At 36.8% G+C, this 57,671-nt stretch carries 55 protein-coding genes, 1 other RNA gene and 1 riboswitch (1 of these 57 cut by a window edge); of the genes, 45 read left to right on the forward strand and 11 right to left on the reverse strand.

Annotation, left to right across the window (positions count from 1 at the left end):
• Window positions 1–28 precede the first annotated feature (28 nt).
• From H0173_RS11780 to H0173_RS11795, 4 genes are all read left to right on the forward strand, one after another.
• The gene (locus tag H0173_RS11780) at window positions 29–796 is read left to right on the forward strand and encodes a menaquinol-cytochrome c reductase cytochrome b/c subunit (protein ID WP_221846714.1); all 768 of its coding nucleotides are present in this window, start codon (window positions 29–31) and stop codon (window positions 794–796) included.
• 119 nt (window positions 797–915) lie between these two features.
• The gene (lhaT, locus tag H0173_RS11785; protein WP_221846715.1) at window positions 916–1,515 is read left to right on the forward strand and encodes a lipoprotein heptaprenylglyceryl N-acetyltransferase LhaT; all 600 of its coding nucleotides are present in this window, start codon (window positions 916–918) and stop codon (window positions 1,513–1,515) included.
• 61 nt (window positions 1,516–1,576) lie between these two features.
• A complete protein-coding gene (gene ypjB, locus H0173_RS11790) occupies window positions 1,577–2,371 on the forward strand; it encodes a sporulation protein YpjB (RefSeq protein WP_221846716.1) in 795 nt (264 codons plus the stop codon).
• Between the two features lie 116 nt (window positions 2,372–2,487).
• Window positions 2,488–3,168, forward strand: coding sequence for a zinc metallopeptidase (locus tag H0173_RS11795; RefSeq protein WP_221846717.1), 681 nt, complete (start codon window positions 2,488–2,490; stop codon window positions 3,166–3,168).
• 58 nt (window positions 3,169–3,226) lie between these two features.
• Here the strand turns inward: H0173_RS11795 and H0173_RS11800 are convergent, their stop codons facing one another.
• On the reverse strand, window positions 3,227–4,087 hold the full coding sequence (locus H0173_RS11800) for a YitT family protein (protein WP_221846718.1): 861 nt from the start codon (window positions 4,085–4,087) through the stop codon (window positions 3,227–3,229).
• Between the two features lie 203 nt (window positions 4,088–4,290).
• Between H0173_RS11800 and H0173_RS11805 the strand changes: the two genes are divergently transcribed.
• The 18 genes from H0173_RS11805 (at window position 4,291) to H0173_RS11890 (ending at window position 21,130) form a co-directional block, all read left to right on the forward strand.
• Complete coding sequence (locus H0173_RS11805; protein ID WP_221846719.1) at window positions 4,291–4,641, forward strand: nucleotide pyrophosphohydrolase; 351 nt, start codon at window positions 4,291–4,293, stop codon at window positions 4,639–4,641.
• Window positions 4,634–5,434: a 4-hydroxy-tetrahydrodipicolinate reductase gene (gene dapB / locus H0173_RS11810; RefSeq protein WP_221846720.1), complete on the forward strand. Its 801-nt coding sequence runs from the start codon at window positions 4,634–4,636 to the stop codon at window positions 5,432–5,434. Before H0173_RS11805 ends, dapB begins: the two co-directional genes overlap by 8 nt.
• 15 nt (window positions 5,435–5,449) lie before the next feature.
• Window positions 5,450–5,869 carry a methylglyoxal synthase gene (gene mgsA, locus H0173_RS11815; RefSeq protein WP_221846721.1) on the forward strand — a complete coding sequence of 140 codons (420 nt, stop codon included), beginning with the start codon at window positions 5,450–5,452 and terminating at the stop codon, window positions 5,867–5,869.
• Complete coding sequence (gene bshB1 / locus H0173_RS11820; protein WP_260631148.1) at window positions 5,841–6,578, forward strand: bacillithiol biosynthesis deacetylase BshB1; 738 nt, start codon at window positions 5,841–5,843, stop codon at window positions 6,576–6,578. The genes mgsA and bshB1 overlap by 29 nt, the downstream gene beginning before the upstream one ends.
• Window positions 6,575–7,708, forward strand: coding sequence for an N-acetyl-alpha-D-glucosaminyl L-malate synthase BshA (bshA, locus tag H0173_RS11825; RefSeq protein WP_221846722.1), 1,134 nt, complete (start codon window positions 6,575–6,577; stop codon window positions 7,706–7,708). Before bshB1 ends, bshA begins: the two co-directional genes overlap by 4 nt.
• Before the next feature lie 6 nt (window positions 7,709–7,714).
• The gene (locus H0173_RS11830) at window positions 7,715–8,914 is read left to right on the forward strand and encodes a CCA tRNA nucleotidyltransferase (RefSeq protein WP_221846723.1); all 1,200 of its coding nucleotides are present in this window, start codon (window positions 7,715–7,717) and stop codon (window positions 8,912–8,914) included.
• Window positions 8,899–9,879: a biotin--[acetyl-CoA-carboxylase] ligase gene (locus H0173_RS11835; RefSeq protein WP_221846724.1), complete on the forward strand. Its 981-nt coding sequence runs from the start codon at window positions 8,899–8,901 to the stop codon at window positions 9,877–9,879. Before H0173_RS11830 ends, H0173_RS11835 begins: the two co-directional genes overlap by 16 nt.
• 294 nt (window positions 9,880–10,173) lie before the next feature.
• Window positions 10,174–11,010 (forward strand): 3-methyl-2-oxobutanoate hydroxymethyltransferase, encoded by an 837-nt coding sequence (gene panB / locus H0173_RS11840; protein WP_221846725.1) that lies wholly within the window; start codon window positions 10,174–10,176, stop codon window positions 11,008–11,010.
• Window positions 11,007–11,852, forward strand: coding sequence for a pantoate--beta-alanine ligase (panC, locus tag H0173_RS11845; protein ID WP_221846726.1), 846 nt, complete (start codon window positions 11,007–11,009; stop codon window positions 11,850–11,852). Before panB ends, panC begins: the two co-directional genes overlap by 4 nt.
• Before the next feature lie 12 nt (window positions 11,853–11,864).
• Complete coding sequence (gene panD / locus H0173_RS11850) at window positions 11,865–12,248, forward strand: aspartate 1-decarboxylase (RefSeq protein ID WP_221846727.1); 384 nt, start codon at window positions 11,865–11,867, stop codon at window positions 12,246–12,248.
• A 220-nt stretch (window positions 12,249–12,468) separates the two neighbouring features.
• Window positions 12,469–15,270, forward strand: coding sequence for an ATP-dependent DNA helicase DinG (gene dinG, locus H0173_RS11855; protein WP_221846728.1), 2,802 nt, complete (start codon window positions 12,469–12,471; stop codon window positions 15,268–15,270).
• Window positions 15,271–15,459: 189 nt separating this feature from the next.
• The gene (locus H0173_RS11860; protein WP_221846729.1) at window positions 15,460–15,630 is read left to right on the forward strand and encodes a YpmA family protein; all 171 of its coding nucleotides are present in this window, start codon (window positions 15,460–15,462) and stop codon (window positions 15,628–15,630) included.
• Between the two features lie 14 nt (window positions 15,631–15,644).
• Window positions 15,645–16,118: a cell wall elongation regulator TseB-like domain-containing protein gene (locus H0173_RS11865; protein WP_221846730.1), complete on the forward strand. Its 474-nt coding sequence runs from the start codon at window positions 15,645–15,647 to the stop codon at window positions 16,116–16,118.
• A gap of 46 nt (window positions 16,119–16,164) precedes the next feature.
• Window positions 16,165–17,355, forward strand: coding sequence for a pyridoxal phosphate-dependent aminotransferase (locus H0173_RS11870; RefSeq protein WP_221846731.1), 1,191 nt, complete (start codon window positions 16,165–16,167; stop codon window positions 17,353–17,355).
• 139 nt (window positions 17,356–17,494) lie between these two features.
• Window positions 17,495–18,790: an asparagine--tRNA ligase gene (gene asnS / locus H0173_RS11875; RefSeq protein WP_221846732.1), complete on the forward strand. Its 1,296-nt coding sequence runs from the start codon at window positions 17,495–17,497 to the stop codon at window positions 18,788–18,790.
• A 422-nt stretch (window positions 18,791–19,212) separates the two neighbouring features.
• The gene (locus H0173_RS11880; RefSeq protein ID WP_221846733.1) at window positions 19,213–19,923 is read left to right on the forward strand and encodes a DnaD domain-containing protein; all 711 of its coding nucleotides are present in this window, start codon (window positions 19,213–19,215) and stop codon (window positions 19,921–19,923) included.
• Between the two features lie 30 nt (window positions 19,924–19,953).
• Complete coding sequence (gene nth, locus H0173_RS11885) at window positions 19,954–20,616, forward strand: endonuclease III (RefSeq protein ID WP_221846734.1); 663 nt, start codon at window positions 19,954–19,956, stop codon at window positions 20,614–20,616.
• Window positions 20,606–21,130 (forward strand): YpoC family protein, encoded by a 525-nt coding sequence (locus tag H0173_RS11890; protein ID WP_221846735.1) that lies wholly within the window; start codon window positions 20,606–20,608, stop codon window positions 21,128–21,130. Before nth ends, H0173_RS11890 begins: the two co-directional genes overlap by 11 nt.
• Before the next feature lie 26 nt (window positions 21,131–21,156).
• Here H0173_RS11890 and H0173_RS11895 read toward each other — a convergent pair whose 3' ends face one another.
• Window positions 21,157–23,766: a PBP1A family penicillin-binding protein gene (locus tag H0173_RS11895; RefSeq protein ID WP_221846736.1), complete on the reverse strand. Its 2,610-nt coding sequence runs from the start codon at window positions 23,764–23,766 to the stop codon at window positions 21,157–21,159.
• Between the two features lie 122 nt (window positions 23,767–23,888).
• A complete protein-coding gene (gene recU / locus H0173_RS11900; RefSeq protein ID WP_221846737.1) occupies window positions 23,889–24,500 on the reverse strand; it encodes a Holliday junction resolvase RecU in 612 nt (203 codons plus the stop codon).
• A gap of 116 nt (window positions 24,501–24,616) precedes the next feature.
• Here recU and H0173_RS11905 point away from each other — a divergent pair, with 116 nt between their 5' ends.
• The 3 genes from H0173_RS11905 (at window position 24,617) to H0173_RS11915 (ending at window position 26,733) form a co-directional block, all read left to right on the forward strand.
• A complete protein-coding gene (locus tag H0173_RS11905; RefSeq protein ID WP_260631149.1) occupies window positions 24,617–25,606 on the forward strand; it encodes a DUF2515 domain-containing protein in 990 nt (329 codons plus the stop codon).
• 380 nt (window positions 25,607–25,986) lie between these two features.
• Window positions 25,987–26,265, forward strand: a complete 279-nt coding sequence (locus H0173_RS11910; RefSeq protein WP_221846738.1) for a hypothetical protein — start codon at window positions 25,987–25,989, stop codon at window positions 26,263–26,265.
• A gap of 81 nt (window positions 26,266–26,346) precedes the next feature.
• Window positions 26,347–26,733: a YppE family protein gene (locus H0173_RS11915; RefSeq protein WP_221846739.1), complete on the forward strand. Its 387-nt coding sequence runs from the start codon at window positions 26,347–26,349 to the stop codon at window positions 26,731–26,733.
• Between the two features lie 69 nt (window positions 26,734–26,802).
• On the opposite strand, the gene H0173_RS11920 is transcribed toward H0173_RS11915, so the two are convergent.
• Entirely contained in the window at window positions 26,803–26,994 is a 192-nt protein-coding gene (locus tag H0173_RS11920) for a YppF family protein (protein ID WP_221846740.1), read from the reverse strand.
• Window positions 26,995–27,270: 276 nt separating this feature from the next.
• Here H0173_RS11920 and H0173_RS11925 point away from each other — a divergent pair, with 276 nt between their 5' ends.
• From H0173_RS11925 to H0173_RS11935, 3 genes are all read left to right on the forward strand, one after another.
• Window positions 27,271–27,855, forward strand: a complete 585-nt coding sequence (locus H0173_RS11925; protein ID WP_260631150.1) for a YppG family protein — start codon at window positions 27,271–27,273, stop codon at window positions 27,853–27,855.
• A 322-nt stretch (window positions 27,856–28,177) separates the two neighbouring features.
• Complete coding sequence (locus H0173_RS11930; protein WP_221846741.1) at window positions 28,178–29,041, forward strand: ABC transporter permease subunit; 864 nt, start codon at window positions 28,178–28,180, stop codon at window positions 29,039–29,041.
• Window positions 29,034–31,442: an ABC transporter permease subunit gene (locus H0173_RS11935; protein WP_221846742.1), complete on the forward strand. Its 2,409-nt coding sequence runs from the start codon at window positions 29,034–29,036 to the stop codon at window positions 31,440–31,442. The genes H0173_RS11930 and H0173_RS11935 overlap by 8 nt, the downstream gene beginning before the upstream one ends.
• A 29-nt stretch (window positions 31,443–31,471) precedes the next feature.
• On the opposite strand, the gene H0173_RS11940 is transcribed toward H0173_RS11935, so the two are convergent.
• Window positions 31,472–31,939, reverse strand: a complete 468-nt coding sequence (locus H0173_RS11940) for an Hsp20 family protein (protein ID WP_221846743.1) — start codon at window positions 31,937–31,939, stop codon at window positions 31,472–31,474.
• A gap of 193 nt (window positions 31,940–32,132) precedes the next feature.
• On the opposite strand from H0173_RS11940, the gene hcp reads away from it, so the two are divergent.
• A complete protein-coding gene (hcp, locus tag H0173_RS11945) occupies window positions 32,133–33,419 on the forward strand; it encodes a hydroxylamine reductase (protein WP_221846744.1) in 1,287 nt (428 codons plus the stop codon).
• A 42-nt stretch (window positions 33,420–33,461) separates the two neighbouring features.
• Here the strand turns inward: hcp and H0173_RS11950 are convergent, their stop codons facing one another.
• Window positions 33,462–34,154: a Crp/Fnr family transcriptional regulator gene (locus H0173_RS11950; protein WP_221846745.1), complete on the reverse strand. Its 693-nt coding sequence runs from the start codon at window positions 34,152–34,154 to the stop codon at window positions 33,462–33,464.
• A gap of 207 nt (window positions 34,155–34,361) precedes the next feature.
• Between H0173_RS11950 and H0173_RS11955 the strand changes: the two genes are divergently transcribed.
• The 10 genes from H0173_RS11955 (at window position 34,362) to H0173_RS12000 (ending at window position 46,426) form a co-directional block, all read left to right on the forward strand.
• On the forward strand, window positions 34,362–36,662 hold the full coding sequence (locus H0173_RS11955) for a DEAD/DEAH box helicase (RefSeq protein WP_221846746.1): 2,301 nt from the start codon (window positions 34,362–34,364) through the stop codon (window positions 36,660–36,662).
• A complete protein-coding gene (locus H0173_RS11960) occupies window positions 36,652–37,893 on the forward strand; it encodes a ribonuclease H-like domain-containing protein (RefSeq protein ID WP_221846747.1) in 1,242 nt (413 codons plus the stop codon). The genes H0173_RS11955 and H0173_RS11960 overlap by 11 nt, the downstream gene beginning before the upstream one ends.
• Window positions 37,894–38,461: 568 nt before the next feature.
• On the forward strand, window positions 38,462–38,806 hold the full coding sequence (locus H0173_RS11965) for a spore coat protein (RefSeq protein ID WP_221846748.1): 345 nt from the start codon (window positions 38,462–38,464) through the stop codon (window positions 38,804–38,806).
• A gap of 130 nt (window positions 38,807–38,936) precedes the next feature.
• Window positions 38,937–39,497: an SLOG family protein gene (locus H0173_RS11970; protein WP_221846749.1), complete on the forward strand. Its 561-nt coding sequence runs from the start codon at window positions 38,937–38,939 to the stop codon at window positions 39,495–39,497.
• A gap of 81 nt (window positions 39,498–39,578) precedes the next feature.
• Window positions 39,579–39,878, forward strand: coding sequence for a cell division regulator GpsB (gene gpsB / locus H0173_RS11975; RefSeq protein WP_221846750.1), 300 nt, complete (start codon window positions 39,579–39,581; stop codon window positions 39,876–39,878).
• An 81-nt stretch (window positions 39,879–39,959) separates the two neighbouring features.
• An RNA gene (gene rnpB, locus H0173_RS11980) (RNase P RNA component class B) lies at window positions 39,960–40,362 on the forward strand.
• Between the two features lie 213 nt (window positions 40,363–40,575).
• Window positions 40,576–42,603 carry a sensor domain-containing protein gene (locus H0173_RS11985; protein ID WP_221846751.1) on the forward strand — a complete coding sequence of 676 codons (2,028 nt, stop codon included), beginning with the start codon at window positions 40,576–40,578 and terminating at the stop codon, window positions 42,601–42,603.
• Window positions 42,604–42,612: 9 nt separating this feature from the next.
• The gene (locus H0173_RS11990; protein WP_221846752.1) at window positions 42,613–43,752 is read left to right on the forward strand and encodes a THUMP domain-containing class I SAM-dependent RNA methyltransferase; all 1,140 of its coding nucleotides are present in this window, start codon (window positions 42,613–42,615) and stop codon (window positions 43,750–43,752) included.
• 125 nt (window positions 43,753–43,877) lie between these two features.
• On the forward strand, window positions 43,878–44,060 hold the full coding sequence (locus H0173_RS11995) for a hypothetical protein (protein ID WP_221846753.1): 183 nt from the start codon (window positions 43,878–43,880) through the stop codon (window positions 44,058–44,060).
• A gap of 446 nt (window positions 44,061–44,506) precedes the next feature.
• Entirely contained in the window at window positions 44,507–46,426 is a 1,920-nt protein-coding gene (locus H0173_RS12000; protein WP_221846754.1) for an ATP-dependent DNA helicase, read from the forward strand.
• Between the two features lie 95 nt (window positions 46,427–46,521).
• Here H0173_RS12000 and H0173_RS12005 read toward each other — a convergent pair whose 3' ends face one another.
• Window positions 46,522–47,679, reverse strand: a complete 1,158-nt coding sequence (locus H0173_RS12005; RefSeq protein ID WP_221846755.1) for an MFS transporter — start codon at window positions 47,677–47,679, stop codon at window positions 46,522–46,524.
• Window positions 47,680–47,915: 236 nt separating this feature from the next.
• Here H0173_RS12005 and H0173_RS12010 point away from each other — a divergent pair, with 236 nt between their 5' ends.
• Complete coding sequence (locus H0173_RS12010) at window positions 47,916–49,442, forward strand: carboxypeptidase M32 (protein WP_221846756.1); 1,527 nt, start codon at window positions 47,916–47,918, stop codon at window positions 49,440–49,442.
• Between the two features lie 104 nt (window positions 49,443–49,546).
• Window positions 49,547–50,458, forward strand: coding sequence for a DMT family transporter (locus H0173_RS12015; RefSeq protein ID WP_221846757.1), 912 nt, complete (start codon window positions 49,547–49,549; stop codon window positions 50,456–50,458).
• 73 nt (window positions 50,459–50,531) lie between these two features.
• Here H0173_RS12015 and H0173_RS12020 read toward each other — a convergent pair whose 3' ends face one another.
• From H0173_RS12020 to H0173_RS12030, 3 genes are read right to left on the reverse strand one after another with little or no spacing between them, the layout of a single operon-like run.
• A complete protein-coding gene (locus tag H0173_RS12020) occupies window positions 50,532–52,187 on the reverse strand; it encodes a b(o/a)3-type cytochrome-c oxidase subunit 1 (protein WP_221846758.1) in 1,656 nt (551 codons plus the stop codon).
• Window positions 52,187–52,663: a cytochrome c oxidase subunit II gene (locus H0173_RS12025; RefSeq protein ID WP_221846759.1), complete on the reverse strand. Its 477-nt coding sequence runs from the start codon at window positions 52,661–52,663 to the stop codon at window positions 52,187–52,189. Before H0173_RS12025 ends, H0173_RS12020 begins: the two co-directional genes overlap by 1 nt.
• Window positions 52,664–52,684: 21 nt before the next feature.
• A complete protein-coding gene (locus H0173_RS12030; protein ID WP_221846760.1) occupies window positions 52,685–52,834 on the reverse strand; it encodes a cytochrome c oxidase subunit 2A in 150 nt (49 codons plus the stop codon).
• Between the two features lie 397 nt (window positions 52,835–53,231).
• A riboswitch (purine riboswitch) is annotated at window positions 53,232–53,333 on the forward strand.
• Window positions 53,334–53,471: 138 nt separating this feature from the next.
• On the opposite strand from H0173_RS12030, the gene H0173_RS12035 reads away from it, so the two are divergent.
• Both H0173_RS12035 and H0173_RS12040 read left to right on the forward strand, forming a co-directional pair.
• Window positions 53,472–54,068, forward strand: coding sequence for a xanthine phosphoribosyltransferase (locus H0173_RS12035; protein WP_221846761.1), 597 nt, complete (start codon window positions 53,472–53,474; stop codon window positions 54,066–54,068).
• On the forward strand, window positions 54,065–55,372 hold the full coding sequence (locus H0173_RS12040) for a nucleobase:cation symporter-2 family protein (RefSeq protein ID WP_221846762.1): 1,308 nt from the start codon (window positions 54,065–54,067) through the stop codon (window positions 55,370–55,372). The genes H0173_RS12035 and H0173_RS12040 overlap by 4 nt, the downstream gene beginning before the upstream one ends.
• 300 nt (window positions 55,373–55,672) lie before the next feature.
• Here the strand turns inward: H0173_RS12040 and H0173_RS12045 are convergent, their stop codons facing one another.
• Window positions 55,673–56,128 (reverse strand): chemotaxis protein CheX, encoded by a 456-nt coding sequence (locus H0173_RS12045; protein WP_221846763.1) that lies wholly within the window; start codon window positions 56,126–56,128, stop codon window positions 55,673–55,675.
• A 353-nt stretch (window positions 56,129–56,481) separates the two neighbouring features.
• Here H0173_RS12045 and H0173_RS12050 point away from each other — a divergent pair, with 353 nt between their 5' ends.
• Complete coding sequence (locus H0173_RS12050; RefSeq protein WP_221846764.1) at window positions 56,482–57,570, forward strand: type III polyketide synthase; 1,089 nt, start codon at window positions 56,482–56,484, stop codon at window positions 57,568–57,570.
• 4 nt (window positions 57,571–57,574) lie between these two features.
• Window positions 57,575–57,671 carry the 5' end (the start) of an isoprenylcysteine carboxyl methyltransferase family protein gene (locus H0173_RS12055; protein WP_221846765.1) on the forward strand. 464 nt of this gene lie beyond the right edge of the window, so the window shows 97 of its 561 coding nt (coding positions 1–97); its start codon is at window positions 57,575–57,577; its stop codon lies off the right edge, out of view.

A 57,671-nucleotide genomic window follows, 5' to 3' on the forward strand; every position in this document is an offset into this window, starting at 1 on the left:
TATATAAAAAAGGAGGGGGAATCGCCCAATGCATCGTGGTAAAGGTATGAAATTCGTAGGTGACTCTCGTGTTCCTGTTGAACGTAAGCCGAATATTCCGAAAGATTATTCGGAGTATCCTGGAAAAACAGAAGCATTTTGGCCTAACTTCCTATTAAAGGAATGGATGGTTGGTGCCGTTTTCTTAGTAGGATTTTTATGTTTAACAGTTGCTCATGAGCCACCGTTAGAAAAAATTGCTGATCCTAGTGATACAGCTTATATTCCACTTCCAGACTGGTATTTCTTATTCTTATACCAATTACTAAAATATACTTATGCATCTGGCCCATATAACGCTGTTGGTGCGTTTATCATTCCGGGTCTAGCTTTCGGAGCTTTATTATTAGCACCGTTTATTGATCGTGGTCCTGAAAGAAAACCATCTAAGCGTCCATTGGCTACTGGATTCATGTTATTGGCTTTAGCAGGAATTACATTTTTAACTTGGCAGTCTGTTGCGACTCATGACTGGGAAGCTGCAGCAAGACAAGGAAAAATCGTAGCTGAAGTTGAAATTGATAAAAATTCTGATGGCTACAAGCTTCTAGAAGCAAATACTTGTACTTCATGTCACGGAGCTGAACTTGCAGGTGGTGGACCAAACCCGGCACTTATCGATACAGGTCTAACTCCAGATGAGATTTCTGATATCGCGAGACATGGTAGAGGTAACATGCCTCCAGGTATGTTCAAAGGAACAGATGAAGAATTAAAAGTACTTGCTGAGTTTATTTCAAACTTAACAAGTAAGTAATAATAGAAAGCTGACGTTAATTACGTCAGCTTTTTTAATATTGTGGTTTAACTCATTTGCATACGTCGACTCTATGGTAAAATAAAACAGAAAAATACAAAAAAGAAAAGAGGGCATTCATGAAGTGGATTTATCCGATTCTGGCTAATCGAGCAATATTATGGCTGCTATTAATTGTAAATATTGCAGGAACAATTTATGGTTATATTTGGTACAAGTGGCAACTTGTCGATACACCCCCGATTTTCTTGCCATTTGTGCCAGATAGTCCTACAGCCAGTTTGTTTTTTGTTTTTGTGTTAATTGCGTTTCTGCTAGGGAAAAATTGGCCGCTTTTTGAAGCTCTGGCTATTGTAACTCTAATTAAGTATGGAATCTGGGCAGTTGTCATGAATTTGTTGGTTTTCAATGTTACTGGTGAACTGGATATGGTTGCCTTGATGCTCATTATTTCCCATGGTGCAATGGCGGTTCAAGGAGCTTTATATGCGCCATTCTATAGAATGAAAACATGGCATTTAGTTGTAACCGCCATTTGGACATTACATAATGATGTAATCGATTATGTGTTTTTTATGCTTCCTAGGTATCCAATTTTGGACTTATATACACCGCAGATTGGATATTTTACATTTTGGCTAAGTGTGTTTTCGATTGGTATTACAGCTTTTTTAACATTAAGAAAAAATCGGTTTAACTTAAACTTGAATTCTAATTGAATAGGTCTATCCTTGTCCTATCTCTCATACATATTTAATAGTAATTTGAGGGGGGACAAGAATGAAAGTCAGGTTAATTGTTACAGTCATTATGTTATTTCTGCTATTACCTATATCAGTATTCGCAAAAGAAACCTCACCTGTAGATAGATTGGATCAACTATCTGATGAAGCACTTCAAATGGTTAAGCTTCATCGATATGAAGATGCAAAGAAGCTGCTTGAGTATTTTTCAGAACAATTTGTTTCTGTAACCGGAAAAGAGAGACCATTTACACCTGATGAATTAAGGATCGTAACTGTATCACATGACGAAGCGGTACAAGCTGCTGCGAATGCAACGATGAATCATGAAGAAAAAATAAATCGTGTAACTAAGTTTAGGCTCGTAATGGATGCTATTACTTCACCATATCAGCCATTATGGACTGAAATGGAATCTCCAATCATGACTATGTTTGGCGAGGTTAAGGAAGCGGCATATATAGGTGATACACAGCAATTTAATTCAAACCTGAATTCATTTTTATCATTATATGATATTATTCATCCTAGTATAAAAATTAATGTTGATCGAGAACGAATTCAAAGAATAGATGCGAGAATTGAATTTATTGATAAATATCGCCCTCAAGTATTAACTGAAACTGCAAGCCATATGGAGCTAGAAGCTTTAGAAGCAGATTTGCAGCTACTATTTGATGAAATGACAGAGGACGAAGCAGACCCTTCTTTATGGTGGGTAATAATCTCAACTGGAAGCATCATTATTCTTACATTATCCTACGTTGGGTGGAGAAAATATAAAGGCGATCAAGAAAAGGAAAAATCACTTTCAAGAAGGCAAAAAGATTGACGCCATCTTTCGGCAAAAATACAATAATAATAAGAGAAGCTAATAATAACTTAAAATCAGATAGCTGCATCTTTAATAAATGCACCATCTAGAGAAAGCATAAAGGAGGTATAGTGATGGGTGGATACCTGATATACTTCATTCTTATTATTCTAATCCCACTATGGGCGCAAATGAGAGTAAAGGGCTCGTATGCGAAATATTCAAGAGTAGCATCCTCTTCACATATGAGAGGGGCAGAGGTGGCAAGAAGAATTTTGGATTCAAATGGTTTATTCCATGTAGGTGTTGAGGAAATTAGAGGTCATTTAACAGACCATTATGACCCTCGTTCAAAAACAGTACGGTTGTCTTCTGCGAACTATCATGGACATTCTGTTGCTGCTGCTGCAATTGCTGCGCACGAGGTCGGACATGCCATTCAGGATCAACAGGAGTATGCGTTTTTAAGATTTAGGCATTCGCTAGTTCCTGTTGCGAATATTGGTTCTAATTTTTCCTGGATTTTAATCTTAATAGGCTTTTTAGCAGGGGTAAGCGGGTTTGTGCTCCTGGGAATTATTTTTATGGCCTTTGCCGTTATCTTTCAAATTGTCACTTTGCCAGTTGAGTTCAACGCGTCAAATAGAGCAATGGATCAAGTTGTATCATTAGGAATTATTAGAAATGATGAAGAAAGAGAGACGAAAAAGGTATTAAATGCCGCCGCTCTTACTTATGTCGCAGCAGCTGCAGTGGCAGTCTTAGAATTACTGCGACTAATACTCATTTATACAGGTATGTCAAGACAAGATTAAACCAGCCTTAAGGCTGGTTTTGTTTTTTACTCTATTGGAAATTATCAATTACTAGAACTTAGTGTTCTATCGGCTTTTTGTTTTCATCTAATGTAAAGCCCTCTCCTAATACATCGTGTACAGCTGTGACTGAGACGAAAGCATGGGGGTCGACAGAGGTAATTACATTTTTAAGACGGATAATCTCATTTTTTGCTACGACACAATATAAAACTTCCCGATCTTTTTTCGTATAAGAGCCATAGCCTCTGAGCACCGTTACGCCACGTTCCATTTCCTCCATAATTTTTTTGGCTATTTCATTATTTAAGTCAGAAATAATCATAGCTCCCCTAGCGGTATAGGCGCCTTCCTGTATAAAATCAATCACTCTTGCACCAACAAAAACCGCTACTAATGTATACATTGCTTCCTGATAAGTTAAATAAAAAATTAGAGATAAAATAATAACAGCAGCATCAAATGTAAACATCGTTCTTCCCATGCTAATTCCAGCGAATTTGTTTACTAGCCTTGCAATAATATCAACCCCGCCAGTTGTACCGCCAAAACGGAATATAATACCTAATCCGATCCCAATAAAAACGCCGGCAAATAAAGCAGCCAAAGTTAAATCGTCTTTAAGGGGCATATGGATTTGATTGCGCTGAAATATCCATAGAAAAATTGAAACACTGACTGTACCAAGAATTGTATATAAAAAGGATGTCTTCCCTAGTAATTTCCATCCGATAAAAAAAAGCGGAACGTTTAGCAATAGATTTGTATAAGATGGGTCCCAATTAAATAGAAAGTATAAAAGTAGTGTAATCCCTGTGAATCCGCCTTCTGAAAGGTTATTCTGCATATTAAAGTGAACAATTCCAAATGAAAAGATGGCAGATCCTAATAGGATAAATAAAATGTTTTTAATTCGCATAAAAATCCTCCGCTTCCTCAATTTCACATAAATTATTGTGCCCGTTAATAGGAGATAAAGTCAAGAGAGTTTCGCATGAACAATAACAGCAACTGAATTATTTGTGATAAAAAATATTTGTAAAAGAACTTTCGTTTAGCTAACATGAAAGAAGGGAAAAAAGTAGATTTGCCTTCATATATAGGAAAGGATGAAAGTAAACAGTGCAAGGAAAAACAATGAAAGAACTTCAGGCAGAAGTAGATGCATACATAGGTCAATTTAAAGAAGGATATTTTAGTCCCCTTGCGATGATGGCAAGATTAACAGAAGAACTTGGCGAGCTTGCAAGAGAGATTAACCATCGCTATGGCGAAAAGCCGAAAAAAGCAACAGAGACAGAAAAGGCAATAGAAGAAGAGATGGGCGATGTGCTTTTTGTACTTATTTGCTTAGCCAATTCATTAAATATCGACCTCGAATCAGCACATAATATGATCATGAATAAATTTAATACACGAGATAAAGATCGTTGGACTAGAATTGATGATCAAGGGGGAAAAGTGGATGAATAGAATTAATATTGTCATTGCAGGGGCAAGAGGCAGAATGGGGAGAGAAGCAGTTCAGTTAGTTCAGCGTACAGATAGCTATCAGCTTGCAGCTGTTGTAGATTATAAAAATGACGGCGGGTTGTTAAGCGACTTTGAGGGATTTGCAGGAATAGATGTTCCGGTTTATACGGACATAGGAAATTGCCTTCAGCAAATCGAAGCCGATGTCCTTATTGATTTAACTACACCTGAGTTTGGAATGCTTCATACGAAAACAGCGTTAGAACACGGGGTAAGACCAGTTGTAGGAACAACAGGATTTTCTAAGGAAAACCTACAAGAACTGGAGGCATTATGCCGCGAAAAAGATCTTGGATGCATAATTGCACCTAATTTTGCAATAGGGGCAATATTAATGATGAAATTTGCCCAAATGGCTGGAAAGTATTTTAGTGATGTTGAAATTATCGAATTGCATCATGACCAAAAACTAGATGCTCCATCTGGGACTGCTGTAAAAACAGCTGAAATGATTGCTGATGTTCGACAAGCCAAAAAGCAAGGTCATCCAGAAGAGAAAGAAACAATTCAAGGAGCAAGAGGAGCTGAGTTTGATGGCATGCATATTCACTCAGTCAGATTGCCAGGTCTGATTGCACACCAACAAGTTATGTTTGGTTCAGAAGGCCAAACGTTAACAATCCGTCATGATTCCTATAATCGTGCCTCCTTCATGTCAGGTGTGAAGCTTGCTGTCGATGCAATTATGAAGATTGATACTCTCGTTTATGGAATTGAAAACATTTTGGAATAGAAATGAGGCAATAAAATGAACATAGCTTTAATTGCACATGATAAAAAGAAGGATGCTCTAGTTGGCTTTGCCACTGCATATAAGGATATTTTAGCCGAGCACACCCTTTATGCTACAGGAACAACTGGCACTAGAATTATCAATGAAACTGGTTTAAATATTCATAGGTTCCAATCCGGACCGTTTGGTGGAGATCAGGAAATTGGTGCTTTAGTAGCGAATAATAAAATGGATATTGTCATTTTTTTTAGGGATCCATTAACAGCACAGCCTCATGAACCTGATGTTAGTGCGCTAATGCGTTTATGCGATGTATACGCTGTCCCGTTAGCTACAAATATGGGAACAGCTGAAATCTTAATTAAAGGGCTTAAGCGAGGAGATTTATCTTGGAGAAATATTGTCTATGGAAAAAGCGGTGGCCAGAATGACTGAAATAAAGCTAGATATACTTGCATTTGGAGCACATGCTGATGATGTGGAAATTGGCATGGGTGCTTCAATTGCAAAATTTGTACATATGGGTAAGAAAATTGGAATTTGTGATCTGACAAATGCGGAGCTTTCCTCAAATGGAACGGTCGAAACACGAAAAATCGAAGCGAAAAAAGCAGCAGAAATACTTGGGGTTAACATAAGGGAAACACTAAGTCTTCCAGATAGAGGACTGTATCCAAATCCAGAATACATAAAAAAAATAGTGGCTATTATTCGTAAATATCGGCCAAGTCTTGTGTTTGCTCCTTATTTTCAAGATAGGCATCCAGACCATGGACATTGTGCCCGTCTAGTAGAAGAGGCTGTTTTTTCAGCAGGAATAAGAAAATTCTCTGTTGAAGAAGATGTGGAACCTCATCGAGTAAAGAGCCTCTATTTTTATATGATAAATGGTTTTCACGAACCAGATTTTGTAGTAGATGTATCACAGTATATGGACAAAAAGATTGAAAGTTTGCAGGCGTATAGCAGTCAATTTATGAAAAATGAATCAACCTTTAGTACTCCACTTGTAAACGGGTATATTGAAACGATCGAGGCAAGAGAAAGATTATTTGGCAAGGAAGTTGAAGTGGAGTATGCAGAAGGATTCAAACGGAAAAAACCACTTATAATGAATGCAGATTTGTTTGGTGAGCACGTATGAAGACAAAATTAAAAATAGGTATTACTTGTTATCCAACTGTTGGAGGATCAGGAGCTATTGCAACAGAACTTGGCAAAAAACTTGCTGAAAAGGGACATGAAATTCACTTCATATCTTCAAGTCTCCCATTCCGTTTAAATAGAATGCACCCAAATATTTTTTACCATCAGGTAGAGGTTAATCAATATTCAGTTTTTCAGTATCCCCCATATGATATTGCTCTTGCCAGTAAAATGGCGGAAGTTATTAAGCGGGAAAAACTAGACCTACTTCACGTTCATTACGCAATTCCGCATGCAGTTTGCGCTATTCTTGCTAAACAAATGAGTGAAAGGGATATTAAAATCGTAACAACCTTGCATGGTACTGATATCACTGTTCTGGGCTATGACCGTTCCTTAACAGGCGCGATTCGTTTTGGTATTGAAAAATCTGATGCCGTTACGGCCGTTTCAAGTTCATTAACCGAACAAACGTATGATCTTATTAAACCAGAAAAACAGATTGAAGTTGTTTATAATTTTATAGACGAACGAGTATACAAGAAAACGGACTCCGCATACTTGCGTGAAGAGTATGGAATTCATAAAGATGAAAAAGTAGTCATACACGTTTCAAATTTCCGTGGAGTAAAGAGAGTTCAGGATGTCGTTAAAGCTTTTGCACGTATAGAGGAGAAAGTACCGGCAAAGCTGCTTCTAGTCGGAGATGGACCTGAAATGACAGTCGTCTGCAATCTTGTTAATATGTTAAACCTAAATGAAAAAGTATTGTTATTAGGTAAACAGGATAATTTAGAAGAGTTATATTCCATTAGTGATTTAATGCTGTTACTTTCGGAAAAGGAGAGCTTTGGGTTAGTTGCTCTTGAGGCAATGGCTTGCGGCGTACCTTGTATAGGTACAAATGTTGGCGGCATTCCTGAAGTTATTTCTTGTGGGAAGAATGGCTTTTTATGCGAACTGGGAGATATTCCAGCCATTGCAGAAAAAGGAATACAATTGCTTTCTAATGAAGAACTACATAATAACTTTTCAAAAGAGGCAGTCCAATCTGCACATAAAAACTTCCGCTCGGAGCTTATTGTCACTCAATATGAAAATATTTATTACAACCTTTTAAAAGGATGAGGTATATTGAAGGAACCTTTTCTAAAAGCGCTCCCCCTTTTATCAAAAATTGAAGAGGCTGGCTTTCAAGCTTATTTTGTTGGGGGTTCTGTAAGAGACTTGCTGCTGAATAAGGAAATATCAGACGTTGATATTGCTACATCAGCCACACCAGATGAGATTAGAGGGATCTTTCCTAAAACAATTGATGTAGGGATAGAACATGGGACTATTGTTGTCTTATTTAATAGCATTCCATATGAAGTGACAACATTTCGAACAGAGGCTGAATACGTTGATTTTCGAAGACCATCGGCGGTTCAGTTCATTCGATCATTAACCGAAGATTTAAAACGACGGGATTTTACAATGAACGCCATTGCAATGGATAAGGACTGGCGTTTCATTGATCCATTTCAGGGCAGGAAAGCGATTGACGAACGGACTATCGTAACGGTTGGAAGGGCAGAGGATCGTTTTCATGAAGATGCACTAAGAATGATGCGAGCAGTTCGTTTTTTCAGTCAGCTAGATTTTCAAATTGAAAATACGACCTATCAGGCATTAAAAGCGTCTGCACCGCTGCTTGAAAAAATATCAATAGAAAGAAAGCTGGCAGAATTTGAAAAGCTATTGGCGGGGAAGAACCGTTTAAAGGCGCTTCTTGCTCTTACTGACACAGGGCTTATAAGATATTTGCCCGGCATGGAGCCTTATTTTGATAGAATAAATAGAATGGAACATTATGAGTGCAGCGAACTTTCCCCTATAGAAATGTGGGGGCTCCTGCTGTTTCAATTTAATATAGAGACTGAGAAGGTATCGGATTTCTTAAAAAACTGGAAGCTCCCGAGTAAAAAAATAAAAATAATTGTGCAAATCCTTCGCTGGCTTCATTTTAGGAAAAACTGCAGTTGGACGAATAAAGCAATTTTTGATGCAGGAATCGAAATTGTTAAATATACCGAAAAAATACATAATGTATTGAATGATCAAGCTGTTAACAAAAGTATTGAAGATTTAGAGCGTGTGTTTGAGATATTACCTATTAAACAACTCAGTGAACTTCAGGTTACAGGAACAGACCTGCAAGAATGGTTTCAGAAGGCACCCGGACCATGGATCAAAGATATGTTGAAAAAAGCTGAAATCGCTGTCTTGGATAAACAAATAATAAATCACAAGGAAACATTAAAGGAGTGGCTGTTAGAGTGCAATCAGAGCTAAGAAAGAAACTGCTCGATGCTTTTACAATGAATAATGAAGAATATTTATCAGGCCAGTATTTAGCTGACTTGTTAGGCTGCTCCAGAACAGCAGTATGGAAGCATATTGAAGAGCTGCGGAAAGAAGGCTTTGAGCTTGAAGCTGTAAGAAAAAAAGGCTATAGAATAACAAAAGTTCCGGAAAGGATTACGGCTGATGAGATTAGACTTGGGCTTTCGACAAAATGTTTTGGCCGACATATCCATTATGAAGAGAGTGTTGATTCTACACAGAAAATTGCCCATCGTCTTGCAAATGAAGATGCTCCAGAAGGAACAGTCATTATTGCCGAAGAGCAGCTGCTCGGAAGGGGGAGAATGGATCGGAAATGGCATTCACCGAAGTATACAGGAATTTGGATGAGTATCATTTTACGGCCCAATCTTCCGCCGCCAAAAGCTCCACAGCTTACATTAATTACTGCAGTTGCAGTTGTCCAAGCCATCGAAGAGTTTACTGAAATTTCTCCGCAAATAAAATGGCCAAATGACATTTTGATTAACGGGAAGAAAGTGACAGGTATATTAACAGAGCTTCAAGCGGATGCGGACCGTATTACGTCGATCATCATTGGCATAGGCATCAATGTGAATCAGCAGTTAGTGGATTATGCTGAAGAACTGCATAATATCGCTACATCTCTTTCTATTGAATGCGGTAAAAAGCTTCAAAGAGCGGATTTAGTCAAAATATTATTAAGCAAGTTAGAGAATTTATATATTCTCTATTTAGAAAAAGGCTTTTACCCGATAAAACTTCTGTGGGAAAGCTATGCTGTAAGCGTAGGGAAAATAATAACAGCAAGGACAATTACAGGAAGTATTCATGGAAAGGCAATGGGAATTACGGATGATGGTGTTCTCATGATTGAAGATGAGACTGGTAAAGTCTACCATATCTATTCTGCAGACATTGATTTGAAATGAAAATTTTTGTAGTCAGAGTAAGTGCTGATTTGCTATACTAAAACTGTTTAGTGTATATCACTAACAGTTGGGCAGTATCCTCATGTTGAACTGCACCGTTTTTGTTTAGGTGATTTATTTTTTTAGCCAACTTTAAAAGAACACCTAAAAATTGAAGATATTCTGCCTAGATCCATAATGGACCGGGACAGAGGGATGAGACATAAAATGGACGTATTCTAGAATCCTTCTGCTTTCAGGAGGATTTTTATTTTGGTTTTCACCCTCTTCCTTAATTAAAAAGGAGGAATTAGGATGAAGCAAAGTACTGATTTTTTGAAAATGAAAGAGAACGGTGAAAAGATTGCTGTTTTAACAGCATATGATTTTCCTGCTGCCAAGCAAGCTGAAAAATCAGGGGTTGATATGATTTTAGTAGGTGATTCATTAGGAATGGTCGTTCTTGGGTATGATTCAACAATCCCCGTTACGCTTGAAGACATGATTCACCATGGCAAGGCAGTTAAAAGAGGTGCAGCAAATACATTCATTGTTGTAGATATGCCTTTTATGAGTTATCACTTGTCTGTACGTGATACGTTAATCAACGGCGCAAGAATTATTCAGGAAACTGGAGCACACGCATTGAAAGTAGAAGGTGCTGATGAAGTGCTTGATAGTATAGAGGCGCTAACAAAGGCTGGTATCCCTGTTATGGCACATCTAGGACTGACACCACAATCAGTTGGTGTGCTTGGCGGCTATAAAGTTCAAGGGAAAAATGCAGATGCTGCCCGTAAACTAATTGATGACGCTAAAAAATGTGAGCTGGCTGGTGCATTTGCAGTTGTATTGGAGTGTGTGCCGAAACAGCTCGCCAAGGAAGTATCTGATAGTATTTCAATCCCGACGATCGGAATTGGTGCAGGTATTGGTACAGATGGACAAGTTCTTGTTTATCATGATGTATTATCCTATGGTGTTGACCGAGTACCGAAATTTGTTAAGAAGTATGCAAATGTAAATGAAGCTATGGTGCAAGGTTTAAGTGATTATGTAAAAGAAGTGAAGCAAGGGACATTCCCAGAAGAAAAGCACAGTTTCTCGATGAAAGAAACAGAGCTTTTAAGTTTGTACGGAGGGAAAGCATGAAGGTAATTACGACTATTCACGATATGCAGCAAACAATGATTAATGAAAAGCTTTCAGGAAAATCGATTGGCTATGTTCCAACAATGGGATTTTTGCATGAAGGTCATTTAACACTCATTGATCATGCACGAAAAGAAAATGAAACAGTAGTATTAAGCATTTTCGTCAATCCACTACAGTTCGGTCCTAATGAAGATTTAGACTCTTATCCAAGGGATTTTGACCGTGACCGGGCATTAGCTGAGGAGCATGGGGTCGATTATATTTTCTTTCCATCTGTAGATGAAATGTATCCTTCCCAACTGTCTGTAACTGTAATCGCTAAGGATCGGACAGATGTATTATGCGGGCAATCTCGTCCAGGCCATTTTGATGGAGTTGTAACCGTATTGACGAAGCTTTTTAATATTGTCCAGCCGAATAACGCATATTTCGGGAAAAAAGATGCGCAGCAGCTAGCAATTGTTGAAGGGCTAGTAAATGACTTTCATTTTCCAATAAAAATTGTTCCGGTTGATATTGTAAGGGAAGAGGATGGACTCGCTAAAAGTTCGCGTAATGTCAATCTGCTCCCTGAAGAGCGAGAACAAGCACCAGTGCTGTACAAAAGTCTACAAGAAGCTAGAAAAATGATCGATGAGGGTGAAAGAAGCCCAGTAATTATAACAGATATTATACGTAACATAATTTCTGAAAATACGAGTGGAACAGTTGATTATATAGAAATATATTCATATCCAAATCTGAAAGAGATTGACCGTATTGAAGGAAAAATAATCATTGCCTTGGCAGTGAAATTTACAAGAGTACGTCTGATAGATAATCTTATTCTTAATACTTAAGGGGGATACATCATGTTTCGCACCATGATGAATGGCAAAATTCATAGAGCTGTTGTGACAGAAGCAAATCTGAACTATGTTGGCAGCATTACAATTGATAGTGATATTATTGATGCAGTTGGCATGCTTCCTAATGAAAAGGTACAGATTGTTAATAATAATAATGGAGCAAGATTTGAAACATATATCATACCTGGTGAAAGAGGCAGCGGTGTGATCTGTGTAAATGGAGCTGCTGCCCGGCTTGTGCAAGAAGGAGATATTGTTATTATCATTTCATATGCTTTAGTTGCTGAGGAAAAGGTTTCAATGCATCAGCCAAAAGTGGCTATCATGGATGAAAATAATCGAATTAAGGAAATGATAAATAGAGAGCCAGAAAGAACTGTAATTTAGAAAAATATAAATAATTTTATGAAGGCTGACCGGTGACAAACCGAGTCAGTCTTTTTGCCCTAGATAATAGATGTTTGGAAATATCAGGGTTCATTTCCGAATATGGCGTTAATAATGGTGAAAATGGCTCAAAATACATAATGACAGGGCATTATTTCTTTTTCTTTTTCCGTTTTTATGATACCGTTTGATTGACTGAATGTTAGAGGTGTATAAAGTAATGTGTAATAAATACGTTGTGATAGATTTGGAAACAACAGGGAATGCCCCGAAAAAGGGCGATAAAATAATTCAATTTGCTGCTGTTGTCATAGAAAACGGAAAGATTACTGAAGAATATTCCTCATTTGTGAATCCAGGACAGCCAATTCCTCCTTTTATTGAAGAGCTGACAGGGCTGGACGATGAGATTGTTAAGGATGCCCCTGATTTTTCTGAAATTGCTCCAAAAGTTCTTATGCTTTTAGAGAACGCTTATTTTGTTGCGCATAATGTTCTGTTTGATCTTTCATTTTTGCAGGAGGAATTAATTGAGGCTGGGTATAATGGGTTTTATGGCCCCGTTTTGGATACAGTTGAGCTTGCTAGAGTCCTTATGCCGACTGCAGATAGCTATCAATTATCGGAGTTAGCTCTTAAGGCAGGAATCCATCATGAACGTCCACACCAGGCTGACAGTGATGCTTACGTTACGGCTGAGCTTTTATTGCTTCTTTTAGAACGGCTTGAAAACCTGCCTCTTTGTACTATTAAGCAAATTCATAAACTTGCTGGCGGATTAAAAAGTGATTTGGATATTTTAATGGATGCCATTATTACAAAGAAAGAATCAACTGTTGAAGAAATACAGGAGAATATAGAAGTTCATAGAGGTATAGCCCTTAAAAGAGCATCAGAACAAAGTAACACGGAATTTATCGAAGAAGTAAATTATCCAGACGAACAAACAGCTAAAGCTGAGCTTTTTAAAAAAGCATTTCCCAATTATGAAATTCGTTTAGGTCAATTTTCCATGATGGACTCAGTTTATAGAGCTTTTAAACAAAAGAAGCATGCCTTAATTGAGGCAGGGACAGGTGTCGGAAAATCTTTAGCCTATTTACTCCCGGCGGCAATTTATGGTTCACAAACTGGGCAGACGGTTATCATTAGTACATATACAACACAGCTGCAGGAGCAGCTTCTCTCTAATGATATCCCTAAATTAAAGAAGATGCTTCCTTTCCCAATAAAGGCAGTTTTGCTCAAGGGAAGAAGTCATTATGTTAGTTTGGCGAAATTTGAGCAAACCTTAAAGGACATTGATGATAATTACGATACAATCCTGACTAAAATGCAGATTCTTGTGTGGCTGACAGAAACAGCCACTGGTGATATCGATGAAATTAATTTGTCCAGTGGGGGATTGCTATTTTGGAATAAAATAAAAAACGATGAAGCGACATTTCTCCAAAATAAAACTTGGCTTTCAAGAGATTATTATATGCGTGCAAGAAAGGCTGCAATGAACGCAAATCTCATCATCACCAATCATTCGTTACTGTTAACAGATTTAGTGTCAAGTAACAAAATTTTGCCAAATTATAGTCAAGTTGTTATTGATGAGGGACATCAACTTGTGAAGGTTTCCGGGCAGCATTTCGGATTTTCCTTTGATTACTTAACTACTCGTTATTTACTAGGCAGAATTGGTGCGATGGAGCAAAAACAATTGTTGTATAAACTCGAGCAAATCATAGACGGTGCAGAGAAGAAGGACGACCGGCTTATCCATTCATTTGAAATGAATAGAATGGTTGGAGAACTTGTTTTCGAAATGGACGATTTGTTTAAAATTATTGGTTTGTTTGCCAAAAAGAAATCAAAAAATAAAAAAGGTTTTAATCGAATCAGCAGCCGTTTTTCCCATATTGACACTAGTGAGGAATATCGGGCGATGAAAACAAGTGCCGAGAGGTTTTTATTTCTTTTAAAAGATTTGTCAGGAGCTTTAGAAAAGCGATTTGATTTTATCAGTTCTTTTAAGGATCAATTAACAGCCAGGGAAAAATCCTTTTTGGAAGAGCTTGTTTCCGTAAATGAAGAATTAAAGAAGATTACAGCTGCAATTAGAAATATATTCTTGATGCCTGAAGAAGATAATGTCACTTGGGTTGATATGGATGTAAGATCTATGCAAAATGCAACAACCGTCTACTCACAGCCTGTTCATTCAGGGCAATTTTTAAGAGGGGAATTTTTCAATAAAAAAGAATCAGTGGTTATTACTTCTGCTACTTTGTCGGTAAAAAAATCCTTCAGCTATATGCTGAATGAATTAGGACTCGAGCTCTCTGATTGTACATTGGACCGAATACAATCCCCTTTTAATTATGATGAGCAAGTGAAACTAATTATTCCTGATGATTTACCGGAAGTGAACCAAGTTTCTCTTGAAGAGTATGTTACAGCTATTAGTGAACACATCATATCGATAGCTGAGGCAACTAAGGGAAGGATGCTGATTTTGTTTACCTCTCATGAGATGCTCAAAAAAACATATGAACTCATTAAAGAATCTGGGTTTTTAGATGATTATGCTATTATTGCACAAGGGGTATCGAGTGGAAGCAGATCAAGGCTAACACGTAATTTTCAAAAATTTGATAAAGCGATATTGTTAGGAACAAACAGCTTTTGGGAAGGAATCGACATACCGGGGGAAGATTTAACTTGTTTAATTATAGTTAGACTTCCGTTTTCACCTCCTGATGAGCCTTTTACTGAAGCGAAATGTGATCAAATTAAACGGGATGGAGGCAATCCATTTTCTGATTACTCTCTACCGGAAGCTATTATCCGCTTTAAACAAGGATTTGGAAGATTAATTAGGACGAAAAATGATCGGGGATATATTGTTATTTTTGACCGGAGATTGGTAACGACAAAATATGGTCAAGCTTTTTTACAATCGATTCCAGAGATTCCATTAATAAAAAGTGATATTAATGGGATGATTCATTTAATTAATCGCACTATGTAAAAAAAGCTGCGTCCATGTAAGGCGCAGCTAAGTGACGTTTGTGGATTAGAAGAAATTTTTTATTCAAGCTATTTACTGTAGCTGTTATACTGATAATTAAAGGTTAAAATTGTAACGTACATATAGTTTATCCTATATGTTCTTCTGTATTAGTTACAAATATTGTTGTGCCTGAGGAGGAATTCCAGTATGGAAAGCAAAATTGAAGTTTTATCAACAGTTAAGATTCAGATGAGTCCAGATTTATACAAAATTGTTGATGCATTAAACAGAACATTAAAAGAAAAAGACTTAATGTTCGGATTGGCTCTTGATAGGGAAGATCAAAATAAAGCGATTTTTTCAATATATCGTACATAAGTAGAGTGACAAATGTGAAAAAAGTAATTATTATATGTTTATTGATATTTTCAGTTATTTTAGTTTCGGGGATTATTGTTTATCAAAACGCTGTTAAGCCATTAAAAGCAGCAGAGACCATAGCAATTGAAAGAGCAATGAAAGAGACAAGGCTTGAGAAAGCAAAAGATTTTAAAGTTTACCATGGGCAGGAAACTTATTATATTGTGAAAGGAAAAAATCGATCTGGAACAAATATCTATGTTTGGATACCTGAAAAAGAAGGACAAATAATAGTGCGAAAAGTTTCAGATGGAGTTTCTAAAGAAGACGCAATAAATAAGCTTAAGGAAGAAAAACATCCAAAAGAAATAATTTCTGTTCGCCTCGGAATGGAAAAAAATATCCCATTATGGGAAATTTATTATCGAACTGACGGGGATTTAATAAATTATTATTATGTAGATTTTAAATCAGGTGAGTGGCTTAAAAAGATTGAGAATTTATAATTGAATTCCAATCTCAATAGGTATATATGGAGTGGAGGAAGAGTAAATGAACTTTCAATTAGCGCAAAGAGTTAAAGCATTAACCCCATCAACAACACTTGCAATAACAGCAAAAGCAAAAGAATTAAAGGAACAAGGCTTTGACGTGATTGGCTTAGGGGCAGGGGAGCCTGATTTCAATACACCACAGCATATTATTGATGCAGCCGTTCAATCCATGAATGCGGGTCATACGAAATATACGCCATCAGCTGGACTGCCCGCTTTGAAAAAAGAAATTGTTAATAAGTTTAAAATTGACCAAGGTATTGATTACGAACCAAGTCAAATAATTGTTGGAAGCGGTGCAAAGCATGTCCTTTACACGCTGTTCCAAGCTATTCTTGATGAAGGCGATGAAGTGATAATTCCAACTCCATATTGGGTCAGCTATCCAGAGCAAGTAAAATTAGCTGATGGAGTGCCTGTATATATTGAAGGCAAAGAGGAAAATGAGTACAAAATTACACCGGAACAACTAAAAGAAGCAATCACTGATAAAACGAAAGCAGTGATCATTAATTCACCAAGCAATCCGACTGGGATGCTCTATTCTGAAGATGAATTAAAGGCATTAGGGGAAGTTTGCTTAAAGGCAAATATTCTAATTGTATCAGATGAAATATATGAGAAATTAGTATATGGAGACAATAAGCATGTGTCAATTGCGCAAATTTCTCCTCAATTAAAGGAGCAGACAATCGTAATCAATGGTGTGTCCAAATCTCACTCAATGACTGGCTGGAGAATTGGATATGCTGCTGGAAATACTGAAATTATTAAGGCAATGACAAACCTGGCTAGCCATAGCACGTCTAACCCGACAACAACTGCACAGTACGGAGCTATTGCTGCATATGCTGGCTCACAGGAAATGCTGCATGAAATGAAAGATGCCTTTGAACAGCGTCTAAATATTATTTATGAAAAGTTAATTGCTATTCCTGGTTTTGTTTGTATTAAGCCTCAAGGTGCATTCTATCTATTCCCAAATGTTAAGAAGGCAGCAGAGTTAACAGGTTTCAATAATGTTGATGAATTTTCTACAGCATTGCTTGAAGAAGCAATGGTTGCTGTTATTCCGGGGTCAGGCTTCGGTGCGCCAAATAATATTCGTTTATCATATGCGACTTCATTAGACCTTTTAGAAAAAGCTGTAGATCGGATCCATCAATTTGTAGAAAAGAAAATGAAATAAGTAAAACAAGCAGCTGAACATTTCAGCTGCTTGTTTTACTTAAAGGGTTTGGAACTTTTCTTTGTTGCTTGTCCTATAGCTAAAAAGGTATAATAAGTGAGATGTATAAGTGATTTGCAAGTTTTTGGAGGGAATTTAATTGGTAAAGACAACTATATCTGAAGTTTACAAATATGTTGATCAAGAAGTAAAAATCGGTGCTTGGGTAGCAAATAAACGCTCAAGCGGAAAAATTGCGTTTCTTCAGCTTCGTGATGGTACAGGCTTTATTCAAGGTGTTGTTGTTAAGAGTGATGTGCCGGAGGAAGTATTTCAAACAGCAAAATCTGTTACTCAAGAATCTTCTCTTTACATAATTGGGAAAGTCCAAAAGGATGAACGTTCTCCATTCGGCTTTGAATTACAGGTTACAGGAATCGAAGTTATTCATGCTGCAACAGATTATCCAATTACTCCAAAAGAACATGGTACAGAGTTCTTAATGGATAACCGTCATCTATGGCTGCGTTCTCGCCGTCAGCATGCTGTAATGAAAATCCGTAATGAGATTATTCGTGCTACTTATGAATTTTATAATGAGCAAGGCTTTGTGAAAATTGATCCGCCAATCCTAACAGGCAGTGCTCCTGAAGGAACATCAGAATTATTCCATACGAAATATTTTGATGAAGATGCTTATCTTTCTCAAAGTGGACAATTATATATGGAAGCATCTGCAATGGCATTAGGAAAAGTATTCTCTTTTGGTCCTACTTTCCGCGCGGAAAAATCAAAAACACGCCGTCATTTAATTGAATTTTGGATGATTGAACCTGAGATGGCTTTCTTTGAACATGAAGACAGCTTACAGCTTCAAGAAAACTTTGTTTCGCACATCGTTCAGTCAGTATTAAAAAATTGCAAATTGGAACTGAATACGTTGGGCCGTGATACTTCTAAGCTAGAACAAATTAAGGCTCCTTTCCCGCGTATTACGTATGATGAAGCTATTAAGTTCTTGCATGAAAAAGGATTCACAGATGTACAATGGGGAGATGATTTCGGTGCTCCACATGAGACAGCTATCGCTGAAAGCTATGATAAACCAGTTTTCATTACTCATTATCCAACATCGTTAAAGCCTTTCTACATGCAGCCTGATCCGAACCGTTCAGATGTTGTTCTTTGTGCAGATTTGATTGCTCCAGAGGGCTACGGCGAAATCATTGGTGGTTCTGAACGTATTCATGATTACGATTTATTAAAACAGCGCTTAGAAGAGCATAACTTAGACATGGATGCATACGGCTGGTATTTAGAGCTTCGCAAATATGGCTCTGTTCCTCACTCAGGATTCGGATTAGGTCTTGAAAGAACAGTAGCTTGGATTAGCGGAGTAGAACATGTTCGTGAAACAATCCCATTCCCACGTTTATTAAACAGACTTTATCCATAATGAAAATAATTCCATGGAGGAATCGCCAATAAAGCGATTCCTTTTTCTATTTACCTTTATCTAAGCTTTATATTATTCAGCAAAGATAGCTAGTTATTTTTATTTAAAGCTGTTTTCTAAAGGATTGTTGCTTTTAACATTGGAGATGCAGAGTGGATTGGAGCGAAGGGCGCTTGACTCCTGTGGGTGATAGAGGAAAAGGCGAGACCCCACAGACGGAACGTCGAGGAGGCTCGACTTCCTCCCCACGGAAAGCAAGTGCCCGTAGCGGAAAGGAACGGTTCAGTATTCATTACCAAAAACAACAAACTTTGCGAATACAGCCTTATTTAAAGTCAAGACAAATATGAAGGAAATGTTACCTGTTATTCTCCTTACTACAAAGAGAATGTTCATGATATACTGAAATGGAGGTGTGAGGAATGTCGAAAACAAGTATGTTAAAGTGGCTCCAGGAAGGAAATATTACGATCCCTGGAGTTTTATTAACTCATTATAAAGAGATGAATTTGAATGAGCAGGAGCTAGTGCTGCTTTTGCATGTTATTTCCTTTATCGAAAAAGGAAATTCATTTCCTACTCCAGTTGAAATCTCTTCCGGAATGACTATATCCGTATCAGAGTGTACCGCAATTTTAAGAAAATTAATTCAAAAAGGTTTGATTGAGATTAAAGAAACGTATTCCACAGAAGGAATTCGCCATGAACTATATAATATGGATCCATTATGGGAAAAGCTTATCGAATTATTTTTAATGAAAGAAAAATATGAAGCATCAATGGTTACGCAGCAAACAGAAACCGATTTATACACTTGCTTTGAGCAAGAATTCGGCCGGCCATTGTCTCCTTTTGAATGTGAAACATTGGCATTATGGATGGATGATGATCACCACGATCCTCATATTATTAAAGCTGCATTGAGGGAATCTGTTATGTCTGGCAAATTAAATTTTAGATATATTGACCGAATCCTTTTCGAGTGGAAGAAGAACGGAATTAAAACGATTGAACAGGCGAAAAGCTACGGGAAGAAATTCAGACAAAACCAGCAGCCACAAAGAGCTGCTATAAATGATCGCAACGAACAAAAGGGGAAATCTATTCCTTTTTATAACTGGTTAGAGCAATAATTGTAAATATATTTTAAGTGGTGAGTGAAGTTGTTGAATAATAGTCAAATTAGATACTGCCTTGATAAAATAGGAGAAATGTTTCCAGATGCGCATTGCGAACTAAATCATTCTAATCCATTTGAATTAGTTATTGCAGTAGCTTTATCTGCTCAATGCACAGATGTACTGGTAAACAAGGTAACTAAAAACTTATTTCAAAAGTATAAAACACCTGAAGACTATCTTAATGTTCCTTTAGAGGAGCTCCAAGGGGATATTAGGTCTATTGGATTATACAGAAATAAAGCGAATAATATTCAAAAACTATGTCGTATCCTTTTAGATGAATATAATGGAATGGTTCCCCAAGACCGAGATGAATTGACGAAGCTTCCCGGTGTTGGTAGAAAAACAGCAAATGTGGTCGTCTCAGTAGCATATGGCGTACCTGCGATAGCTGTTGATACCCATGTAGAGCGTGTAAGTAAAAGATTAGGAATATGCCGCTGGAAAGATTCAGTACTCGAGGTTGAAAAAACGCTAATGAGGAAGGTTCCAATGGATGAGTGGTCTGTTACTCATCATCGATTAATTTTCTTTGGAAGATACCATTGTAAAGCACAAAATCCTCAGTGTGAAAATTGCCCATTGCTTGAACTATGCAGAGAAGGAAAAAAAAGAATGAAGGGGAAAAGAGGGAATGAAGAATAATATGGAACTCATTATTCCTCAGCAACTCCATCATGCATTTTTCTTTTCTGACAATGAAAAAATGATGACAGATACGGAAGCTTTGAAGGAATTAAATACGTCCACCCCATTTCTTTATGAGGCAGCATTTTATTCGGGTATACAAGCATTAAAACCATGGGATATTCAAGAACAAAGCATTCCTGCTCTAATCAAAGAATGGCAAAATGTAAAAGCGAAGTTAGATTTACTCTTTGCTAAAAGGGAAGTTACTCAGGCAGTACCACTTATGAAAAAGGGAATAAGTCTATTTCTTGAATTCATCTATTGGGCAAATGGTCTGCCTGTCATTCTCAAAAATGGGTCAGAAATAAATCAATTGGCCATTAAGCCTGTTAATATAACAGATCGTCTAGATTTTATCATTCACAGACCTTCTTTATTTCATTCTTTTATTGTATTAGCTGAACTAATGACCGAGATGAATAAACATTACGAAAAGGCACTTGTATTAAAAAAAGCGTCTAAGCATTGAAGCTTAAGACGCTTTTTTTGTATTCGTTATTGTCCGCCTGTATTAGGTGGTGTGACTACAGGGGGTACAACTGGGTTGGTATCTGTATGGTCACCATCGCCACTTTCACCGTCACCATTTCCTTGACCATCACCTTGACCTTGGCCGTTGCCATTGCCATTGCCTTGTCCGTTTCCTTGTCCATTCCCTTGACCATTGCCATTGCCTTGGCCAGGATTATTCCAATTTGAATTCCCATCTTCATTTCCCTGACCATTATCATTCCAATTTTCATCATTGGATTGGGGTAATGGAATCTCGACTTTTACAACAACAGGGTCACTCTTCTGATCGTCTCTAATAGCAGTAACTGTAAAATGGTAGATGCCTCCTGGTACAGGATCAGCTAGTTTTAAACCTTTATCAGATGTGGATTGAAGAATCTGACTAGAACCATCATCTAACGAAGCAGATACTTCAAATTTAACATCTTTTGTGTCTTCTGGATAATCCCACGTTAAAAGAATTTGATTAGCAGCTGCATCATATGCCGCATTTAGATTGGAAGGTGCTGCAAGTTTATCAAACTTCTCGGACACTTCTGTCGGAGCATTTCCTTTTATCGCATATTCATAAATAATTTGGTCTTTAGGTGTAAATTCTCCTGCTCGTTTTGCTGGAATAGATCCCTTTTCAATAGCAACTTTTTCAACACTGCTTGGTACCGTGAAATCAGGTGTGTCCTTTCCTTGCGAAACATGCTCCATTAGATTTTTGAAAAGCAGCTGAGCTAATTTTTGATCTTTAGGAGCAATTGAGTTTCGCCTATCCTTGTATCCAGTCCAAACAGAAGCTGTATAGTTTGTTGTATAACCAGTAAACCAAGCATCAGGAATCCCGCCATTCTGGATTTGCCAGTCTTGGATTTCCTTAGGAGTATAGTTAGTTGTCCCTGTCTTACCAACAACATGAAGGCTTGGAACATTAGCTAACTTTCCAGTTCCATAAGAATCTTTAACGACACTTTTTAGCATGTCTGTAATCATAAATGCTGTATAATCCTTCATTACTGGCTTAGAGTCAGGAGTAACATCAATTTTGGAACCATCACGCATTTCAATTGCTGTTATGGAGTGAGGTTCAGTATAGATGCCATTATTTCCAAAAGCACTATAAGCCCCAGCCATTTGAAGTGGCGAAACCTCATAAGCACCAATTGAATAGGATTCTAATACATCATTCATATTGAAACCTAAGCTGTTCGCAAATTCTTTAGCTTTTTCAGGTCCTACAGCTTGTAATGCTTGTAAGGCAGGAATATTTCTTGACCGGGCTAATGCTTCACGCATGGACATAGGTCCCATATGCTTGCGGTCCCAGTTATTAATTTTAGCTCCATTTGAATAAGTGTATGGCTTATCATCAAGAGTATAATAGGTACCCCATTTTAAATTCTCAATAGCAGGACCATAGTCCATAATTGGCTTAAAAGTTGAGCCAGCCTGTCTTCTTGTATCTTGGGCAAAATTAAAGCCCCGTTTTACTTTAAGATTTCTGCCGCCGCCAATAGCGCGAATTTCACCAGTCTTAGTATCAAGTAATGTAATCCCAGCTTGGAATTCTTCATCCGGGAATTGAATTACTTCATCTGTATTCAACATTTTCTCCACATAATCTTGTGCGTTTCGATCTAATGTAGTATAAATGGTTAATCCATCAGATGAAATGTCAAAATCTGGATACTTTTTAGAAATCTCATCAATAACAATATCAACAAATGAATCATATGGAGCATCATTTTGTACACGATCTTCTTCTTTTACAAGACTTGATTCTACAGGCACACTTTGTGCTTTTTCCATTTCCTCTTTTGATATAAATCCATGCTGATGCATTAAGGATAATACGATATTGCGTCTTTTTTCAGCCCGATCCGGATGTTTAAATGGATTGTAATTTTCTGGGCTTTGTGGCATTCCGGCAAGCATTGCTGCTTCTGGAAGTGTCAGCTGATCAAGATCTTTGCCAAAATAAACATGAGACGCTGTTAACACCCCGTGACTGCGTTCTGACATCCAAATCTTGTTCACATACATTTCGAAGATTTCTTGTTTCGTATATTTTCGTTCGAGCTGAAAAGCAAGCCATGCCTCCTGAGCTTTCCGGCTCAATGTTTTATCTTTATTAAGAAATGAGTTTTTTACAACCTGTTGGGTAATGGTACTTGCTCCTTCTGAACCGAAGCCATGTGTAAAGTTTGCCACTACAGCACCAGCCAAACGCTTAAAATCCATACCATGGTGCTGGTAGAAACGAACATCCTCTGTTGCAAGGAATGCATCTTCAACTAATTTTGGGATGTCCTCATAATTTACATATTCTCTCCGCTCGGACCCAATCTCTGTAATAAGGTTGTTATCTTTATCTAATATTTTCGAAGGGATAGGATCCCTTAGCTGTTTTTCATCAAGTGGAGGTGCGTCCTTTACCATCATAGCGAAGGTACCAGCTCCAACGAGAATGCCGACAATGCCAAGTGCAATCAAAGTTAGAAAAATTCGTTTAAACATGCTCTTTGGTGATTTCTTACTTTTTTTGCTAGGCTTTGAAGCTTGCTGCTTTCGGCGCTCCTCTCTTGATTGATATTTCTCTGCCATATATGTTCATCCTTTCTGATGAATAGAAGGTAAATTTTTATGTTCGTCATGCTGAAATCAGTGTTTCTTAAAGGATGACGGTAGGTAAACGATGTTCCATTAATAATTTTTTCTTAAACTAGTCATCCAAGGTTATAAAGATAATCGATTTTTTTAATATAGTCAATTCTCGGGTTAAATCCTAAAGGAATGTGGTAGCCATTCATTTCTATTTCTTCCTTCGTAATCGATTTTCTTCCGCCATCTTTCATTCGCTGCCAAAACATAAGCAAATGCTGAGCCTCAAGCAAATAAACCTCTTCTGTAGCTGAAAATCTTAATAGGACAAAACAAATCCCTTTCTGCTTAAGAATCGTTTCCATATGATTTATTTGGTGTTCGTGAAAATTTTTTAATGGAAATGAAGTAAGATTCTGTGTTTCCTTAGCTTCAAAATCGATATATTTCCCTTTATAAACGCCGTTATAGTCAGTAGTCGAAGCCTGTTTAAAATAGGCCTCCTTAATGACGGCAGCACTCCTTTTCGGATAATCCACCTGGACAATTTGCACTGGAGTCGGCTTTTTATGAATGGATGCAATTCCATTTGCTAAATAAAATTCATTTGTCTCGTTTATATCTTCCTCCAAAGTCATACCACGATTGCTGTAAGACCATTTCTTCTCATTATTAATTTTGCTCATTTCCCTTTGTACTGGTACATATTTCTTGCCGTTGGGGTAATGGAATTTCATAAGTGTCACCTCACAAGCTATTACTTATCATAACAAATCTTCGTAATGTTTGGTTGAATAAAAAGCACCGATTTGCAAATGTTAAGCCATATGCTTTTTTTGGAGGCAGAATACAAATGTTTTTTATGAAAAAAGAATCTTTAAACCACCTAAATATAGAAGAGCTGGAATTAATTCAAAAAATCAAACAATTAACAACTAAATATAATGCTGATAATATTTCTAGAACTAACGCCTACTTCCATTATTATAGACGGCACCCAGAAATTATTTGGTCATTTCTTGCAAGCATGGTATCACGAAATGCAGGCTGGAATATGTGCGACCTGGAAGGAAAATGGTTTCCGCAAATAATAAACAAAAAACTACGGAAGAAACTATTTTTAACATATGAGCGTGCCAATTGGCTCATTTTTCAAGATGCTTATCCACAGCTTTTGCTCTATCAATATTCGACGAAAAAGAATCGTCCAATGTTTCATTTATTAAGATATTTCCATGTTTCTTCGTTTATGGAAAAGGAATGGAATGTCTTTTGGGAACATAGACAAATAAAAAGGCTGATGATTTCACTAATCATAAATGAACAAAACATGATTGAGAATCCGGTCATACACCACCCTGTTTACAAAAAGAAAGTCTTTCAAACACCACATTTCATCCTTCAAGATTGGTTTCATTACAGCTCTGTTTTGTTTCCTACATGTGAAGGAGTGCTTTATGGAGCCAGTGTAAACGGCTTTAAATCGATAACGAAAAGGATTGATCTTGGCAAACGCCTTGCAGATATCTTATTTGATCAAGAGCTGTATCCTTCCTTTTATCATTTCGCAAAGAAAACTGTTCATACGGGTTCTAGATATGATTATGAATATTATTTTAAAAAAAGGCCACGAAGGACGACACCATTCCTACGCTGTACATACCCAATAATTAAACATCGTAGACATTATCAAGAAGATTGGTCAAAGAAAAAACGTTTGAAAAGAAAATGGCTAAGAGAGGAGGTAAAACATATTAACCCTTTTGATATTACAGAATGGTATTTGGATAAGCAGGCGCATATCCAACAGGTGATAACATTAATAAATATAGTGAAGGACTAAAAAAGGAAACCTCCAAAAATTGGATGATTTCCTTTTTTTATTTCCAAAACTCATTTATTAAGTTGAAGGACGATCTGGACCTTCTAGTTTTTTATTGCCGTATCCAGTTTTTGTTTCTTCCTGCTTTTTTGACCCGTTCTTTGAATGTTTTTCATTTTTATTCATAATAGGCACCTCCGTTATTTAGTGTGTTCAGTAAAAAGTATTCCATACGATGGAAAATGTCGAAAGGCAAACCAGCTCATTAAAAAAATCTACTTACTTTGACGAATCTCTTCTAGTTTTGTCAACCGTGAAGGAATGGATAAATAGAGGGCGAATAGAGTACAGCACAGAAATAAAATCTTATGTATTTTACGATAAATAAGGAGGGCAAATAAATGAAAAAGAATACGAACGCAAAAGAGGAATTAGTCAATATGCTATCGGAAATTTATCAGCAGCTTGAGGAATTAGAAAATGTTCTTGATTCTAACTTTTCTAGTATTCGTAATCATTGGCAAGATCAATATACAGATCAATTATCAGTGTGTGATAGTAAGTTGGATCTGCTCGAGAGGGAGACTATGCGTCAGGTAAACGGAAATAAACCAGCGGATAAGGAAACCTTTCAGCGTTCACCAGGCATTAAGCTTGAACTCGGATATAAATTACACTAAAATAAGGTCGATGATTAGTAGCTGGATACATTAGCTACTTTTATTTTTGCTAACATATAGCAACATGGAGCTGAAGAGCGAATGATTGATCAAAATGAGCTTATCTCATTGACGAATACATTATTAAATTATATTTCTGCGATGTCTGAACGATATGCAATGGCAAGAGAATCTGGAAAATCTGGTGACTTTTATGCAGAGGTTAAACCATTTGCAGATGAAGTGAAACAAATAAATGATGTGTGGAAGAGTAAAGCAGCAGATTGGATTGCAATTAATCGACCAAAAAACTTGTATATTCAACAGATTGAATCTACACATGAGCATATAGGAACAATATCTGTTCAGGCTTTTTTTCCTGAAACAAGCAAGACTAGGTTTATTAATCTTATTACATCCTCTATATACGTGCTAAATCAACTTCTTGAGGCATTAAAAGAAAAAATGAGCCCTCCCAGCTTACAATGAGAGACGAGAGGGCTGCTTATTAAAAATGTATCCAATAACTTGTACAGCATTTTTTATAAAATCTTTAGTCTATGTGCTTTTAAGGAAATCTGGAACCTCTGCTCCTTGAGCTTCTAGTTCACGAACAAGCTTACGATAATCGGTAATACAAATATCGTTATGAATATAAGCCTTCTTCGTAAAATCAAGTAATTCGTTTACATTTTCAGGACTATAATTCCGCATTTGAAGAAATTTCATTGTAAGTTCGTGAACATTCATGCAAATTTCCCTCCCTATTAATTCTTTCGTTTTTGCTGATTCTCACAAGCAAAAAACGAAAACTTACTGCACATATTTTCATTTCTTTTTAAATATCCTATCATAAAAACTTTGCTGTTCTATATTTTTAAAATTTTTAGACTTCCGACATGTTTCTTCATTCTTAGACAATTTGTAAACGTTTCCAACTTACTCACAATATGGGCTGAACGATCATAAAATATGTAGTAATGATTTCCTTGTTATATTGTCAACAGAAAGAGGAGGATGTTCCCCATGTTTGGCCGAAAAGGAAATAGAGCCAATCTTCATAGAAGTCAATATTACCCGCCTTACCTAACCCAAATGGAATTCGGAATGAACCAAAACAATTGGAGGCAGATGCAGCATCCTTATTATCCAACTCCTTCAGGGAATATGGGATCCTTCAATAGTCCTTATTACCAGCCATTTTCATTTGGAAGTGAGAATATGTACCCCAATGCTTATCCAAATCAACCAATACAAGGGTATGTGCCAAACCAATATCCAATGGGCGGTTACCCGATACAGCAGCAGGGTATGCAGGGGAAAAACAATTATTCACAAAGCATTTTTCAAAACCCATTAGATCCGGAAACAGGCCAGCAACTCTCAAACTCTCAACATCCATATTATTCAAATTCAATGATGAACCCATATCCTAAGCAGTCATTTATTCCGAAACAGACGTCAAATGTTCAATCCATATTAAATTCATTTAAATCACAAGACGGCTCAATCGATTTCAATAAAATGATGAATACGGCAGGGCAAATGATGAATGCTGTTAATCAAGTATCTACGCTTGTAAAAGGGTTAGGCGGGATTATAAAGGTATAATAATTTAATTGCAAAGCTGTGTTAATGCATGCTGTTAATATTTAAGACTTGTTGATTGGAACGGAAGGTGCGAGACTCCTGCGGGAAAAGCGTGTCTAAAGGAGACCCCACAGGAGCGATAGCGACGAGGAGGCTCCTGGACCGCCCGCGGAAAGCGAGCTCCTGCAGCGGAAATCAACAACAACTTTTAACAGAGCCGATTGCAAAATAAGGTATTCGCCATTTTTTCTGAGCGAATACCTTTTTCTTGTCCAAAAAAGTTATTGACAGTAAATAGAAAAAAGTGAAAAAATAGAGAAATGAAAATAAATGGAGGATGCATATGTTAAGATCTTTACAGCAAATAGTTATTATTTTCCTCTTAATACTTGCGCTAGCTGCCATTCCAATGATAATCCAAGTGAACCCGCTTGAACACAGGTTAGAATGGAAGCTCGAAAGATTACCTAAGATTTATGGAGATTTTATTAGTGAAATTAGTAAAGGCAGTCTAGGAACCTATAAGTTAGGAACACAGCGCAGAGAGATTGCAGGGGACATAGAAGGTAACTTTTTTAACAGCTTGAAGATAATGGTGATCGGGGTGAATGTTTCCATTATCATTAGTCTTATTTTTGGTATCTTTGTTAGCCGCTTTCGATTGACAAAATTTTTTAATCTTGTGTTAAACATCTTTGCAGCCATACCTGATTTTATATTAATTATTATGTCTTTAATTGCTGCTGTTAAAATTTATAAAATGACAGGAGTACGAATTATATCCTTACGTCCAGATGCAGGGGCACTAAATCTATGGTTTCCTACAATACTAGTTGGTATTGCACCTACGTTGTACATGTTTAAACTCGTGACAGTTAAATATGTGCAAACGAGCAGCGAAGACTATATTAAAACGGCAGTAGCGAAGGGGTTAAGGTTAAACTATATTAATTTCCAGCATATTTATAAAAATATCGAGCCTTTTATTAAGGCTGAGTTAATCAAGGTCATTTCCTTGGCAATTGGAAACCTTTTTATTATCGAATATATTATGAATGTTTCTGGAATTACTAAATTTATTTTCCAAAGCAATGAAATTCAGCCAATTGCCATTGGGCTGTTTTCGATGCTAATTATTTCAGGAATTGTTTATGTATCTATTAGACTGGGACTTTATCTTTTTAAACGAGGATTTATACATGAATAAACTATTAAACTTCAATTATTCTTTATATATAGGAACCTTTTTTGTAGGGGTTGTACTTTTCCTTTGTATTTTTGGTCCAATGATGGCCCCACATTACCTAACAGAAATGCTGGAAACTCAATATATAAATGGTAAGATATTAGCGCCGCCATTAGCTCCTTTTAAAAATGAAAGCTATCTTTTAGGGACTGATAGATGGGGATATGATTTAATGTCGATGATCCTTTATGGAATTCGATATACAGTATTCGTCAGCATCACTGTTACAATTATTAAAATGCTGTTTGGAACAGTTCTTGGCTTATATGTAGGCACTTGGAAGAAAGCACCGGGATTTATCGGGGCTTTTGAGAATGCTTGGAGTTATATTCCACTATTCCTAATTTTATATTTTTTTATGAGTCCAATTAGCTTTAATAGTTATTTACACAGTAGCACGCTTATAGGATATTTTATCATCATAGCATCGATTATCAGCATACCAAGTATCGTATCTTCAGTGAGACAGAAAACAGCTGAACTGTATAAATCTGTATATATTGAAGCTGCAAATGTTCTCGGGGCAGGCAGGAATCGCTTAATTTGGAAGCATATTTTTCCCCAATTGAAAGAAACGCTTTTAGTCATGTTTATTATGGAAATTGTTTATGTCATTACGATTATGGGTCAGCTTTCTCTCATGAATATTTTTATTGGAGGGACAACGGTTAGATTCGATCCCCTAATTTACCTATCTGTTTCGAAGGAAATATCTGGATTAGTTGGACAAGCACGGGGGAATATTTATGGAAACACTCATATACTTATAATCCCTTTAATCGTTCTTTTATTTACGACCATTTCGTTTAGTTTATTGGCAAACGGGCTGAAAAACCGATTTCAGGCTAATTACGCAAGAACACCTTGGATTAATACAGGACAAGCACAGAGGATTAAGCCGAAGAGAAAACAATATAACATTAAAAGTAAGCGTTTTCTTCCCACGGGTGAAAAACTGGCTTTTTTGGTGCTTTTTGTGTTGTTTATCGGGGCTGGAATATATGTGACGGCCACAAAAGATAATGATATTGGTGTGAAAAATTACAGTGAAGCCTCTTATAATATTGATTTAGAAATGAATCAAAAGGGAGATTTCCGTACTGAGGCAAATATTAATATCAAAAATAAATCAAATGACCAATGGGATGAGCTCGTTTTCTACCTAATCCCAAATGCATTTAAAAAAGGTCACTCCTTCCAATCAGTTAAAGGATATTCAACTGTGGAAATTAAGGATATAAACGTTAACGGACAAAAGGCGCAGTACAGTTTAGAAAAAGATACGTTAAAAATCAATTTGCCGTCTAAAATGCAGGGTAATAAGAAACATAAAGTAAAAATTGTTTATGAATTTACAGTTCCTGAAGAAGGGTACCGATTTTCAAAGGAAAAAGAAAACTATTATTTAGCTCAATGGTATCCTATGCTGGCAACCTTTCAAAATGGGAAATGGAACAAAGCGGATTATGATGTAGGAATGGAGACTTTCCATACAGACTTCTCTAATTTCAAAGTTACGTATAGTATTCCAAAAGGATACGAGCTTGTTTCTTCTGCAGATAACGACGCACTGGCTAAAGAAAGTAAAGGTGAGCTTAAAGTAAAAAAAGTGAGAGACTTTTTCATTGCCATTATGAAGGATATGGAAACACATGAAACGATGGCTAATGACGGAGTCAAAATTCGCTTGTTTACGAAAACAGACCACAATAAAAATATTCAAGAAACCTTGCTGTTGGCAAAAGATGCATTAAGCTTTTATCAGGAGAAAATCGGAGAATATCCGCACAAACAATTGGATGTTATTCTGGATAATGGTCCGTTTATGGAGTATTCCGGGGTTGTAACGATTAATCCTTACTATGATGATCATTTCTTTTACCGGAACGCAATTGTTCACGAAATAGCCCATCAATATTTTTATGGAGTAGTGGCAAGTGATCAATTCAATCAAGCATGGGTGGATGAAGGAATAACGGAATTTGCTACCTCTATGTTTTTCTATGCTGGTAAGAATCAAACGAAATATGAGGCTTTTAGCATTCCGAAATTCAGAATGAAGCTGATTGAAGATGCGGATCCTCCAATTGGAAGGCAGTACTCAAATGTACCATTAGACAAAGTAAAAAATACAGGCTTTATTTATGGACAGCCTGCAGTTGAAATGTTAAAAATGATGGAGGATAAGTATAGGGGGAAGGGAAAAGACGATAAAGAAGTGAGTATGGAATTCCTTTCAAGCTACTATAATCAGTTCCGCTATAAAGAAGTAAATACGCAAGAATTTATTCGCTTTACCAAAAATTATTTTAGCGTTCCAACTGGTTATTTTAATAAATGGCTCGATACTTCACAAAGATAAACAAGCAGTTTTCTAGACTGCTTGTTTTTTTATTCCATGTCAACGATACTAATTTGTTTTCCTTTTTGTTTAGGTATCCGAATCTTGAGAAGTCCATTTTGGTATGTGGCTTTAACCTTGCTTTCTATTATAGGCTGCGGGAGAGGGATAGTTCTGCTTGTTCTTTGCATAGATTGTCGCTTCTTAATAATATTCTGGTTATCGTCCTCCTCAGTGTATAATTCATTTGATTGGACAGATATAGTGACATAATTATCAAGTACATCCAGTTGAATTTGTTCCCGTTTAATTCCAGGGAGTTCTGCGGTAATAATATGTTCTTCCGATGTTTCACGGACATCAACGTGAAAAGGCGAATGAAAAGGAAATGGATTCTTGAAAAACTCATCCATTGTTTGTAGAAAACCTCTTACAGGCTTTTCGTTAAAAAATAGATTCATCGTCTTCATTAAATCTCCAACTTGCTCATTTTTCCCCTTTTTGTTTTGATTACTCATTTTTTCAGCCCCCTCATATGATTTAGCCACAATATCCTATGACATATGCTAGGTTAATGTTCTTGTTTATTCATTTATTTAAAGTTTTTGAACAATTAATGACATATGTACTGAGCGTGATTAGCGTCACACTAAGTATGTAAATTTGACGATATGCTTAATTTACATTCAAAAAGAATAGGGGAGATCAAATATGTTTTGCTACCAATGTGAACAAACGCCAAGCGGGGGATGTAAGGTAATAGGAGTTTGTGGAAAAGATGAAACGATCGCAAGCTTACAGGATACGATTATTTTCGGCTTAAAGGGGATTGCTGCATATCGTACACATGCTAATCAGCTTGGGGTTACAGATCCGTTTGTGGATGCAACTACTCATGAAGCACTATACTTAACGCTAACAAACTCAAATTTTAATGTTCAGGAACATATTGATATGGCACTGAAGGTAGGAAGATCAGCTGTAAAAGTAATGGAAATACTTGATGAAGCTCACACGAAAAGATTGGGCATTCCACAGCCAATTCGTGTTTCACAAAATAAAATTGAAGGTAAATGCATCATTGTGACTGGTCATAATTTATTCGCTCTCGAAGAACTGTTAAAGCAAACAGAGGGAAAAGGGATTAATATTTACACACATTCTGAGATGCTTCCTGCACATGGATATCCGGAATTAAAAAAATATGCGCATTTAAAAGGCAATATTGGGAAAGCGTGGTATGACCAGCGCCGATTATTCGAAAAGTTTCCTGGAGCCATTTTAGCGACTACTAACTGTGTCATGCCAATAAAAGGTTCATATGCAGACAGAATGTTCAGTTATGAAGTGGCAGGCTTGGAAAATGTTCGAAAAATCGAGAATGATGATTTTACTCCGCTCATTAATCGAGCACTTGGGCTGCCAAAGGCAAATATCGATTCTGATGAGACATTGCTGACAGGCTTCCATCATGAAACAGTTATTGGTCTTGCACCAGAAGTGATTGCAGCTGTAAAAGAAGGAAAAATTAAACGGTTTTTCGTAATTGCAGGCTGCGATGCACCAGGAAAAGGCGGTGAGTATTACCGTGAACTAGCCACTTCTTTACCTCCCGAAACGGTAATCCTTACAACGTCTTGTGGAAAATTCCGCTTTAATGATGTGGATTATGGATTTGTACCTGGAACAGAAATCCCACGTTATATTGATTTAGGTCAATGTAATAATTCAGGCTCAACAGTAAAAATAGCTAAGGCACTAGCTGACGCGTTCGAATGTGAAATCAATGAGCTTCCAGTGAGCATCGTCCTTTCATGGTTTGAACAAAAGGCAGTTGCTATTTTATTAGGGTTATTTAGCTTAGGAATTAAAGACATTCGGATTGGGCCAAAGGCTCCTGAATTTATTTCTGAAGGGGTTATGAATGTACTTCAGGATACATTCAATTTAAAATTAATTGGAAATGCCCAAGATGATCTTAAAGAAATGCTTCAGTAATACAAAAAGAAGAATCACATCATAGTGATTCTTCTTCCTTTTTTATAGGATTTCTTCTAATAAAGATTTTGGATCAATAATAATATTACCGGCTGAATCTGTTTCAATTAATTCGTCCTTCTTCAGCTTTGTTAATGTCCTGCTGACGGTTTCTCTTGTTGTACCGATCATATTGGCAAGGTCTTTGTTTGTAAACTCAGATTTTAAAAGATATAAACCATTGTCCATTTTCTGGCCGTGTATTCTTGCCAGCCGAACGAGGAGCTTAATTATTTGTTCATACGTATTATTCAATATTTGGGATTCAAGCCGTTCTTGCAAATCAACAATTTTTTCTCCAAGTACCTTAAAAACTTTTATACATAACTCAGGATTGTCTATTAAAATTTTCTCAAATGCATCGATAGGAACAACAACTAGATTAGAATCCTCCAGTACTTCTGCAAAAGCAGGGTATCCTCCCTTTCGAAAAAAGCCTACATGGGGGAACATTTCTCCTTTTTTTGCAATGGCTACGATTTGCTCTCTGCCATTTAGATCACTTTTATAAATTTTAATTCGACCGCTCTGAATAAAATAAACATTTTCTAACGGATCATCCTGCATGAACACATGACTGCCTTTTTTCCATATTCTTGAGATTGAAATATTGACAATATTATTAATTTCAGAATCACTATGCTCTTTAAAGAGAGTGAACTGGGAAAGCATATTCTTAATGTCTATCTGATTCATTTAATCACCTCTAAAGTAAACCAATTGTAAAAAAGTTATTGATTATTTTTAATGAAATAACGTTACTAATATTGTAACAAAAAAGGCACACAAAAAATGCTTGCTCTCTCTGGAAGAATTTGAACATTTTTTGAAGGTATGAAAAGCCAAATATCGCTTTAAAAACGAACGCTTATTCGCTAGAATGATAGATATGAGGTGAATGTGATGAAAGTACGGAGAAGCTTGCAAGACTTAATGAAGGAAATGAAAGACTCAGAGCCCTTTAAGCAGAATATCGTTCATTGGCATACGATTGAAGAGAAAGAGGCAAAGGTAGAAAGTCTGCCAATAAATATTAGCACTGAGCTTAAAGGCGCATTACAAAAGAGAGGGATTACAAATCTTTATACCCATCAAAGATCAGCATATGAAACGGCTATGAAGGGGAAAAGCCTTGTCGCAGTCACACCAACTGCATCCGGAAAAACGCTTTGCTATAATCTGCCTGTTCTGCAAACGATTATTAACAATCCTCATGCAAGAGCGCTTTATATGTTTCCGACAAAAGCCCTTGCTCAAGACCAAAAAAGTGAAATCAATGAGATTATTAATGAAACTGGATTAGATATAAATAGCTATACATATGATGGTGATACTCCTGCGAATATTCGCCAGAAAGTTCGAAGAGCCGGACATGTTGTCATTACAAATCCGGACATGCTGCATTCAGCGATCTTGCCGCACCATACAAAATGGGTATCGCTCTTTGAAAATTTGAAGTTTGTTATTATCGATGAACTACATATCTATCGGGGTGTTTTTGGAAGTCATGTGGCAAATGTGATCCGAAGATTAAGAAGGATTTGCCGGTTTTATGGAAGTGATCCTATTTTCATTTGTACATCGGCTACGATTGCCAATCCTTTGGAGCTTGCAGAAAAATTAACGGAAAAACCGGTAGAACTAATTGATAACAATGGAGCTCCAAGCGGGAGAAAGCATTTTGTCTTTTACAATCCGCCAATTGTTAATAAACCATTAAATATTAGAAGAAGTTCAACTTTAGAAGCAAGAAAGCTAGCTTCGATTTTGCTGGAAAATAAAGTTCAGACTATTATTTTTGCCAGAAGCCGGGTTAGGGTTGAAATTCTATTAACTTATTTACAGGAGCTAGTGAAGCATAAATTAGGTCCTAAAGCAATCCGTGGCTATCGTGGGGGGTATTTGCCAACGGAAAGGCGGGAAATCGAAAGAGGGTTGCGCTCAGGAGAAATTTATGGAGTAGTTAGTACGAATGCTCTTGAGCTAGGGGTTGATATTGGCCAGCTTCAAGTATGTATTATGAATGGGTTTCCGGGAACAATTGCTAGCTCATGGCAGCAGGCAGGACGTGCTGGCCGCCGGCATGATGAGTCACTTGTCATTATGGTTGCGAGCAGCAGCCCAATTGATCAGTATGTTATTCAAAATCCAGATTATTTCTTTGAACGAAGCCCTGAAACTGCAAGAATCCAGCCAGATAATTTAATTATTTTAATCGATCATATGAAATGTGCAGCTTTTGAGCTTCCATTTCATGCTGGTGAACGTTTTGGGTCTTTTGAGACAGAAGAAGTGCTTGAATATTTAGTGGAGGAAAGGGTCCTATTTCAAAATGGCGTTAAATATTATTGGATGAATGATTCATTTCCTGCTCATAATATTAGTTTGCGGTCAGCTTCCCAAGAAAATGTCGTCATTATTGATCAATCTGATGTTGCCAATGTAAAGGTAATTGGTGAAATGGACCAATTTTCTGCGATGACCCTGCTCCATGAAGAGGCAATTTATCTGCATCAGGGAAGGCAGTTTCAAGTGGAGATACTTGATTGGGAAGAGAAAAAAGCTTTTGTTCGGGAAGTAGATGTTGATTATTTCACAGATGCCAATCTTGCGGTAGAACTGAAAGTAATCCAGCAGGATAAGCAGCGATTCCTTTCTGCGGGAGAAATTGGTTATGGTGATGTCAGTGTAGTGGCAATGGCCACAATTTTTAAGAAAATAAAGTTTGAAACGCACGAGAATATTGGTTCAGGGCCGATTACGCTTCCGGAGGCTGAACTTCATACAAGCTCGACTTGGTTTTCGATGAATGATACCCTTTTTTCAGACAATAAGGAGCGGTTAGAGCAGGGGCTTATAGGTTCAGCTCATGCTTTAAGGCATATTGCTCCATTATTTGTAATGTGTGACCCTCAGGATATTCATGTTGTTCCGCAGGTGAAAGCTGCCCATAATGAAAAACCGACAATTTTCTTCTATGACCGATATCCAGGCGGTGTTGGTTTAAGTGAAAAGATTTACGAAGGATTCGAACATGTATTGAAGGAAGCATTAGGAATGGTCCGCAAATGTCAATGCGAGCAAGGATGTCCTTCTTGTATTGGAACAGACACGTCATCTGAGACAGCCAAATCTGATGTCATAAAAATATTGTCTAGCTTTATTTCTAATAGAGAAACTAGTGGTGAAAAGTATGTCCATTAAAAATAAACTAAATCGTTTAAAACCGCATTTATCACACGAGAGTAAAAATATTGTTCAAATAAACATGGAACAAGTTGAACTGGAGGATTTTCCTTATCGCGAAGTGTGGGAACAAAATGGAGTTTTACCATATTATTTTGATGGAGATTTTTGCTTGATAAGAGAAAAGGAATATTCGATTTACGAAAAACATGGGCACTATGCATTTGCTCAATTTTACGATGCAGTGGAAGAATGGAATTCTGCTAATTTTCAACATCCGCTTTCAGCTGCAGGACATCAGCCAGAGCATTTCTTTTTCTTTGATACAGAGACAACCGGTTTGGGAGGAAGCGGAAATTTGATTTTTATTCTTGGGTCTGCTAGCTTTAAAGGAGATAAGGTTCATTTAAAGCAGCATATTCTTCCGCATCCTGGGGCGGAGGTTCCATTATATAAAAGCTTTCTTGAGAGTGTTGATTATAAAACAATGGCTACCTATAATGGGAAATCATTTGATTGGCCGCAAGTAAAAACACGGCATACATTGATCCGAGATCAAGTGCCGAAGCTGCCCCCATTCGGACATTTTGATTTGTATCATGCATCAAGGCGGATGTGGAAGCATAAATTAGAGCGGCTAAAGCTTTCAATTGTAGAAAAAGAAGTGTTAGGCGTTGAAAGAAAAGATGATCTTCCAGGATATCTTGCACCGATGATCTATTTTGATTATGTACAATCAAAAAATCCTGAGGGAATGATCGGGATTTTAAAGCATAATGAATTAGATATTTTGTCTTTAATTAGTTTATATACTCATCTTTCTTTTCAAATATTAGGGATGGACGTGGAACAGACAGAAAAAGAGCGGTTTGAAGTAGGCCGATGGTTTTCGCAAATAGGAGAATCTGCTTCAGCGAAGAAGACGTTCTCTGAAATTTCTGAAGGAACAAGTCTTGATGCTTTATTAGCCAAACATGCTCTTGCTTTTGAATATAAAAAGCAAAAAAAATGGACGGAAGCGGCCAGCCTTTGGGCTGATGTAGCTGAAAAAGGCGAGGCTCCTAGGAATCTTGAAGCTAGTATTGAACTTGCTAAAATATATGAACACCGGGAAATGGATATAAAAAAAGCTCTCCAGTATACAACCTTGGCACAATCCATTTATCACGAGGATCCTACGTTTCAAAGCAAAGATTTAAATTCAGAAATCTTAATAAGACTAGAAAGACTGAATAAGAAATTAAAGTAATTATAATGGAATTCACAAAGTTTTCATAAATAGCTAATTTCTAAAAGAATGTTGCTTTTTTACAATATTAAAAGCACAGAGTGGATTGGAGCGGAAGGCACTCGACTCCTGCGGGAAGTAGAGGAAAGGTCGAGACCCCGCAGAAGGAACGGCGAGGAGGCTCGACTTCCTCCCCGCGGAAAGCAAGTACCTGTAGCGGAAAGGAACGGTTCAAATTTTTCGAAAACAGCCTAAAAATTAATGAAATACCCACTAATTTCCTAGTTGTCTGCAAATTGAAATACCTGTAAAATGTGTAATTGTGCAGATTTTATTTAGGGAATAGAGTGAGGCAGATACCATGTATAAAGCAATATTATTTATGTTTTTTTTCGTTGTATTATTTGTAGCAATTGTTTTCTCTAACCTAAAAGATAGTGTTTATAGTTTGTTCTAAAATGAATAAATATTTAGGCACAAGTACATTATTAAGAAAAAACGATAAATTAGGTTTTTTCATTAGTACAAGATACCTTTCTTCTACATAGGCTGTTAATGTAAATAAAACATGAAGAAAGGGGATCTTTAAATGTACTGTGGACCAAGACCTACAAATGTATTACCGGCAATCGTTCATCCGACAAAATGCTGTGTAAATCATACTTTCCAGAATAATATTGTGCCACATATTCATCCTAGTCATACTACTACTGTAAACCATATTAATTTTGAGCATGTTCATTCCTTCCCGCACACTCAATCTGTTGTGAATGAAGTGACAAATCAACAGTTTGTAGCACCGCCGGGGCCGGGAGTTGTTCCTGCTCCAGGATTTGGAGCACCAGGGTTTGGTGCACCAGTAGCAGGAGCTGCTCCTCCTTATGGTGTACCTGGACCAGGATTTGGAGCTGGACCATTTTTTAGGAAAAAATAGGATATAATATGACAAGAGCATATTTATTATGCTCTTGTTTTTTATATAATTCCTGCCATAATTATTGTATTATTTAATGAGATAAAATTTCTTCAATTTTCTTAGAAATTTTATTTAAGAAGGGTTTAAAATGTCTAAAGTTGTAATTATTTCTGGTTATAAACCATATGAATTAGGGATATTCAAACATGATGACCCAGCTGTCCATTATATAAAAAAAGCCATTCGTAATCACCTATTAGCATTATTAGAAGAAGGGCTTGAATGGGTCATGATCAGCGGCCAGCTAGGTACAGAATTATGGTCAGCAGAGGTGGTTTTTGATCTTCAGGCTGAAGGATATCATCTTCAGCTAGCAGTTGTGACTCCTTTTTTAAATCAGGAGGAATCTTGGAAGGAAGAAAATAAAGAATACTATGAATTTGTTTTGGCACAAGCTGATTTTGTTGATTCAGTTTCAAGAAAACCATATGAAAAGCCATGGCAATTTCGCTTGAAAAATCAATTCTTTATTAATAAAAGTGATGTTCTTCTATTGTTTTATGATACAGAGAAAGAAGGAAGCCCTAAATACCTTTATGAAGAGGCTAAAAAGCGCTCAGAGATGAGTAAATATGAAATTAGACTGGTTAGTTTTGATGATTTACAAGCAATTGTTGAGGAAGAACAAATGAAATTCAATGATTATTAATAATTCGTTCTAAAGAAAATTGACAAAAATACTTATCTTTGAAAAAATAGAAATGATGATGGTGAACTTTGAGGTGATATCATGTTATCCGATAAAGTGAAATTAACGGCTAAAGATATTTTGGAAAAAGAATTTAAAACGGCAATGCGAGGATACAAACCTGAAGAGGTAGATAAATTTCTAGATTGGGTTATAAAGGACTATGAAACCTTCCATCAAGAAATTGAAGAGCTTCAGCAGGAAAATATGAGATTAAGAAAGCAGCTTGAAGAATCATCAAGACGACCAGCTACACAAACGGCAGGAACAACGAATTTTGATATTCTTAAAAGGCTGTCTAATTTAGAAAAGCATGTATTTGGAAGTAAATTGTACGATTGACAAATATTTTCTTAATTTCAAATTGAAATCCATTGCTATTCAGCTGAAAGTTACATATAATAACTTTTGTGATCATTAATAGCGTTCGGGTAATCGCTGCAATGAGCTTATAGCAAATTGTAGAGGAAAGTCCATGCTCGCACAGGCTGAGATGCTTGTAGTGTTCGTGCCTAGCCAATAAATAAGCTAGGGCAGTTAGGCAGATGCTTACATTTGCTTGGCTGACGGCAGGGAAAATGCCTAAGTCCTTTTGGATATGGCATGACTACCTTGAAAGTGCCACAGTGACGGAGCCTTTTCAGAAATGAAAAGGGTGGAACGAGGTAAACCCCGCGAGCGAGAAACCCAAATTATGGTAGGGGCACTTTCTCTGAGGAATTCAACGAGGAGAAGGACAGGTTAAACCTGTAGATAGATGATTACCACCTGAGTACGAGACCTAGGGTCGTATGCAGTACAAAGGCACAAAACATGGCTTACAGAACGTTATTAGTGAGATGAATGAATGAAACTGATGCTCTCCTTTTAGAGGAGAGCTTTTCTTTTTTTATAAATATGAAGATTTTTTGACTTGCTCTAATGATTGATTACATATAGTTTTCTGCAAATCTTGTATATTCTGGTGAATAAATATATGATAAAAATGCGATTGGAAAAACAATATCAATGAAAATTTCTGGTGTTAAGGAAGAGAAAAATGACATTATCAGAGATCGTAATCAGGAGTATAGATGAAGGAGTAATCATTTTAAACAAAGATTTTAATATCTTGTCATTAAATCCAAAGGCTAATGCCTCTACTGGATTACAAGAGGATGAAGCCATTGGCGGCAGTTTGCTTAGTTTCTTTCATGAAGTGGAAATATTCCAAGCTATTTTTAGCTATCTGGAGATGAAGAGCAAGTGGGAAGGCGAGGCTCGATTAGTTAGAAAAAATGGAGATATTTTTCCCGCTTCTTTGACAGTTCAGTTATTGAATGAAGGAGATGATGTAAAATATCTCGTTATATTTAAAGATTTGACCTTTGAAAGAATGTCAAAAAATAAAATGGAATTAGCAGAAAAGGTTCTTGAAAATACAAGTGAAGGTGTTATGGTTACAGACCAGAATGCCAGAATTCTTTCAGTAAACCCTGCCTTTGAAATTGTAACTGGATTTAATGTTGAAGAAGTGATAGGGAAAAATCCAAATATTCTTCAATCAGGCATTCATGATAGCCAGTTCTATAAAAATATGTGGAAAGAAATTTATGAAAAGGGGCAATGGAAAGGTGAAATTTGGAATAAACGCAAAAATGGCGATGTCTTTCTAGAATGGATTACAATAAGTTGTATTAAAGATGAACAAGGGTTCATTACCAATTTTGTTGCTGTTTTTTCTGATATTACAGATAGGAAGCACGCAGAGGATCAATTAAGATATTTAGCTCATTATGATTCATTAACAGGTGTAGCTAATCGCTATAGTTTAAATAAGCGTTTGGAAGGATTAATTTATACCGCTAAAAAATATAATCAGATTTTAGCTGTTCTCTTTCTGGATTTAGATCGTTTCAAGCAAATTAATGATACACTTGGTCATAATTATGGAGACTTGCTTCTGAAAAATGTTTCCGCTAGATTAAAAGGGCTATTGAAAAATAAAGATATGATTGCCCGTCTTGGCGGTGATGAATTTGTAATCGTTTTGCCAAACCTTAAGCATCCTAAGGAAGCAGTAAGAATTGCGGAAACGATAATAGATGCTTTAACAAGGCCATTTCTTCTTGATAAGCAGGAAGTGTATATATCAACAAGCATTGGGATCAGTTTATTTCCTCTTGATGGCACTGACATTGAAACATTATTAAGAAACGCAGATAAAGCGATGTATGAGGCGAAAAATGCGGGTAGAAATCAATTTGAGCTCTATCATACACAGATGCATCATAACGAATCAAGACAAATGATGTTAGAAAATTATTTGCGTAAAGCTATAGACCGAAACGAATTATTTCTTGTTTATCATCCTATTATTGATTCACAAACAAATAAAGTTGTCAGCGTTGAGGCTTTAGTCAGATGGAAACAAGAAAAGCTTGGACTGATACCGCCTTCCGAATTTATTCCTCTTGCAGAAGAATCAGGATTAATCATGCCCATTAGTGAATGGATTATTCAAAAAGCGTGTGAAGACTTAAAAACTCTTCATTTACATGGGCATAATAAGATAAGAATGGGCATTAATATATCGGCGATTCATTTCAATCAAGTTAATTTTGTAAAGTCAATTAGTGAGATTTTACAAACAACTAATGTGAATTCTACTTATCTGGATTTTGAATTAACAGAGAGTATGATCATGCCTAAAGCAGATGAAACAGTTGATAGGCTTGTTAAACTTAAGCAACTTGGGCTAAAATTATCAATAGATGATTTTGGTACAGGCTATTCTTCCTTAAGCTATTTAAATCGTTTTCCCCTCGATACTTTGAAAATCGATCAAAGCTTTATTAATGGAATATCCTCTTATAAGGAAGACTGCTCTATTGTCCAGGCCATCATTACGATGGCACATCGATTGCATTTGAAGGTAGTTGCCGAAGGGGTAGAAAACAAAAAGCAATTTGAATTTCTGAAGAATGAAAATTGTGATTTTATACAGGGATATTATATTTCTAAACCAATCCCTTTACACAAGCTATTAACATTTTTTGATAACTGGAATACGGAAATATTAAAGTAGGGTGAATTTATGACAAAATATGACATTATCGCAACATCGGCAATGGGATTAGAAGCACTCGTTGCAAAAGAAGTACGCGCACTTGGATATGATTGTGAAGTTGAAAACGGCAGAATTACATATAAAGGAGATGCTCTTGCGATTGCAAGATCGAATTTGTGGCTTAGAACAGCTGATCGTGTTCGTATAAAGGTTGGAGAATTCAAAGCCACAACGTTTGATGAGTTATTTGAAAAAACAAAGGCACTGCCTTGGGAAAAGTTCTTGTCAGAAGATGCAGAGTTTCCTGTAACAGGGAAATCTGTAAAGTCGAAACTTTTTAGTGTACCAGATTGCCAGGCGATCGTGAAAAAGGCAATTGTAGAAAGAATGCGGACTCATTACAAAAAAACGGGCTGGTTTGATGAAAATGGCCCATTATTTAAGATTGAAGTAGCCATCCATAAAGATGTTGCCCTGTTAACAATCGATGCGAGCGGAAGCGGTTTGCATAAACGCGGTTATCGTGCCGAACAAGGTGAGGCTCCTTTAAAGGAAACGCTGGCAGCTGCACTAGTAATGCTGACCAATTGGACACCCGATAAACCGTTTGTCGATCCTTTTTGCGGGTCTGGAACAATTCCTATCGAAGCGGCCATGATTGGACAAAATATCGCACCAGGCTTCAATCGTGAATTTATTTCTGAGGCATGGGCATGGGTGCCTGAGAGTGTTTGGGATGAGGCTAGAACAGAGGCTGAAGATTTAGCGAAATATGATCAAGAAATTGATATTACGGGAACTGACATTGACCATCGAATGGTGAAAATAGCCCAAGAGAATGCATTTGAAGCTGGATTTGGCGAGTTAATCAATTTTAAACAAATGCAAGTAAAGGATTTTACGACCAATAAAGAGTATGGTGTGATCGTTGGAAATCCTCCATACGGTGAAAGATTAGGGGATAAGCCTACCGTTCAAAAAATGTATGAGGAAATGGGCAAGGCTCTTGCAGAGCTTGATACATGGTCCATTTATATTCTTACGTCAGATGAAGAATTTGAAAAATGTTTTGGAAAACAAGCGACAAAGAAACGCAAATTATTCAATGGGTTTATTAAAACGGACTACTATCAATATTGGGGCAAAAGACCTCCAAAGGTAAAGTGAAATTCCCCTTAAAAGTAAAATAAATACAATTATTAGATATTTGGAAATGATTCTCGAGAAGCATAACACCTACAGTCCTTGAATACAATATGTGTATCATTAGAGAAGGCTAGGAGGGCTATGCAGTGAAGCATTCCAATATCGATTTTAATAAAATCTCTCAAGTATTATCGAATACAATTGAAGCGGTAAAAGAAGATCAAAATTTATCGTCTGTAGCTATCGAACAGCTGCAAACGGCTCAAAACGAACTTCAGCAAGCAATGACATTTTCGATTTCTTCTGTACATAAAAAAATCGGCTATTGAACATGATCCCTGGCTGTGTGAGCCAGGGCTTCTTTTATGGAAATAGAGTAAGCTTTTTTAATTTAGAGAACTGTCAAGCTCCAGCGCCTACCCCCGACGCACAGGATGTACTAGTGTCGACAATGTGATAGGACGTCGCGTTTTTGTCGACCTCGAGGTCACAAGCTAACCCTGAAAGGTAGAGCTCACCTTTCCGAGAGGCTCGTCTTGTGCTTGTCGAGGGTGACCACAAAGGAAAGCTTCTAGAATGCTCATCGCAGGAACAATTGTCCTTTAATTGTTCCGAAGGCGCTTCCGCTTTTCTGACTTGACACTTTCCCCATTTACGATAAAATTGTTGATGTCTTTTGTTTAATAGTGAATCAATGTTGAGATAATGATACAGGTGTGGAAATAAGCGTCTTTTATGAGAGACGCTTAAATTTTTTATATGTCGGAGGGGTATTATGCAAAGCAGACTGCCTTTTGCATTGTCCAAAAGTGAATCTTTTTTTGATAAATTAAGCGAGTGGATTGGTGATGTTTTTTACGATATTCTCCCTGATGCTGGCTTTGAGCTACGTGACGAACAGATTTTTATGGCTTTTCAGCTTGAAAAGGCATTTAAAGAAAAAAAGGTAATATTTGCGGAGGCTGGAGTAGGAACAGGAAAGACAATTGTTTATTTACTATATAGCTTAGCCTATGCCCGTTACATAAATAAACCGGCTATTATTGCGTGTGCAGATGAAACGTTAATCGAGCAGCTTGTGAAAAAAGAAGGCGATATTGCAAAGCTTGAAAAGGCTCTAAATTTAAATATTGATGTTCGGCTAGCAAAGTCGAGAGACCAGTATTTATGCTTAAACAAGCTAGATCAGCTCATAGCGAGTGATGATATCGATTCATACAATTCAATTTATGATCAGCTTCCAGAGTTTGTCCATTCAGGTTCTTCAATGCAAAGCTTTAAAAGATATGGCGATCGGAAGGAATACCCTGAATTAACAGATGAAAAATGGGATCAGATTGGATGGGATCCTTTTCAAGATTGTTTTACATGTGAAAAACGGCATCGCTGTGGACAAACATTGAATAGAGATTATTATCGGAATGCAAAGGATTTAATTATTTGCTCGCATGATTTTTATATGGAGCATATTTGGACGAAGGAATCTCGAAAACGAGAAGGGCAGCTGCCTCTTTTGCCAGAAAGCTCTTGTGTGGTTTTTGATGAAGGGCACTTATTGGAATTTGCTTCTCAAAAAGCATTAACCTATAGATTTACTGAGCAAATACTGGAGTCATTGCTAACAAGACTCATGGAAAATGATGTTAGGGAAAGTACTTTGAACGTAATTGACGAAACAATTATTCAAAACGAGCGATTTTTCTTTGCATTAGAGCAATCTTCCTCTTTAGCAGAAGGCTCGGATAAAAAAGAAATAAAAAAGACTGAACAAGTCTTAAAAGAAGGGAATAAGCTTCTTCAGCTAATTAGCACACTGGAGGATGAGCTTGTTTTCGAAAGTGAAATGTATGTAATCAATGATTATGATTTAAAAATAGTAGAGGAATATTTAGAACAAATCTCTTATTCTCTATCTTTATTTTTAAAAGATTTAAAAGGCATTACTTGGTTTGAAGAAAACGCTGGCGAAAGAACGCTTGTAATCATGCCTCGAATGGTTGAGGATATTATGAGGGACGAGGTATTCTCTCAAAAAATGCCGTTTATTTTTTCTTCAGCCACTCTTTCAGAAAATAAGTCATTTGAATATATGGCAAAAAGCTTAGGAATTGATAGCTACTTATCCTTCACGGTTTCCTCTCCGTTCGATTATGAGGATAATATGGTTATCAAAATGCCGGATTTCCCAGAAAATGCACTAGAAGAAAAAATGCAATATGTAAAGGAGCGGTTATTAGAATCTGAAGGACGAGCTTTAGTACTCTTTTCCACAAAATCAGAACTATCCCGCTTCAAAAATGCGATAGAAGGCAAAACGGATTTTCCTATTTATTTTGAAGGAGATGCTGAAATTAGTACCCTTGTGTCAAATTTTCAAAATGAAGAGCAGTCTGTCCTCTGTTCGGTCCACTTGTGGGAAGGATTGGATGTTCCTGGCCGGTCACTTGAGAACGTCATTATTTTCTCATTGCCATTCCCTCCAAGCGATCCGGTCTTTAAAGCAAAACGCGAAGGTGCTAAAGATCCCTTTGCAGAGGTCGATCTACCATACATGCTGCTAAGGTTAAGACAAGGCGTCGGCAGATTAATCAGAACGCATGAAGATAAAGGAATCGTCCATATTTTAATGAAAGAAAACGAGAATAAGGAACTAGTAAAGCAAATTAAGAGTGTGCTCCCTGTTTCTGTTGAATAAATGATAAAAAAGGAGAAATTCGCTATTGAAAGCGGATTTCTCCTTTTTATCATAACTATGGAACCGAAGTGTTAGTTGTATTTCATTCACCTGAATCACTGCAAGCTTTCTGAAACACTTGCCTTTCTTCGAAAATATAGAAGCAACGATATCGTACTAACGAATAATATACATGCTGCAATAATATAGCCTGCAGCAAAAGATACGGACAAAACACCTGTTAAGGAGGAGCCGACGACTACTCCAAGTGAGAAAAAAGCATAAAATAATCCAAATGCTTTCCCTCTCGTTTCCTCATCTGTATTTTTCACTAACATCGCAGATATTGACGGAAATAGTAATGCAAAGCCCATTCCATAAATGATCATACAAATAAATAATAGAAATAGAGTAGAAGAAAGGCTAAGTAAAATAAGGGCTATTCCAATAATACTCATACCAATCATCATCGTATTCTGATATTGATAATGATCGAATAATCGATTCGTAGGCAATGCAAATATTAGTATTGCTGTTATGCCAAATGTGCTCATAAGAATCCCGCTATATTGTGTTTCTAATTGCAGTGACTCGACTTGCAGAGGCAGCATATAAGCAAGAACACCTTGAGCGAACATTAAAGAAAACGCACCGATAAAACTAACTGCAAGCATAGGTGCTTTTACAAGAGAAAAAAGAGTTGTGACAGGCGGTTCAATTTTTCTTGTTATTGGCACAGGTTTGTTAGGAATAATAAAGTAAGAAATGACAACAATCAGAAGCATGATGGCGGCAATAATAATGAATACCCAATTAACCCCAAATTTAGATGCAACGATTCCACCAAAAGCCGGACCAATAATGGCTGAAATCCCTACTGCAACTCCTGAAACAGCCATGGACTTTCCTTGCTTGCCATCTTTTCTGCTATTAGCAATAACAGTAAAGGCTGCTGGTACTAGAAAACCGCTAAATAATCCATGGATAAATCTTACAGCGATTAATTGCCAAGGCGTAGTAACAAAAACATAGAGTATTAGTATTAGACCAGTTAGGAAAAAGCCTGAAATCAGTACCTTTTTTGCCCCATGCCTGTCAATCCAATAGCCTGCCAAAATATTTCCGAACATATTTGAAAAGGAATACATTCCAACAGCAATCCCAATTAAAGCAGGGGCAGCCCCTAAACTTTTAGCGAATGGGCTCATGATAGGAAGCTGAGAGAACATATCGATAAAAGAAATTAAAACGATAAATAAAATAAATTGTTTCATAGTATCTCTTCCTAAAGGTAGTAGTCTTTCCATCCTATTATACCTGTTTTTCCATTAGAAAACGATTAGTGTGACGACAGTAATAGAAAATTAAAGTAGCAAGGGTGAGAAAAATTGCTGCTGCTGAATAAAATAACCTGTTGTATTTTTTTTACATAATAGGATTTTTATATCCCCGTTTTTTCAAAAGAATGTGTTAAAATAGAAAGAGTATTTAAACAATAGGAGGTAATCCCATGACTGTGGAGTTACAGCAAACTGAGAAAGAATTCTTAGAGTATGTTAAGAAAATAGAGGCATATAAAGAGGCCTTATCATTAATTTATTGGGATTTGCGTACGGGAGCGCCAAAACAAGGTGTTGAGCAGCGTTCAGAAGTCATTGGAATGCTTTCTTCAGATGTTTTTAAAATGTCTACCTCTGAGGAAATGGCTGGATACATAGAAGAATTAACAAGCAATGATGGAAAAGATTTATCAGAAATAATGAGGAAGACAGTTGCAGAATGTAAGAAGGAGTATGACCAGAATAAAAAAATTCCTGCAAATGAGTATAAGGAATATGTGATTCTTCAAGCGAAGGCAGAAAGCATTTGGGAAGAAGCGAAGGCACAATCTGATTTCGCCATGTTCCAGCCGTACTTGGAGAAGCTGGTCGAAACGACAAAGCGTTTTATTAATTATTGGGGATATGAAGGAAACAAATATAATACTCTTTTAGACATGTATGAACCTGGGATTACTGTAGAGGTTTTAGATCAAGTATTCGGTGAATTAAGGGATAAAATTATTCCGCTCGTACAAAAAATTGCGGAATCAGGAAATAATCCAGAGACAAGCTTTTTATTTGAACAATTTCCTAAAGAAAACCAGCGTCAATTTAGTTTAGATATTTTGCAGCAAATGGGCTATAACTTTAATGCTGGAAGGTTAGATGAAACCGTTCATCCTTTTGCGACAGGATTAAATCCTGGAGATGTAAGGGTCACGACAAAATATGATGAAAAGGATTTTCGTACAGCCGTATTTGGCACTATACATGAAGGCGGTCATGCTTTATATGAGCAGAACCTTTCATCAGAATTAATTGGCACTCCATTATGTGATGGCACTTCAATGGGCATTCACGAATCACAATCATTATTTTATGAAAATTTTGTTGGACGCCATCCTTCGTTTTGGAAGAATAATTATGATTTATTAAAGTCCTATTCAAATGGACAATTCGATGAAGTTGAACTTGAAGATTTTTACCGTGCTATCAATGAGTCTAAGCCTTCTTTAATTCGAATTGAAGCGGATGAATTAACATATCCGCTCCATATTATTATTCGATATGAAATTGAAAAGGGTTTGTTTAATGATGAAATAGAGGTTAAAGATCTTCCGAAAATTTGGAATGAAAAATATGAGCAATATTTAGGAATTAAGCCAGATAACGATGGACAGGGTGTACTTCAGGATGTACATTGGTCAGGAGGTAGCTTTGGCTATTTCCCTTCATATGCACTAGGGTATATGTATGCAGCACAGCTGAAAAACGCAATGCTCAAGGATCTGCCTAATTATGACGAGCTTTTAGAACAAGGAAACCTGCTTCCAATTAAAGAGTGGTTCACTGACAAGGTCCATAAATATGGCAAATTGAAAAAGCCGCTAGAAATTCTTCAAGATGTGACAGGTGAAGGGTTAAATGCGCAATATTTAGTTGACTATTTATATGAAAAATATTCAAGTGTTTACCAATTAAATGGGGGAAATTAATTGGAATTTCCATGCAGTAAATTGGTTGTTAGCAGAGGAGTAGATTTTTACAGCTGAAGAAGGTGATGACTTAGGTCATTCCCTTCTTTTAAGGAGAGAATAGAATGAAAAGGCTTCTACCATATTTTATGATTGCAGCAGGAGCCAGCCTTTGGGGAATCATTGCAATCTTTGTAAAGGGTTTGGCAGATTACGGATTCACATCAATGGAAATCGTTGCGATTCGTGTTATTTATGCCGCTCTTTTTCTAATTTTGATCGGTCTCATTAAGTATCGAGGCCATATGAAATTAAAGCAAGCTTCTGATATTAAACTATTTATAGGAACAGGAATATTAAGTATTGTATTTTTTAATTTTTGCTATTTTTCGGCGATTAGCCAAATGAATATTTCGATTGCTGTAATATTACTATACACGGCACCTGCATTTGTTACCGTATTATCCTTTATTTTTTTGAAGGAAAGTCTAAATGTAAACAAAATTTTAGCTGTGTTAGGAACAATCGTAGGATGTATATTAATTGCTGGGGTGTCGGCAGGGAATAGCACTCTTACCATTATGGGGATTTTAACAGGATTAGGTTCAGGGCTTGGATACGCCTTATATACAATCTTTGGAAAGTTTGCTTTGATGAAATATCAGCCTTTTACGGTTACGCTTTATACGTTTATTGTCGCTTCCGTATTCCTGCTGCCGATTACACAGCTGTGGGAAAAGTTCGATTTATTGATGAATGTGAATGTCCTTTTATATGGTATGGGTCTAGGATTCATTCCTTCTGTTTTGGCCTATTTCATTTATACGTGGGGACTGGAAAAAACAGAGGGGAGCAAGGCTGCTATTATTGCAACCGTTGAGCCTGTTGTTGCAACTTTATTAGGCGTCATTCTTTATGGAGAAAAGCTTGGGGTTATTCAAATATTAGGTGCAGCAATCATTCTATGCTCAGTCATTATTGTTAATGTTTCGTTTCGAAAAAAGGGATCAGAGGCAGTACAGCAAAAAATCTCATGAGAAAAGCACTCCGAAAATACGGAGTGCTTATTTTGTCTAGCTCCAGCGCCTCAAGGTGCTGAAGCTTTTCTTATTACCAGAACTTATACCCTTTAGCACCTGGAGGAGCATTCTGGATTAAATCGATGAATGGAAGTGTATAAGCAAATAGAATTAATGCAGCTGTAATTCCCAGCCATAATTTCCAGTTGTCGAATACCATTGGTGTCTTTTCAGCATTTTCAGCAACTTCTCCGACAGGGAAGTCCTGTTCACCTTTTGGAGCAAAAAACGCAAGATTAACGAAAATGTAGAGCATTAAGATAATAGACAGGAATAGAATGGATCCTCCAACAGCTTGTGCAATTTGATATGGAACCCATTCAGCAGCTTGTGCAGCACCGCCGTATTCCGAGAAGGCTGAACGGCGAGGTGCACCTAGTAAGCCTGCAGCATGCATGGCACCAGACATAAATGTCATTCCAATTGCCCAAGTGATTCCTTGAATCATAGCTAATTTATTCATTTTCTTCGTAAACGTTCTGCCAGTTAAATGGGGCACTAGCCAATAAGCTACACCGAAAAATGTAAGCACTACAGCAGTTGCCACAGTTAAGTGGAAGTGGCCAGTAACCCAAATCGTATTATGAACAACTTGGTTCATTTGGTGGGAAGCGTTTACAATACCACCAGCTCCACCAGGGATGAATGCTAGCATCCCGATAAAAGGAACAGTAAAACGTGCATCTCCCCAAGGAAGCTTTTTCATCCAGCCAAGCAGACCTTTTGCGCCTTTAGAACGACCGAAGCTTTCGAATGTAGCAAATAATGAGAAAGCTGTCATCATAGAAGGAATAACGACTAAGAATGTTAAGACAACCTGCAAGAATTTCCAAGCTGGGTCAATTCCTGGTTCCATTAATTGATGGTGGAATCCAACCGGAATTGAGAATAGCAATAGCAGAATAAAAGACATACGAGCTAGAGAATCTGAGAATATTTTTCCGCCAATAATCTTTGGAACGATAACATACCATGCCATATAAGCAGGAAGCAGCCAGAAATATACGAGCGGATGTCCAAAATACCAGAATAATGTACGACTAACACCAATATTGATTGTATCTATCCAGCCAAGAGACCAAGGAAGTAATTGGAATAATACCGTTGTTGCTACACCGATTGTTGCAACGTCCCACATAATAAAAGTAATAACAGTCATGAATGTTAATAACGGACTAGGCTGACCAGGGTTTGCTTTTTTCCATTGTCCGTATTTCATAAACATAATAGCGCTATCTAACCAAGTACCAACAATAACTAGTGTTAATCCTAAGTAGAAGAGGAAATGTGCTTGAAGCGGTGCATAAAAAGTAAATAGTACAGTCGCTTCGTTTAATAGGATCATAACAGCAGCCATTGTTGTTCCGATTGTTTTTATCCAAAAGCCAATCCAGCCTATAGCACGCTGATGGCCAGTAAATGTACCAGCTGTTCTGCTAACGACAGAAACCATAAATCCGATAATAAAGAATGTAGTAAGTACAAGTCCAAGAACAACCCCGTGTACAGTTAGTATTTGGTAATAACCAATACCTGCTGGTAATACAAATTTTCCAGAACGAACTAATACTTGTAATAATCCCGCAAGTCCGCCAATTGCTAATGCAATGAACGCCACATAGAAGTGGGCCATTGCTAATTTACCGTCACGGCGGTCAACTTTTATATTCGCTTCTCGGTTAAGCATTATTCAACCACCTCAATCTTCGAAGTCATCATGTGGTGACCAATTCCACAATATTCATTACATAGGATTAAAAAATCACCAGTTTTGTTAAATGTATAAATCTTTTCACTTATGAAGCCGGGCTCAAGCATCATATTAATGTTTGTTCCTGCTACTTCAAAGCCGTGAATGACATCTTTCGTTGTTGCGATAACTTTTACCTTCGCACCTTTAGGAATTTGTACTTCTCCTGGATTGTAATTGAAGGCAGAAGCTACAAATACTAATTCGTAATCCCATTCCTTTCCTTCTACCTTTTTAAGTCCAGGCTCATTAAAAGGAGCAGTTGTATCCACCTTTTCTGGATCAATGACTGCTAAACAGCTTGGCGGCTGATTTCCAAGATAGAAAGCGCTAACTCCTAATACGGTTAGAAATACTAGCAGCGATCCTATTCCAAAAATAAGCCAGATTTTTTCAAACTTATGCATATGCATGGCTTTTTCCCCTTTCAGCTATTAAGAACGATCTAAGAATAATGTGTATACGCCAGCCCAAGTCGCAATTAGGATGATACCTAAAATGAAAACGGATGCTAACGTCCCCTTTAAGGAAGAAGAATCTTCAACTTCAGTTTCTGTTTTTCTGGTTAGTTCAGGTTTTGCCATTTTCTTTCACTCCTTTCGGACATTTGGAAAAAGTAAATGATTACAATTTCATAATACTCTACTATTTGGGAGAATCTAGATGGATTTCGGGAGTTCACAAATTGTTCATTCGTCATTTTACTACTATGTTAATAGTGAAAAATTGATATTTCAGTTGTATTCATCTTTCAGAAAGGATGAAAAATGTGAAGAAATTGTGAAGCATTCCTATCCATTGCTTTTTTTAAAAAAGCAATAATTTAAATCTTGGAATTCTTACCGGCAAGGAATCTTGCAAGGAATAGAATGAAATGCGAACGATTACATGAAAAAATGAAAAATAATTCGTGTTTATTAATGTTAATTCTGTTGATTTCTAATGAATAGATGTTATAATACTTTTATCGCAAAATAATAATTAAAATTAAATAGCTTCACTCATATAATCGCGGGGATAAGGCTCGCAAGTTTCTACCGGATTACCGTAAATAATCCGACTATGAGTAAGCAATGATAGGGATACTTTGTATCTCATTTCTTCGTCTTATTCTAAAGTCTGAAGATCATTGCTTCACTCATTTTTGATGTGAAGTCATTGATTTTCAGGCTTTTTTGTTTTGATATCACAGTCTGGAATGACATTAGAGGAGGATAACGAATGGAATTATTGCAGAAGAAAATTAAAGAGGATGGAATTGTACTTTCAGATACAGTTTTGAAAGTAGATTCATTTCTAAATCACCAAATAGATCCTCAGATTATGTATGAAATAGGTAAGGAATTTGCTAGCCGTTTTCGTGAGGCAGGCATAACAAAAATATTAACCATTGAATCTTCTGGCATTGCTCCATCAGTAATGGCAGGCTTGGAGCTAAATGTACCTGTTATATTTGCTAGAAAGCGTAAGTCACTTACTCTTATCAATGAGCTTTATACTTCAACTGTTTATTCATTCACTAAACAAGAATCGAATGAAATTTCTATTTCAAAAAAGTATTTGAATGAAGAAGATTGCGTATTAGTTATTGACGATTTCCTTGCAAATGGCCAGGCTGCCATCGGACTTGCTGATATTGTAAAGCAAGCGAATGCAGAAATAGCCGGGATCGGCATCGTTATTGAAAAAGGATTCCAAGATGGAGGCAAAAATCTTCGCAAGGAAGGTTATCGTGTAGAATCGCTAGCCATCATAGATTCATTGGAAAATGGAGAAGTTACTTTTACTCAAGATAAAGCGGAGGAGTTAGGAAGATGAAACAACATCCCTACAAGATAGCTTCATTAGGAATCCAGCACGTATTGGCTATGTATGCTGGTGCTGTTATTGTTCCATTAATCATTGGCGGTGCTTTAGGTTTAACAGGAGAACAGCTTACGTATTTAGTTTCTATTGATATCATGACAAGTGGTATTGCGACTATATTACAAGTGTGGAGAAACAAGTATTTTGGCATTGGCCTTCCTATTGTATTAGGATGTACATTTACAGCAGTTGGCCCTATTATCGCTATCGGCAATCAGTACGGGATTTCGTCAATTTACGGCTCGATTATTGTTTCAGGTTTACTAGTTGTTTTGATTGGGAAGTATTTTGGAAAGCTTGTTAAGTTTTTCCCTCCTGTTGTAACAGGTTCTGTTGTAACCATTATTGGAATAACTCTTGTTCCAGTGGCAATGAATAATATGGCAGGCGGACAAGGAAGCGCAGATTTTGGGTCACTTTCTAATATTTCATTAGCATTTGGTACTTTATTATTTATCATTCTACTATTTCGTTTCTCCAAAGGGTTTGTCCGTTCCATTTCTATTTTAATTGGCTTAATTGCTGGTACGGTTGTAGGGTACTTTATGGGGAAAGTTGATTTTTCAGCTGTTGGTGAAGCATCTTGGTTTCATATGGCAAAACCATTTTATTTCGGTATGCCGACCTTTGAAGTGACTCCGATTATTACAATGACTTTAGTTGCACTTGTTAGCCTTGTTGAATCATCTGGTGTATATTTTGCTCTTGCGGATATTTGCGGCAAGAAAATTGAAGAAAAGGATCTCGTTAATGGTTATAGAGCGGAAGGGTTAGCGAGCATACTAGGCGGTATTCTTAACTCATTTCCATACACTACTTATTCACAAAACGTAGGGTTAATCCAAATCTCAGGGGTTAGAGGAAATAATGTTATATACACAGCAGCTGCTATGCTCATTCTTATCGGTTTTGTGCCGAAAATTGGTGCTGTAACTACTGTCATTCCTCCATCTGTATTAGGCGGTGCAATGGTAGCTATGTTTGGAATGGTAGTGGCATCAGGAATTAAAATGCTAAGCAAGGTTGAGTTTGCTTCACAGGAAAATTTATTAATCATTGCTTGTTCGGTTGGAATGGGTTTAGGTGTTTCTGTTGTTCCGGGGTTATTTGCACAATTGCCTGGAAGCATTCGAATTTTAACGGAGAATGGAATTGTAGCTGGAAGCTTAACAGCAATTCTATTAAATATTCTATTTAATGAAGTAAAATTTAAACAAAAGCAGCCAATTAAAATTAATGAGTCTAAAGCATCTTAATGATAAAACCGCCTGCTGGCGGTTTTGTTTTTTTGCTGAATAGTATCACACATCCATTCATAGAAAAATATAATGATTTAACCATTTTTACAGGATGTGAACTAGTGGTATGGAAAAGTATTATTGTGACTATTGCAGACTTATATATAATCAAGAGGAAATATGTAAAGGCTGTGGCTCCTTAGTGAAGAAGAAAATTAAAATTGAGGTCCAAAAACAGGATAATAACAACCATATGCCTGCAACTGATTAAATATAGGCTCCACTAATAATAAAAACGGTACTGTTTTATCGTACCGTTTAGCCAACTTCCACCATCAATACAATCATAAGGTTTCCTACACCTGAAATCGTTACAGGCAAGCGGAATGCTTTCGTGAAACCATATACCTTTGTTTGACCAACAAGAACTGTTGGAGGGGTAATATCCATCTCAAATCCTCTTTGAGAAATATAAGTGGAAATATTGCCGGCAATCATATTTCCAAGCTCACCAGCAAAGGACTCCAGCATCTCACCTTCAAGCGCCATTCCAAACATTGCTTCCCCGATTTTTCCAAAGACATCGGGATCACCATCAATAATAATACGGCCTCTTGCATCACCAGTCATCCCGATTAATACTCCAATCGAATGCTGAGTGAACGGCTGTGTAAAGAGAGCTGGTTTTTCTACTTGAATCTCTAATGGAACTACAGCTTTAACAGCCTCAATAGTCCCATTCAAAATATCGGTCACATTTTTTGTAAGCGACACACTGCATTCCCCCAAGAATTGAATAGACCTATTTTAACATTTTATTCGAAAAATTATGTTAAAAATATATTAAAAATATTGTTTTTATTATATTTTGTTTGTGAAGTTATCATTTAAAAACCATCTTTTACTTATTTGGAAAAGATTTGGTGATGTTTCCTTAAGCGAAAAATTTTATAATAATAGTGCACAGCAACTCCTTCAAAACGTTAGCTTCCTCAATAAGAGGGAGCTTTTTTTATTTTAGTCAAGTTTCTTAAATATAACAATTTTCTTCGAGGAACCTGATTTTGGCGAATATTATGTATGATTTGGGAAAAATTAACGATAAGCCTTATGAAGGAGAGAGGAAAATGCCAGCTATTGTTTCAGTTGCAGAAGCTATACCTCCAAATATTCTTAAACAGAACGAGGTAATGGATTTTGCACGAGACCTATTTTCTGAGTCATTTAACGATATTGAACGGCTTTTAAAAGCATTCCATAATGGACAAATTGAAAAACGACATTTTGTGAAAAATCTAGAATGGTACAAAACAGAGAAATCATTTCAGGAAAGAAACCAGACTTATATTGACTGTGCAGTAGATCTAGGGGTTGAGGCAATTAATAATTGCTTAATGAGTAAAAACTTCCTAACAAGAAATATCCTATACGATGAAATTGATGCGATTTTTTTTATTTCCAGCACGGGTATTGCTACCCCCAGTGTCGAGGCAAGAATTATGAATAAACTACCCTTTAATCAACATACAAAGAGAATTCCAATATGGGGATTAGGCTGTGCAGGCGGAGCATCTGGGCTTTCGAGGGCATATGAATATTGCCTTGCATATCCAGAAGCAAAGGTATTGGTGCTCGCAATTGAATTATGCAGTTTAACCTTTCAAAAAAATGACCGCTCAAAAAGCAATTTAATTGGAACGTCGTTATTTGCTGATGGTGTTGCTTGTGCACTCCTTACAGGGGACCGTGCTGATCGGCACTCTTTTCAGAAGCTGGATGCAGTGCCGGCAGTTCAGCACACTCAATCTACACTTATGCATGATTCTCTCGAAGTCATGGGATGGGAAGTAAAAAACGAGGGCTTATTTGTTGTATTTTCCAAGGATATACCTTCTATTATAGCGACATGGCTAAAGCCGATTGCTATTGATTTTTTGCACGAATCTCATGTGGAAATAGATTCTATTTGTCATTTCATTGCCCATCCCGGGGGAAAAAAGGTAATAGATGCGTATCAACATTCATTAGGGTTTTCATCTGATATGACAAATATTTCTCTTGATGTTCTTAAGGAGTTTGGAAATATGTCTTCTGCTACGATTTTATACGTGTTAAGAAGATTTATGGAAATTGGAAAAAAAGGCGAATACGGTCTTGCTGCGGCATTAGGACCGGGATTTTCTTCGGAAATGCTTCTTTTGAGATGGGAGAATTAGAGAAATGATTTTTTCGATATTTGTTATCTTAATCATCATTCAAAGATTAGCTGAATTAGTAATTGCTAAAAGAAATGAGTGCTGGATGAAAAAACAAGGAG

It is taken from the genome of Bacillus sp. S/N-304-OC-R1 (genome assembly GCF_019749375.1).
Lineage (GTDB): Bacteria > Bacillota > Bacilli > Bacillales > Cytobacillaceae > Cytobacillus.

Coding starts and splice junctions, on each gene's coding strand:
- H0173_RS12050 (WP_221846764.1), top strand. CDS start 56,482: ATGCCAGCTATTGTTTCAGTTGCAGAAGCTATACCTCCAAATATTCTT.
- mgsA (WP_221846721.1), top strand. CDS start 5,450: ATGAACATAGCTTTAATTGCACATGATAAAAAGAAGGATGCTCTAGTT.
- H0173_RS11890 (WP_221846735.1), top strand. CDS start 20,606: ATGAAGAATAATATGGAACTCATTATTCCTCAGCAACTCCATCATGCA.
- H0173_RS12030 (WP_221846760.1), bottom strand. CDS start 52,834: ATGGCAAAACCTGAACTAACCAGAAAAACAGAAACTGAAGTTGAAGAT.
- H0173_RS11940 (WP_221846743.1), bottom strand. CDS start 31,939: ATGAGTAATCAAAACAAAAAGGGGAAAAATGAGCAAGTTGGAGATTTA.
- H0173_RS11920 (WP_221846740.1), bottom strand. CDS start 26,994: ATGAATGTTCACGAACTTACAATGAAATTTCTTCAAATGCGGAATTAT.
- H0173_RS12020 (WP_221846758.1), bottom strand. CDS start 52,187: ATGCTTAACCGAGAAGCGAATATAAAAGTTGACCGCCGTGACGGTAAA.
- panB (WP_221846725.1), top strand. CDS start 10,174: ATGAAGCAAAGTACTGATTTTTTGAAAATGAAAGAGAACGGTGAAAAG.
- H0173_RS11935 (WP_221846742.1), top strand. CDS start 29,034: ATGAATAAACTATTAAACTTCAATTATTCTTTATATATAGGAACCTTT.
- H0173_RS11880 (WP_221846733.1), top strand. CDS start 19,213: ATGTCGAAAACAAGTATGTTAAAGTGGCTCCAGGAAGGAAATATTACG.
- H0173_RS12040 (WP_221846762.1), top strand. CDS start 54,065: ATGAAACAACATCCCTACAAGATAGCTTCATTAGGAATCCAGCACGTA.
- gpsB (WP_221846750.1), top strand. CDS start 39,579: ATGTTATCCGATAAAGTGAAATTAACGGCTAAAGATATTTTGGAAAAA.
- H0173_RS11910 (WP_221846738.1), top strand. CDS start 25,987: ATGAAAAAGAATACGAACGCAAAAGAGGAATTAGTCAATATGCTATCG.
- panC (WP_221846726.1), top strand. CDS start 11,007: ATGAAGGTAATTACGACTATTCACGATATGCAGCAAACAATGATTAAT.
- dinG (WP_221846728.1), top strand. CDS start 12,469: ATGTGTAATAAATACGTTGTGATAGATTTGGAAACAACAGGGAATGCC.
- H0173_RS11870 (WP_221846731.1), top strand. CDS start 16,165: ATGAACTTTCAATTAGCGCAAAGAGTTAAAGCATTAACCCCATCAACA.
- H0173_RS11955 (WP_221846746.1), top strand. CDS start 34,362: ATGAAAGTACGGAGAAGCTTGCAAGACTTAATGAAGGAAATGAAAGAC.
- H0173_RS11950 (WP_221846745.1), bottom strand. CDS start 34,154: ATGAATCAGATAGACATTAAGAATATGCTTTCCCAGTTCACTCTCTTT.
- H0173_RS12035 (WP_221846761.1), top strand. CDS start 53,472: ATGGAATTATTGCAGAAGAAAATTAAAGAGGATGGAATTGTACTTTCA.
- hcp (WP_221846744.1), top strand. CDS start 32,133: ATGTTTTGCTACCAATGTGAACAAACGCCAAGCGGGGGATGTAAGGTA.
- H0173_RS11960 (WP_221846747.1), top strand. CDS start 36,652: ATGTCCATTAAAAATAAACTAAATCGTTTAAAACCGCATTTATCACAC.
- H0173_RS11860 (WP_221846729.1), top strand. CDS start 15,460: ATGGAAAGCAAAATTGAAGTTTTATCAACAGTTAAGATTCAGATGAGT.
- recU (WP_221846737.1), bottom strand. CDS start 24,500: ATGAAATTCCATTACCCCAACGGCAAGAAATATGTACCAGTACAAAGG.
- H0173_RS11800 (WP_221846718.1), bottom strand. CDS start 4,087: ATGCGAATTAAAAACATTTTATTTATCCTATTAGGATCTGCCATCTTT.
- H0173_RS11795 (WP_221846717.1), top strand. CDS start 2,488: ATGGGTGGATACCTGATATACTTCATTCTTATTATTCTAATCCCACTA.
- lhaT (WP_221846715.1), top strand. CDS start 916: ATGAAGTGGATTTATCCGATTCTGGCTAATCGAGCAATATTATGGCTG.
- H0173_RS11915 (WP_221846739.1), top strand. CDS start 26,347: ATGATTGATCAAAATGAGCTTATCTCATTGACGAATACATTATTAAAT.
- H0173_RS11930 (WP_221846741.1), top strand. CDS start 28,178: ATGTTAAGATCTTTACAGCAAATAGTTATTATTTTCCTCTTAATACTT.
- H0173_RS11985 (WP_221846751.1), top strand. CDS start 40,576: ATGACATTATCAGAGATCGTAATCAGGAGTATAGATGAAGGAGTAATC.
- H0173_RS11970 (WP_221846749.1), top strand. CDS start 38,937: ATGTCTAAAGTTGTAATTATTTCTGGTTATAAACCATATGAATTAGGG.
- H0173_RS11965 (WP_221846748.1), top strand. CDS start 38,462: ATGTACTGTGGACCAAGACCTACAAATGTATTACCGGCAATCGTTCAT.
- H0173_RS11990 (WP_221846752.1), top strand. CDS start 42,613: ATGACAAAATATGACATTATCGCAACATCGGCAATGGGATTAGAAGCA.
- H0173_RS12010 (WP_221846756.1), top strand. CDS start 47,916: ATGACTGTGGAGTTACAGCAAACTGAGAAAGAATTCTTAGAGTATGTT.
- H0173_RS11780 (WP_221846714.1), top strand. CDS start 29: ATGCATCGTGGTAAAGGTATGAAATTCGTAGGTGACTCTCGTGTTCCT.
- dapB (WP_221846720.1), top strand. CDS start 4,634: ATGAATAGAATTAATATTGTCATTGCAGGGGCAAGAGGCAGAATGGGG.
- panD (WP_221846727.1), top strand. CDS start 11,865: ATGTTTCGCACCATGATGAATGGCAAAATTCATAGAGCTGTTGTGACA.
- bshA (WP_221846722.1), top strand. CDS start 6,575: ATGAAGACAAAATTAAAAATAGGTATTACTTGTTATCCAACTGTTGGA.
- ypjB (WP_221846716.1), top strand. CDS start 1,577: ATGAAAGTCAGGTTAATTGTTACAGTCATTATGTTATTTCTGCTATTA.
- H0173_RS11895 (WP_221846736.1), bottom strand. CDS start 23,766: ATGGCAGAGAAATATCAATCAAGAGAGGAGCGCCGAAAGCAGCAAGCT.
- H0173_RS11905 (WP_260631149.1), top strand. CDS start 24,617: ATGTTTTTTATGAAAAAAGAATCTTTAAACCACCTAAATATAGAAGAG.
- H0173_RS12005 (WP_221846755.1), bottom strand. CDS start 47,679: ATGAAACAATTTATTTTATTTATCGTTTTAATTTCTTTTATCGATATG.
- H0173_RS11925 (WP_260631150.1), top strand. CDS start 27,271: ATGTTTGGCCGAAAAGGAAATAGAGCCAATCTTCATAGAAGTCAATAT.
- bshB1 (WP_260631148.1), top strand. CDS start 5,841: ATGGAAAAAGCGGTGGCCAGAATGACTGAAATAAAGCTAGATATACTT.
- H0173_RS12000 (WP_221846754.1), top strand. CDS start 44,507: ATGCAAAGCAGACTGCCTTTTGCATTGTCCAAAAGTGAATCTTTTTTT.
- H0173_RS12025 (WP_221846759.1), bottom strand. CDS start 52,663: ATGCATATGCATAAGTTTGAAAAAATCTGGCTTATTTTTGGAATAGGA.
- H0173_RS12015 (WP_221846757.1), top strand. CDS start 49,547: ATGAAAAGGCTTCTACCATATTTTATGATTGCAGCAGGAGCCAGCCTT.